Consider the following 55,343-nt stretch of genomic DNA (forward strand, 5'->3'; position numbering starts at 1 on the left):
TTCATGCCGATGGACCAGGCCACCAGCGTCACGTCCTTGCCCGGCCGGGCGATCTTCGCCTTGCCGATCGGCACGGTGTAGTCGTCCAGCTTGGGCACCGGCGAGGCGTGGCCGTACAGGATCTCGTTCTCAAGGAAGATGATCGGGTTCGGGTCGCGGATCGCCGACTTCAGCAGGCCCTTGGCATCGGCCGCCGTATAGGGCGCGACGACCTTGAGGCCGGGGACATGGCTGTACCAGGCGGTGTAGTCCTGGCTGTGCTGGGCGGCGACGCGGGCGGCGGCGCCGTTGGGGCCGCGGAACACGATGGAGCAGTGCACCTGCCCGCCCGACATGTAGAGCGTCTTGGCGGCCGAGTTGATGATCTGGTCGATCGCCTGCATGGCGAAGTTGAACGTCATGAACTCGACGATCGGCTTCAGCCCGGCAAAGGCCGCGCCGACGCCGACGCCGGCGAAGCCGTGCTCGGTGATCGGCGTGTCGATGACGCGCCGCGCGCCGAATTCCTGCAGCAGCCCCTGGGTGATCTTGTAGGCGCCCTGATATTCCGCGACCTCCTCGCCCATGACGAAGACGTCGCCGTCGCGGCGCATCTCCTCGGCCATAGCGTCGCGCAGCGCTTCGCGCATGGTCTGGTTGACGAATTCGGTGCCGGCCGGCACATCCGGCTCGGGCAGCGCTTCGGGCTGCGGCGGGTTTGCCACCGCCGAGGTGACGATGGCGGGAGCGGCCGGCGCCGCGCTGGCCACCGGCGAGGGCTGGAGCGGCGCCGCCTCGGCCGGAGCAGCCTCGGCAGCCTTGGGCGCGGGTGCGCTCGCCGCGCTGGCATCCTCGCCATCGGCAAGGATCACCGCGATCGGCGTGTTGACGGCGACATCCTGCGTGCCCTCGGGCACCAGGATCTTGCCGAGCGTGCCCTCGTCGATCGCCTCGACCTCCATCGTGGCCTTGTCGGTCTCGATCTCGGCGATCACGTCGCCGGACTTGACCGTGTCGCCCTCTTTCTTGAGCCACTTGGCGAGATTGCCTTTCTCCATGGTCGGGGAAAGGGCAGGCATAAGAACTTCGGTCGGCATGGCGGCGTTCCCCAGAAAGAACGTGCGGCGAGATCGCGCGTCACTGCGTGTGTGCCGGCGGCACGAACGTCAGGTTGCTGTAGACAGCCATCGAGGAGATGGCGACGAGGAGGGCGAGAAAGAAGGCAACCAGCATCTTGTTGAGGCTGGCGGAGATGTCGGCGGGAACGCCGGCCGCCTGCCGCGCCCCGAAGGGCCAGAAGGCAACCCGCAGCCTTGCGGTGGCGCCAGCCTTGCGGCGGACGGCAAGGCTATAGGCGAGGCGCACCGCCAACACCCAGATGACCACCGCCGCCGAACCGCCGGCGACGACGCCAACCCAGAACATGCCGGCGAGCATCGACACGCCCGCCACTCAGCGGTGGATGTCGGTGTAGAGCTCGGACGCATCCGGCTCCGGATCGTGGCTGGCGAAATCGGCCGCCGCGTTCATCACGTCGCGGATCTCGGCGTCGATCGCCTTCAACTCTTCCTCGCTCGCCCAGCTCTTCTCCAGCAGACGCGCCCGCACCTGCTCGATGGGATCGTGCTCGGTGCGCATCTTCTGCACCTCCTCCTTCGACCGGTACTTGGCCGGATCGGACATGGAGTGGCCGCGATAGCGATAGGTGAGCATCTCGAGGATGTAGGGGCCCTTGCCGGAGCGGGCGAATTCCACCGCGCGCTGCCCGGCGGCCTTCACCGCCCGCACATCCATGCCGTCGACCTGTTCGCCGGGAATGTTGAACGAGGTGCCGCGCTTGGAAAAGTCCGTCTGGGCGGAGGCGCGGCTCACCGCGGTTCCCATCGCGTATTTGTTGTTCTCGATGATGTAGACGACCGGCAGCTTCCAGAGCTCCGCCATGTTGAAGCTCTCGTAGACCTGCCCCTGATTGGCCGCGCCGTCGCCGAAATAGGTCAGGCAGACATTGCCGTTCTGGCGGTAGGCGTCGGCGAAGGCGAGGCCGGTGCCGAGCGAGACCTGCGCGCCGACAATGCCGTGGCCGCCGTAGAAGCCCTTGTCGGTGCTGAACATGTGCATCGAGCCGCCCTTCCCCTTGGAATAGCCGCCGCGCCGGCCGGTCAGCTCGGCCATCACGCCCTTGGGGTCCATGCCGGTGGCCAGCATGTGGCCATGGTCGCGATAGCCGGTGATGACCTGGTCACCCTGCTTGAGCGCGGCCTGCATGCCGACGACGACGGCCTCCTGGCCGATATAGAGGTGGCAGAAACCACCGATCAGGCCCATGCCGTAGAGTTGGCCGGCCTTTTCCTCGAAGCGGCGAATCTCCAGCATCTGGCGATAGGCTTCGAGTTCTTCCGCCTTGGAGAATTCGAGCGTCGAGGGGGAGCCCCCCGAAGACTTGTCGGCGCGCCGCGCCGCGCTACGGGCGGTTTTGGGGGCAGCGGTTCCGACGGTATTGCTGACGGCCGACTTCTTCGCGGCAGTTACCATGGCGCATCCTCAGCTCGCGAGTGACCTGCGAGCTTCATAACGCACCTTTCCACGCGGCGCTACGCCTGGAATGCAATGCTGCAACGCACAACATATTGTACGCGCATAGGTTTCTTGCAATTAACTGAATTCTAGTCAATTCGGCTATTTAACTTATTTCAAGTTAAGCATTTGCAATCGCGACATTTCCTGTTCGAACGCTACTGGCATCCAATATGCCGGATGCACCGCAGCGACGCCCATCACGGCGCCCTTTCCGCGTCGGGGCTGCGCAGCAGCACCAGATCCTTGGGGTGAACGAGGTTCAGCAGCAGACGCGCCTCCTCGTCCAGCATGTCGGCATCGATGCGCTCGGAGGAGAGCAGGCGCACCTTCGCCTCGATCGCCTCGCGCTGGGCGCGAATCGTGTCGCGCTCCTCGATAAGCTCGGCGCGCTGCTGCTCGAAGCCGCGCCGGGCGAGCAGGCCGTACTGCCCGTTATAGCCCTGGAAGGCAAAATAGCCGATGAGCGCCGCCGCCCCGAGATGCAGGGTGACGGTCTGCAGGATGGATCGCCAGCGTGTGCGTATGATCATGAAAACGGAGCCTAACCGCAGGCGGTTGAGGCTCCGTTAACCGTGATCGCTCGGTGGAGATTTGTCGACGGCGCCGGCGCGCGGAAGAGGATCTGGCGCCGGCCGCGACCGTCACGCTCGGGCGTTCGAGGCCCGCCCCCCTCTCCCCGCCGGGGAGAGGGCCCGGGGTGAGGGGCTTTCACGCTTGGTGAGCGCGCCTTCCCTCACCGACCCGCGTCGCGGGTACCTCTCCCTCAACGAGGAGAGGAATTCCAATGCGGCCTCAGCCCAGCGCCTTCAGCGCCGAACGCCCGGCATAGATCGCCTGCGGGCCCAGTTCCTGCTCGATACGCAGCAGTTGGTTATACTTGGCGGTGCGGTCGGAACGCGCCAGCGAGCCGGTCTTGATCTGCCCGCAATTGGTCGCCACCGCGAGGTCGGCGATGGTCGAATCCTCGGTCTCGCCCGAGCGGTGCGACATGACGGCGGTGTAGCCGGCCTTGTGCGCCATCTCGACCGCGTTGAGCGTCTCGGTCAGCGAGCCGATCTGGTTGACCTTCACCAGGATGGAGTTGGCCACACCCTGCTTGATGCCGGCCGAGAGCCGCGTGACATTGGTGACGAACAGGTCGTCGCCAACCAGCTGGCACTTGGAGCCGATGGTCTCGGTGAGCAGCTTCCAGCCCGCCCAGTCGTCTTCCGCCATGCCGTCCTCGACGGTGACGATGGGATAGCGCGCGACGAGATCGGCGAGATACTTCACCTGCGTCTCGATATCGCGCACCGTGCCCTCGCCCTCGTAATCATAGGCGCCGTTCTTGAAGAACTCGGTGGCGGCGCAGTCGAGGCCGATGAACACGTCCTCGCCCGGCCGGTAGCCGGCCGTCTCGATGGCCTTCACCACGAAGGCGAGCGCGGCGTCCGCCGAGGGCAGATTGGGGGCGAAGCCGCCCTCGTCGCCGACATTGGTGTTGTGACCGGCGTCCTTGAGCGCCTTCTTCAGCGTGTGGAAGATCTCCGCGCCGGTGCGCAGCCCTTCCGCGAAGGTGGGTGCGCCGGCCGGCAGGATCATGAATTCCTGGAAGTCGATCGGGTTGTCGGCATGGGCGCCGCCATTGATGATGTTCATCATCGGCACTGGCAGCACGCGGGCGTTCACGCCGCCGACATAGCGGTAGAGCGGCACGTCGCGGGCGGCGGCCGCCGCCTTGGCCAGCGCCAGCGAGACGCCGAGAATGGCGTTGGCGCCGAGGCGCGCCTTGTTCGGGGTGCCGTCCAGCTCGATGAGGATCTGGTCGATCGCCGCCTGGTCCTCGGCATCCATGCCGCCGATGGCGTCGAAGATCTCGCCGTTGACCGCATCGACCGCCTTCAGCACACCCTTGCCGAGATAGCGGGACTTGTCGCCGTCGCGCAGTTCGACCGCCTCATGCGCGCCGGTCGAGGCGCCCGAGGGAACGGCGGCGCGGCCCTTGGAGCCGTCTTCCAGCACGACATCGACCTCGACGGTCGGATTGCCGCGGCTGTCCAGAATTTCACGCCCGATGATATCGACAATGGCGGTCATGCGTTTCCCCACTTCCTCAGCTGCCTCGACCGGAGGCCAACCGCGCTTCTACTCGACAGCCATGACATGCGAAAGAGGTGCCACAGAGGTACCAAACATGCCGCGCCGGCCGCCCGCCGGCCCGACAGCCGGGAAACCGGCACCCCAGAACCCACGCTCAGGAGAGGATGCATGACCGATACCCCGCTGCAGCTCGGCCGCGCCACGCAATGGCCGGCCTCCCCCGAGGAGGCGGTGCTCGACCGCGTGCCGAACCCCCAGGCCGACACGCTCTATGTCGCCCGCTTCACCTGCCCGGAATTCACCTCGCTCTGCCCGGTGACCGGGCAGCCGGACTTCGCGCATTTGGTGATCGACTACGTGCCGAAGGACTGGCTGGTCGAATCGAAGTCGCTCAAGCTCTATCTCGCCAGCTTCCGCAACCACGGCGCCTTCCACGAAGGCTGCACCGTGATGGTGGGCCGGCGCATCCACGACCTGCTGGCGCCGCACTGGCTGCGCATCGGCGGCTACTGGTATCCGCGCGGCGGCATGCCGATCGACGTGTTCTGGCAGAGCGGCGCGCCACCCGCCGACATCTGGCTGCCCGACCAGGGCGTGCCGACGTATCGCGGGCGGGGGTGATCCCCGCCCCTATCCTGCCGTCGCCGCTTACTCCACCGTCACCGACTTGGCGAGGTTGCGGGGCTGGTCGACATCCGTCCCCATGTGCACCGCCGTGTGATAGGCGAGCAGTTGCACGGGGATGGCATAGACCAGCGGCGCGATCAGCGGGTCGGCATCGGGCAGGATCAGCGTCGCCTCGGTCTCCAGCGCCGCCCGCCGGGCGCCCGCCTCGTCGGTCAGCAGGATGATGCGCCCGCCGCGCGCGGCCACCTCCTGCATGTTCGACACGGTCTTGTCGAACACGGAATCATGCGGCGCGATGACCACCACCGGCATCTTCTCGTCGATCAGCGCGATGGGCCCGTGCTTCAACTCGCCGGCGGCATAGCCCTCGGCGTGAATATAGGAGATTTCCTTCAGCTTCAGCGCGCCCTCGAGCGCCAGCGGATAGGCGGTGCCGCGGCCGAGATAGAGCACGTCGCGCGTCTGGGTGAAGCTGCGCGCCAGATGCTCGATCGTCGGGCCGAGCTTGAGCGCCTCGTTCATGAGGCGCGGCAGCTCGATCAGCGCCCGCACCAGCCGTTTTTCCTCCGCGGCGGACAGCACCCCGCGCGCGCGGCCGGCCGCCACCGCCAGCGCGGCGAGGGTGGCCAGCTGGCAGGTGAAGGCCTTGGTCGAGGCGACGCCGATCTCCGGCCCCGCCAGCGTCGGCAGCGCGACATGCGCCTCGCGCGCGATGGTCGAGGTCGGCACGTTCACCACGGCGAGCACGCTCTGCCCCTGATCGCGCGCATAGCGCAGCGAGGCCAGCGTGTCCGCGGTCTCGCCGGACTGGGAGATGACGAGCATCAGGCCGTTGGGGTCGAGCGGAGCCTCGCGGTAGCGGAACTCGGAGGCGACATCGATCTCCACCGGCAGCCGCGCCAGCGCCTCGAACCAGTAGCGCGCCACCAGCCCGGCATAATAGGCCGTGCCGCAGGCGGCGATGCACATGCGGTTCAGCTTGGCGAAGTCGAACGGCAGATCCTCGGGCAGCCGCACCGTCTCGTTGGCCATGTCGATGTAATGGCCGAGCGTGTGGGCGACCACTTCGGGCTGCTCGTGCATTTCCTTGGCCATGAAATGGCGGAAATTGCCCTTCTCGACCATGAAGGCGGCGGCCGTGGTCTTCTGCGGCGCCCGCACGACCACCTCGTTCGCCGCGTTGCGGATCACTGCGCCGTCGCGCGTGAGCACGGCCCATTCGCCGTCGTCGAGATAGGCGATGGTGTCGGTGAACGGCGCCAGCGCGATGGCGTCCGAGCCGAGGAACATCTCGCCCCTTCCATAGCCTACCGCCAGCGGGCTGCCCTTGCGCGCGCCGATCAGCAGGTTGTCGTCGCCGTCGAACAGGAAGACGAGGGCGAAGGCGCCCTGCAGCCGGGGCAGCGAATTGGCGACCGCTTCCATCGGGCTGCGGCCGTGGTTCATCTCGCGGCTGACGAGATGGGCCACAACCTCGGTGTCGGTCTCGCTCTCGAAATTGGCGCCGTCGGCCAGCAGTTCCTCGCGCAGGTCGCGGAAATTCTCGATGATGCCGTTATGCACCACCGCGACCCGCGTCGTGGCGTGCGGGTGGGCATTGGCGACGCTGGGCCGGCCATGGGTCGCCCAGCGCGTGTGGCCGATGCCGATATGGCCGGCGAGCGGGGCATCCGCCAGCACCGTCTCCAGGTTGCGCAGCTTGCCCTCGGCGCGGCGGCGCGTGAGCTGCCCGTGCTCCAGCGTGGCAACGCCGGCCGAGTCATAGCCGCGATACTCGAGGCGCCGCAGCGCATCCACGAGACGGTCGGCGACCGGTGCTGTTCCGACGATGCCGATAATTCCACACATGAGGCGGCCAACTCCGTGATGTCGCGCGGCGAAGCGGCGGCGAGCGGCGCCGATTTAGCGGGCGCTCACCGCAATACCGAAATCAAATCAGGTATCGCTTCGTTTCGTCGCATATCCATTTTTTGGCATGTCTATTTCTTGGGCGCGTTCTCGGGCGCGAGCCCGGCCGCCAGACGTTCGCGCAGCCGCACCGCCCAGCCCGGCTTGTTGACCTGCCGGGCGCGGGCAATGGCGAGCGCATCCGCCGGCACGTCTTCGGTGATGATCGACCCGGTGCCGATATAGGCACCGTCGCCGACGCTGACAGGGGCGACCAGCAGGCTGTTCGTGCCGATGAAGGCATTGGCGCCGATCACCGTGCGATGTTTGCGGAAGCCGTCATAATTGCAGGTGATGGTGCCCGCGCCGATATTGGTATTGGCGCCGACGCTCGAGTCCCCGACATAGGACAGGTGGTTGACCTTCACGCCCGGTGAAAGCTCGGCCGCCTTGATCTCCACGAAGTTGCCGACATGCACCCCCTCCCCCAGCATCGCGCCGGGCCGCAGCCGGGCGAAGGGGCCGACAATGGCACCCCGCCCCACATGGGCGCCCTCGATATGGCTGAAGGCGCGAATGGTGGCGCCCTCCTCCACGGTGACGCCCGCGCCGAACACCACGTTCGGCTCCACCACCACGTCGCGGCCGAGCCGCGTGTCGGCGCTGAAGAATACCGTGTCCGGCGCCACCAGCGTCGCCCCGCCCTCCAGCGCGCGCCGGCGCAGCCGGGCCTGGAGGATGGCCTCCGCCTGCGCCAGTTGCACGCGGCTGTTGACGCCTGCCACCTCGTCCGCCGGCGCCTCGACCACACCGCTAAGGCGCCCCTGCGCGCGGGCGATCTCGACCGCGTCGGTGAGGTAGAATTCCCGCTTGGCATTGGCATCGCCGATCGCGTCGATGAGGCCGAGCACCGCGCGCCCGTCGAAGGCCATCAGCCCTGCGTTGCACAGCCGAACCGCCCGCTCCTCGGGGCTCGCCTCCTTCTCCTCGCGGATGGCGACGAGTTCCCCGCCCCGCGTCAGCAGCCGGCCATAGCCGGTCGGGTCCTCCGGCCGGAAGCCGAGCACCGCCACGCCGGCACCCAGGGCCAGCGGCGCGCGCAAGGCCAGCACGGTCTCGCCCCGCACCAGCGGCGTGTCGCCATACATGACGACGACGTCATCATGCCCTTCCGCCAGCGCCTCCCGCGCAGCGAGCACGGCATGGGCGGTGCCCCGGCGCTCAGACTGCACGAAGATGGCGGCGTCCGGCACGGTGCGGTGCACCTCCTCCGCCACCGCGTCGTGATCGGGGCCGACCACCACGGCGATGCGTGACGCGCCGGCCGCGAGCGCGGCATCCAGCACGTGGCTCACCATCGCCCGGCCGGCAACCTTGTGGAGCACCTTGGGCTGGGCGGACAGCATCCGCGTGCCCTCTCCGGCCGCGAGAACGATGACGAGCAGGCTGCGCATGCGCGAAACTCCTAGAAGGGGCGCGGCTGTTTAGCGCACCGCGGCGCCGGCCGGAAGCGCCGCCCGAGACAGCCGGTCGCGGGTGGGCGCATGGGGTGAATTGATCGCCGGCCCGCGTCGTGCCATCCAGAGGCGGGTCGAGGAGACCGGAGGAGATCACACCTTGGCGTATCGCAACTTCCTGCCCGGCCCGCGCGCCACGCATCTCGTCATCGCGCTGGGCGGTGTCGCGCTCGGCTGGGCGATCTACATGCGCTATGCGCTGGTCGAACAATCGGCCATCGGCCTCGCCTGCCGGGGCATGGAGACGTCCACCTGCGAGACGCGGGCGCTGGTCATCTCGCTTTATGGTTACTCGGTCTTCGGCATCGCGGCGATCGTCACCTCGCTCATCCAGCTGGTGCGCCCCTCGGTGCCGATGTTCATCGTCGCGCTGATGGCCACGGCGATCGGGGTGGTGATGTACAACAACAACCTCTCCTCGCTCGCCGCCGGCCTGCTGCTCATCTCGTTCGCCCGGCCGTGGCGAGCCGCCAGAGCGTGAGCGACAGCACCACCAGGAGCGCGCCCGTCCACAGGCCCTGCCAGTTGGCGAAGGTCTCGTTTATGGCGATGTAGAGCCCGCTGCCGAGGAAGATCGCGGCGGCGAGCGCTTCGGCCTGCCGGCCGGTCACGCCCGGTCGCGCGGGCGCCACCGCCGCGTAGAAGGCGAAGGCGGCGATGATCGGCGTCAGGCCGGCGAACTGGAAATCCTTGTAGCGCGGGTCGAAAACCAGCCCGAAGGCGATCTGCACCGCCAGCACCACCGAGGCGGCGAGCAGGAAGGCCACCACGCGCTCCAGCACGGTCCAGCCGGTGAGCAGCGCGGGATTGAGCGCCGCCGCCAGCGTCACCAGCCGCGCCCGCGCCCCGATGGCCGCCGCGCAGGCCAGCGGCACGGCGAGCGCCAGAACCAGCAGGACGATGCCGCGGATCCAGCCGCCGACGCCCAGGCTCTCCACGGGAACGGTGGCGATGAGCCGGCCATACATCAGCCCCGTGAACAGGGCGATGCCGGACACGGCCAGCCAGTGCCGCGTCTCCAGCACGTCCGCTCCCGCCCGGCGCCGGCCATAGGCGGCGGCGCCGAAGATGCCGCTGGCGAAGGCAAGGCCGACCAGCGCCTGCCAGATCCAGCCGGGATGATCGGAAACCGGCTGCCCCCAGGCAAACTTGAAGTCGCGCGAATAGGCGTCGAGAAAGCCCCAATGGCCGCCGACCGTGCCTTCCGAGGCCCGCTTCCACGGCTGGTCGAACGCCTCGATGACGTTGAGGCGGTAGTTCTTTTCCTTGGCGAGCGCGAGCAACTGCTGGATCACGTTGGCCTGGTTCGAGGGCGAGGGCAGCGCGCCCTCGCGCATGCGCCCCTCGCTCGGCCAGCCGGTTTCGCCGATCAGGATGTCCTTTCCAGCGAAGACCTTGCCGACATGCTGGCGGATTTCGTCGAGATGGGCGACCGACTTCTCGGCCGCGACCGGCAGGTCCTCCCAGAACGGCAGGATATGCACGGTGACGAAATCGACCGAGTTCGCCAGATCGCGGTTGCGTTCCCAGAACTCCCACACATCGGCATAGGTGACCTGCACCGATTCCGGCACTTTCGCGCGCACGTCCTTGATGAGCGCGGCAAGGTCGACGGCGGACTGCTCGCCGCGCAGCAGCACCTCGTTGCCGACGATCACCGTCTTGATGACGTCGGGGTTCTCCTGCGCCGCCTTCACGGCGGCGTCGATCTCGACACGGTTATTGGCGGGGTCGCGGCCGATCCAGATGCCCTGCAGCACGGTGAGACCATGCTTGCGCGCCAGTTCCGGCACCACATGCAGGCCCATCTCGGTGGAATAGGTGCGCACGCACTGGGTGATCTTCGCCAGGCGCTCGAAATCGTCGTCGATCTGCCACGCGGGAATGACGAGCCCCGCATTGAAGGGCGACTGGCCCGGCCGGAACGGAGCGTAGGAGACGCAGGGCAGCTTCTCGCCCGCCGTCAGCGGCGAAACGGGCGCGGGCACGGGATGACCGAGCCACGCCCAGACGGCGACGATCGCCACACCGACGATGGCGGCGAGCGCGAGGGGAAGTCGCATGCGCAGGTACTCCGGAAGGAACGGGCCGAACGAAGGAAGCCGGCCGCCGGCGGTCCGCGGCGGCGCACAGGTCTGCTTCTAGCCTTGGCCGGGCGGTCGGGGAAGCGCCTGCGTGCGAAAGGGACACACCGAAGGGCTCGCATGCAGGGGGATAGCGTGCGCGGCTGTCGTCATGCTGACAAATTCCAACGCTTCACCTAGTGTCCTTCCGCACTCTTCCTCTTTCGCGTGTGACGTTTCCCATCATGTTATCCTTCATACGTCCTTTTGCCGCCCTGATGATCGGCGGCGTTGTCCTTGCGGCGGCCACCGCCGGTGGCGCCGTGGCCCAGAACAGCGCCCCGGAACAGAAGCCGGCTGAACAGAAATCGCCCGATGAACAGGCCAAGGAAGAAGCGCAGCGCCGCTCCGTCGAGGAGTACGCCGAGGCGGCCAAGCTCGCCGGCAATGCCGGCCTGCCGGAATGCGTGTGGAGCGGGCGGCGCATCGTGATGCTGCTGTGGCGCGACGATATCGACACCGCCCGTCGCCACATGGACCTCTACGAGCGGTTCGGCTGCCCGACCGAGCACCTCAAGATCGCGTTCCGCTGCCTGGTCCGGCAGGGCAACATCGACACGAAGTCGCAGGAGCGCCTGTCCGAGCGTGTCCAGAGTTGCTGGGTGAACCCGGATGCGCCTCCCCCGGCGCCCGCGACTGCCGCTCCCGCAGCGCAATGAAATCATGTCACAGCCGCGGCTGTGACATGGCTCCGCCACAGAGCGGAACCAAATTCGGATCGGGCGCGTTTGCTGGGCGCTTGGGGGTTTCGGGCGGGACGTATCGATTCTGCCGCACTGCCCTCATGAATGTGCTGCAAATGCGTTAAACTTGAATTATATATCTCCCGTTCCTCATTCATCTGGTGGGTTAGTCTCATGCGTCCCGCTGTTCGTGTCGCTGCCGCCGCCCTGGCGGTCGTCACGTCCGTGCATGCTTTTGCGTGGTTTGCGATGCGGGAGCAGGTGAGCGCTCCCGCTGTGCCGGACCGCTTTGCCAGCATGTCCTTCGCGCCCTACGGCCGCGATGCCAATCCCGACAAGGGCCAGGGCACGACGGAGGCGCAGATCCGCGCCGACATCGATGCGGTGGCGCCCTACACCAAGGCGGTGCGCACCTATGCCTCCACCGGCGGGCTGGACATGGTGCCGCGCCTCGCCGCCGAGGACGGGCTGAAGGCCACCGTCGGCGCGTGGATCGACAAGGACGAAAAGCGCAACGAGGCGGAGATCGCCAACGCGCTCGACGCCGCGCGCAAGAATTCGAATGTCACGGGCATCGTGGTCGGCAACGAGTCGATCCTGCGCGCCGAAAAGACGCCCGAGGAACTGATCGCCATCATCCGCAAGGTGAAAAGCCAGACCAACGTCCCGGTAACGACCGGCGAGACGTGGGACGTCTGGATGGATCACCCTGAACTGGTATCCGCGGTCGACTATATAGCCGCCCACATCCTGCCTTACTGGGAAGGCGTGCCCGCCAACCAGGTGGTCGATCGCTCGATCAACATCTATGAGCGCCTGCGCGCCGCCTATCCCGGCAAGCGCATCGTCATCGCCGAGTTCGGCTGGCCGAGCGGCGGCTATAACCGCGACGGCGCGGTGCCCGGCGAGCTGGAACAGGCCCAGATCATCCGCGACTTCGCCGCCCGCGCCGATGCGCTCGGCATCGAATACAACCTGATCGAGGCGTTCGACGCCCCGTGGAAGAGCTTCGAGGGCAGCGTCGGCCAGTATTGGGGCATTCTCGACGCCAACCGCGCGCCCAAGTTCCCGCTTTCCGGCCCGCTGGTCGCCTCCAACTATACCGAGACGGCCGCCATCGCGCTGCTGCTGGGCATCGCCTTCTCCATCCCCGTCTTCCGCATCGGCCGGCTCACCTTCACGCAGGCGGCCGTCATGTCGGGCGCCGCGGCGCTGGTCGGCGCATGGATCGCCACGGTCACGGACTACTGGCTTACCCACTATGTCGTGGGCGGCAACAAGGTCACCTTTGTCGCCAGCATCGTGCTGCTGGTGCCGCTGGTCGTGATCATGCTGTACCGGGTCGAGGAACTCGCCACCATCGCCTTCGGCAAGACGCCGCAGCGCCTGCTGCGCAACGCTTCCGCCGCGATGCCGACCCGCACGCCCAAGGTCTCGATCCATATCCCGGCCTATAAGGAGCCGCCGGAGATGCTGAAGCAGACGCTGGACAGCGTCGCGCGGCTCAACTGGCCGAACTTCGAGTGCCTGGTCATCATCAACAACACGCCGGATCCCGCCTTCTGGGAGCCGATCGAGGCCCATTGCCGCGAGCTTGGCGATCGCTTCAAGTTCCTCAACCTGCCCAAGGTGGAAGGCTTCAAGGCCGGCGCGCTGCGCATCGCCATGCAGAAGACCGCGCCGGATGCCGAGATCATCGGCGTGATCGATGCCGACTATGTCGTCGATCCGAACTGGCTGCGCGACCTGGTGCCGACCTTCGAGGACCCCACCGTCGGCATCGTGCAGGCGCCGCAGGAGCACCGCGACGGCGATCGCAGCCTGATGCACGAGGCAATGAACGCCGAATATGCCGGCTTCTTCGACATCGGCATGGTCCAGCGCAACGAGCATGACGCCATCGTCGTGCACGGCACCATGTGCCTCATCCGCCGCGCCGCCATGGTCGAGGCCGGTGACTGGTCGAGCGACACGATCTGCGAGGACACCGATCTCGGCCTCTCCATCGTCGAGCGCGGCTGGAAGAGCCAGTACACCAACACCCGCTACGGCTGGGGCCTGCTGCCGGACGACTTCGCCTCGTTCAAGAAGCAGCGGCACCGCTGGGCCTATGGCGGCATGCAGATCGTCAAGAAGCACTGGCGCAACATGCTGCCCAACGGAGGCACCCGCCTCTCCTCGGCGCAGCGTCGCGAGTTCAGCATCGGCTGGGTCTCTTGGCTCGGCTCGGAGAGCATCGGCGCGCTGGCGGCCGTCCTGTCGCTCGCCTGGGTGCCCTTCGTGCTCGGCCTCGGCATCGCGGTGCCGGCGCGCATCCTCACCGTGCCGATCGTGTTCTGCTTCGGCATCTACGTGCTGCATTTCTGCGCGCTCTACCGGCTGCGTGTCGCCACCACCCCACTGCGCATGCTGGGTGCGGCCATCGCCGCCATGGCGGTGCAGTTTACCGTGGCCAAGGCGGTCTATGATGGCTTCCGCTACAAGGACCTCGCCTTCGCCCGCACCGCCAAGGGCAGTTGGCTGGCCAATGCCGCCCGCGCCTTCCCGGCGCTGCCGGAAGCGGTGATCGGCGGCGGGCTGCTGCTCTCGGCCATCGCGCTGCGCATGACCAACTGGCATGCCGTGGTGGAGATCAACCTGTTTGCCCTCGCGCTGGCGGTGCAGTCCCTGCCCTTCCTCGCCGCCGCCTTCATCGGCTGGCTGGAAGGCTCGCCGCTGAACCTGTTCGCCACCTGGCGTGCGATGGGCGCCCGCGCCCAGGCCCTGCTGCCCGGCCGCGCGATCCGCGATAGCCAGCCGGTGACGGAGAAGGCCCGCTCCTGACCGCAACGGATCGGCACACCTGACGAAAAAGGCCCGGGAGCGATCCCGGGCCTTTTTCCGTTTGCCGTCCGCGCGTGGCCGGCGTCAGGCCGCCGGCTCGAAGACCAGCGTGGCGCCGAGGCCGGCCTGGGCGCTGATGACGATGATGCCCTCGATCTCCTCGGCCGCCATGCGCGAAGAGGCGACGCGCTTGCGGGCCTTGTCGATATCGGACACGGCGAAGCGGGTCGCGACCAGGCGCAGCCCTTCCTCGGGCGGCGCCGCGACGCCGAAACGCTCGGTGAACAGCGCGTGGCTCATCAGGTCGACATCGCCGCGCGGTGTCTTGGCGATGTGCCAGCCATCCACCGCGCGGCGGAAGGGCGCATCGGTGAAGGCGGCGAGGAAGGGCAGGTGACGCTCCGGCTCGGCGGCCGCCAGCACCACGCCCGCGACGCCGGTCGTGGTGTTCATGTGCCGCTGCAGGTCGGGCGCCCAGAAATTCTCCGGCCGCAGCTGCTTGCAGGTGAAGAAGCCGGTATGCGGCGAGGCCGGATCGCGCGCATAGGCGAGGGTGAACGCCACCTCCACATCCGATCCATCGGGCCGCTTGCCGGTGCGGGCAAAGTCGAACAGCTCGAATCCCCCGAAGCCCTCGGTGTCGAACGCCTCCTTGTCGGCCGCGGGATCGCGCCCTTCCAGCACGAGCATGGAGAGCCCCTGCCCCACATCGTCGAGAAAATCGCGGTTGAAGGCGCCGAAGGAGAACTTGCCGTCCTCGTGAGGGGGAATCGCCTCGGGGTCGGCGACCTCCAGCAGCTCGACGAAGAAGCCCGGCGTCTGGATCAGCCGGTTATGCGTGCCCCAGGGATGGCGATTGCGCGCCCCCACGGTGAAGCCCAACATGTCGTAGAGTTCCCCTGCGGCCTCCAGATCACGGACGACATGGACGACATGATCGAGACCTCGAGCCACCGGCACGTTCCTTCATTCAGAACCCGTTCCGCTCAGGATGCGAGCACCTGATCAAAAACGGCTCTTGTTTCAAGAGCTTGAGCCTGATCCCTCGGGATCACGCCAGGGGATCGGCGGCGCCCAGGTCGCACCGGCCGAGACTTCACGAATCCCGTGGATGAGAGCACGGGGCGGAGGGGCGAGGCAACGACGTCCGGGCCACACACGTGGGCAAACGTGCCTCGGACGCGCGTTCCTTGACGCTCGGCTTATGCGGCCGGCGCACACTCCCGATCGAAAAACTACGCGGCACGGGCCAAATCTGGCGTCGCGGGCCCTTTGGTCCGAGGGAGTTGACAATGTTCCGCCTGTTGCACCGCTGGCTTCTCGACGCGTTCAAACGCCTCGACAGCCGTTTCACCGATGCCGCCACACTGCATGGCCGCTACTGCGTGAGCGACGCCAAGCTGCGCCACCGCGGCCTCAGCCAAGCCGCGGCACGGGTGGCTGGCCATTGACCAGGAGCAGGTCGCTCTCGTCCTTCAGGCTCACGCCGGTCAGCTGCCGCGCCAGCGCCTGCTCCAGCAGCCAGGCCAGCTTGAAGGCGGCCTGATCGTGTGAGAGCCCCTCGCCGCGCACATTGGAGATGCAATTGCGCTCGGCATCGGTGCGCCCGGCGCGCGGCGCGAAGGTGAGGTAGAGGCCGAGGCTGTCGGGCGAGGAAAGCCCGGGCCGCTCGCCGATCAGCACCACCACGGCCGCCGCCCGCAGCGCCTCGCCCACCTCGTCGCCCAGCGCGACCCGCGCCTGGCTGGCGATCACCACCGGGGCGACTCGCCATCCCGCCGCCGCGATGCGCGCCTGAAAGGCGGTGAGAAACGGCACGGCCTGCGCGTGAATCGCGGTGGAGGACAGCCCGTCCGCAACCACGATGGCGAGGTCCACGGGGTCGAACTCGCCGGCGCGCAGCACGGCGCGGCTCGCGTCCGACAGGCGGCGGCCAAGATCGGGACGGCGCAGATAGGCGTCGCGCGCCGGCGCGGCGGAGGCGAGTTCGAGCGTCTCGAAGCCCAGCCCGGCGATCTCACCCGCCATGCGCGCGGAATCGAAGGGGGCGTGCACGGCGTCGCGCGCCTGCGCGTGGGCGAGCGCGAAGCGCAGCACCTCGCGGGTCGGCAGCCCGGCCCCCACCCGGCCGAGCGCGATTCGCGCGGGAGTGATGCCGGCCAGCCGGCTCCACGAATCCTCGATGCGATATTCCCCGCCCTCGATTACGTGATCGGCCGGCGGCACCGGGTCGTTCGCCGGCTCAACTTCCATCTCCGGCCGGCTCATGCCGCCAGCTCCCGCGCGGCCGCGAGCAGCGGGTGATTGCCGCGCTGCGTCTTCAGCCGTCCGTCCGGCCCGGTAATACCCATGGCCTGCAGCCACGCCTCGAATTCCGGCGCCCGCTTCAAGCCCAGCACCTCGCGCAGGTAAAGCTGATCGTGGAACGAGGTGGACTGGTAGTTCAGCATCACGTCGTCCGAACCGGGAATGCCCATGATGTAGGTGACGCCGGCGGCGCCGAGCAGCGTCATCAGCGTGTCCATGTCGTCCTGGTCCGCCTCGGCATGGTTGGTGTAACAGACGTCGCAGCCCAGCGGCACGCCCATCAGCTTGCCGCAGAAATGGTCTTCCAGCCCGGCCCGGATGATCTGCTTGCCGTCATAGAGATATTCCGGCCCGATGAAGCCGACCACGGTGTTCACCAGGAGCGGCTTGAACGGGCGGGCCACCGCATAGGCGCGGGCCTCCAGCGTCTGCTGGTCGACGCCGTGATGGGCATTGGCCGAGAGCGCGGAGCCCTGCCCGGTCTCGAAATACATCACGTTGTCGCCCAGCGTGCCGCGCTTGAGCGACAGCGCCGCCTCGTGGCCTTCCCGCAGCACGGCGAGATCGATGCCGAAGGAGGCGTTGGCGGCCTGCGTCCCGGCGATGGACTGGAACACGAGATCCACCGGCACGCCGCGATTGATCACCTCGGTCGAGGTGGTGACATGGGTGAGCACGCAGGCCTGCGTGGGAATGTCGAAGCGCTGGATGATGCCGTCGATCAGCCTCAAGAGTTCGCTCAGCACCGGCAGGCTGTCGGAAGCGGGGTTGATGCCGATCACCGCATCGCCGCAGCCATAGAGCAGGCCGTCGAGGATAGAGGCCGTCACGCCCGCGGGATCGTCGGTCGGGTGGTTCGGCTGCAGGCGCACCGCCATCGTGCCGGGCAGGCCGATCGTGTTGCGGAATTTGGTGACCACGCGGCACTTCTTCGCCACCGCGATGAGGTCCTGGTTGCGCATCAGCTTGGACACCGCCGCCGCCATTTCCGGCGTCACCCCCGGCGCGAGCGCGGCGAGCACCTCGCTGGTCGCCACGCCAGAGAGCAGGAAGTCGCGGAAATCGCCGACATTCATGTGCGAGATCGGCCGGAAGGCCGCCGCGTCATGCGTGTCGATGATCAGCCGCGTGACCTCGTCGGTCTCGTAAGGTACCAGCGCCTCGCTGAGGAAGGTCGCGAGCGGCACCTCGGCGAGGCACATGCGGGCGGCGACGTTCTCCTCCGCGGAAGCCGCCGCGACGCCGGCCAGCATGTCGCCCGAGCGCAGCGGCGTCGCCTTCGCCATCAGGTCCCGGAGATCGGCGAAGAGATAGGTCTGCGGCCCGACGACGTGGCGATACGGCATGGCGGTGCGCTCCTCCCGGCGCCCGCCCAAATCGGCGCCGTGATGAAAATGTACTCCGGCTGTTCCCCGCCGGCAAAGGTCCGTTGCGGTGGTGGATGGTATGCCACTGGCTGGACGGCAGGCCGGCGACGGGCTACACGCCCGCCAAACATCCGCGCCAAGCTATTGGGGAGACGCGAGCCATGGCGACCTTCATTCTCATCCACGGCTCCTGGCATTGGGGCGGCTGCTTCCAGAAGGTGGCGAACCTTCTCGGCGCCGCCGGCCATGCGGTGATCGCGCCCGACCTCGCCAGCCACGGCTTCGACCCCACGCCCACCGCCGCCGTCGCCGACATCACCGAATACGCGGCCCCGGTGCGCGCCGCGCTGGAGGATATCGAGGGCCGGGCCATCCTGGTCGGCCATTCGGTCGGCGGGGCGACCTGCACCTGGCTCGGCGAGGAAATGCCCGAGCGGATCGCCGCGCTGGTCTACCTCACCGGCTTCATGGCGCCGAACGGCAGGACCGCGCGCGATTTCGTCATGACGCCGGCCTATCTCAAGGACCCCGCCATCGTGGAGACGCAGGGCATGCTGCGGCTCGGCAAGGAAGGCCTCGGCCTCGACCTGACCAAGCGCGACCTCATTGCCCGCTCGCTCTATTCCGATTGCACCGCGCACGACATCGAGCGGGCGCTGCCCAACCTCGTGCGCGTCACCCCGCACGCCCCCTTCACCGCCGTCTCCGCCATCACGCCGGCGCGCTACGGGCGGCTGCGGCGGCATTACATCGAGTGCCTGAGGGATCGCGGCCTGCCGCTGGCGGTACAGCGCGACATGCAGGCGGCGGTGCCGGGCGCGCATGTCCACGCGCTCGACACCGGCCACTCGCCCTTCCTCAGCGCCCCCGAGGCGGTGGCCGACATCCTGCTCGACATCGCGGGGTGAGGTGGGCGCCGCCGGCCGTTGGACCAGCGTTGTCGGGCGGAGGTTTCGTCACGCGATTCCCTCTCCACGTTAGGGAGAGGCGGCCCGCGCGGCGGGTCGATGAGGGCTACGTGCTCGCGGCGGGGCGCCCGTCACCCAAATGGGGAGAGGGCGCGCCGCGCCCTCGGTTATAGGGCGGCACGCAAGCCGGGCGGCGGCGGTGCTCAGGCGATATCCCTTACTGGCTCTTCGCCTTGGCGAGGAACGAGCCGTCGAAGGTCTTCGACAGGTCGATGCTGGCGGGATCGATGGTCGGATCGGTGGTGGCGATGAGGTTGAGCGCCGCCTTGCGGCTGGCATCGTCAATGTTGCCATCGGTGGAGAATGACGGCCGCGAGGCGTTGAACGCCTTGATATAGAGCGCCTTGTCGCCCAGCCAGTATTCCTCCGGCACCGCCGCCGCGACTTCTTCCGGCGTGGCCTTTTCCAGCCATTTCAGCGTGCGGTAGAAGGCGTTGGTCAGCGCCTGCACGGTCTTCGGATTGGCCTGGATGAAGCTCTCCTTGAAATAGAGCACGGCCGCCGGGTTCATGGCGCCGAACAGCTGCTCCGTGCCCTCCGTGGTGCGGGTGTCGATCAGCACGTTGATCAGCCCGAGTTCGTCCAGCTTGGAGATGACCGGATCGAGATGCGAAATCGCGTCGATCTCGCCTTTCTGCATCGCCGCGACCCCGGAGGCGCCGCCGCCCACGCCGATGAACGAGGCATCGTCCTGCTTCAGTCCGGCCTTGGCGAAGGCATATTGCACCAGGATGTGGGTGGAGGAACCGGGCGCGGTCACGCCGATATTCTTGCCCTTGAGATCCGCGACGGTCTTGATCTTGTCGGCCTCGGACTTGCGCACCGCCAGCACGATGCCGGGATAGCGGCCGAGATCGATGACGGCGCGGATGTCCTGCTTCTTCTGCTGCATGCGGATCGTGTGCTCGAAGGCACCGGTCACGCCGTCCACCGAGCCGCCGATCAGCGCCTGCAGCGACTTGGCGCCGCCGCCGAAATCGTTGATCTCGACGGTCAGCCCCTCATCCTTGAAATAGCCGAGCCGCTCGGCCAGGGTGAGCGGGAGATAATAGAGCAGCGGCTTTCCGCCGACGCCGATGGTCAGGTTGGGCTTCTCCACATCGGCCGCCTGCGCCGCGCCGAGCCCCGGGAACGCAATCGCCGGGAACAAAAGGCTCGCGGCCAGCAGCAGAATTCGCATCTTCATGTCTTTCCTCCCTTTTCTTGTCGGATGAGGGGTCAATTCTCTTCGCTGGCGGCCTGCGGGCGCCACACGAGAAGGCGTCGCTCGACGCGCGTCACGAACCAGTCGATCACCAGCACGAAGGCGGCGAGAATGAACATGCCGGCGAACACGCCGGTCACGTCGAACACGCCCTCGGCCTGGTGAATGAGATAACCCAGCCCCGCCGACGAGCCGAGATATTCGCCGACCACGGCGCCGACCAGCGCGAAGCCGACCGCCGTGTGCAGCGAGGAGAACATCCACGACATGGCCGAGGGCCAATAGACATTGCGGAACAGCTGGCGCTCGCTCATCCCCATCATGCGCGCATTGGCGAGCACCACGGGGCTCACCTCCTTCACGCCCTGATAGACGTTGAAGAACACGATGAAGAACACCAGCGTCACGCCCAGCGCCACCTTGGACCAGATGCCGAGCCCCAGCCACAGCATGAAGATCGGCGCCAGCACCACGCGCGGCAGGGCGTTGAACATCTTCACATAGGGGTCGAACACCGCCGCCACGACAGGCTTGCGGGCGAACCAGAAGCCGATGACCACGCCGCCGGCCGAGCCGATGACGAAGGCCAGCACGGTTTCCGTCAGCGTGATCCACAGGTGCTTCCAGATGGTGCCGGAGACGAACAGCTGCACCACGCGCGACAGCACGTCCCACGGCTTGGAGAAAAAGAACTCGGGCAGCAGATAGTCGCCACCGATCGGCACGGTCGCGCCAACCTGCCAGATGGCGAGCGCGACCACCGCGACGAGAATCTGCAGGAGCAGCAGCTTGGCGGGATGCAGCTTCATCAGGCCATCTCCTCCCCATAGGTTTTAGCGACTTCCGCCTTCAGCTGGTTCCAGATCTCGCGGTGCAGCTGGTGAAAGCGCGGATCCAGCCGGATGTCGGCGGTGTCGCGCGGGCGGGCGAGGTCGATCGGGAAATTGCCGATGATGCGCGCCTCGGGACCTGCCGACATGATGACGACGCGGTCGGACAGCGCGATCGCCTCCTCAAGATCATGGGTGACGAACATCACCGCCTTGCGGTCCTGCGCCCACAGCCTGAGCAGCAAGGTTCCCATGATCTGGCGGGTCTGCGCGTCGAGCGGGCCGAAGGGCTCGTCCATGAGCAGGATCTTGGGGTCGCGCACCAGCACCTGTGCCAGCGCCACGCGCTTTCTCTGCCCACCCGAAAGCTCGTGGGGATAACGATCCGTGAAGCGTGCGAGGCCCACGCGCGCCAGCCAGTCGCGCCCCTGCGCCAACGTGTCGGCCCGGCGCGCGCCGCCGATCTCCAGCGCGATCGCCACATTGTCCAGCGCCGTCTTCCACGGCATCAGGGCGTCCTGCTGGAAGAGATAGCCCGCCTTCGCGTTGAGCCCGGCGAGGGGCTCGCCGAAGATGGCGACGCGCCCGCCCGCCGGCTTCAGCAGGCCGGCCGTGGCATTCAGCAGGGTGGACTTGCCGCAGCCGGTGGGGCCGACAATAGCCACGAACTCGCCATCCCCGACATGCAGCGAGGTCGGCGCCACCGCCTTGAACACCGGGCGCCCCTTGACGGCGAAGCTGATGCTCACATCGTCCAGCGCGACCGCAAGCGGGGCGGCGCCGGGAGCGGGGCCCTCTCGGCCCGGCTGTCGCAGAGCGATTTCCATGTCGCTTCCTCTCATCTCAGCTCGAAGTCCGCCACGCATGGGTCGGCACGCCGGCGAAGGACGTCCTTTCCCTCGCCCCGGCAGGGAGAGGGTGAAAAGACGACCCTCGTGGCTATAGGCTCCTCACCCGCTCTCACGACGCGGCCCTGAGACTCGCCGGGGCGGGATGCAGGTCCCCGCTCCGCCCGGCCTTGGCCACCTGCCCCGGTATGTCGTGGCCGAGCAGATCCGGCAACCCGCGCGCCAGTTCCAGCAGGCGCCCGAGATCGACGCCGGTGGCCACGCCCATCTCCTCCAGCATGTGGACGAGATCCTCGGTCGAGATATTGCCGGTGGCGCCCGGGGCGAAGGGGCAGCCGCCAAGGCCGCCGAGCGAGGCGTCGAAGCGGTCCGCCCCCTGCCCCAGCGCCGCCAGCACATTGGCAAGGCCCATGCCGCGCGTATTGTGGAAATGCAGCGTCAGCGGCACCGCGCCGAAACGCGCGCGAAAGGCCGCGACGAGGTCCGCCACCTGCCGTGGATTGGCCATGCCGGTGGTGTCCGCCAGGGTGATCGAATCGAGGTCGGCATCGAGATAGGCCGCGGCCAGACCGAGCACCTTCTCGGCCGGCTGCGCGCCCTCGAAGGGACAGCCGAAGGCGGTGGCGATGGAGCCGTTGAGCCGCGCGCGCGTGCCTCGCGCGGCCGCGACAATCGCGCGGAAACCCTCCAGCGACTGATCCGGCGTCAGGCGCATATTGGCGAGGTTGTGCGTCGCGCTCACCGACATGACGAGGTTGAGCTCATCCAGATCGGCTGCGAGCGCCGCCTCGGCGCCGCGCAGGTTCGGCACCAGCGCGACATAGGTCACGCCCGGCCGGCGCCGGATCGCCCGGGCCACCTCGGCCGCGTCGGCGAGGTTCGGCACGGCTTTCGGCGAGACGAAGGACGTTACCTCGATCTTGGCCACGCCGGTGTCGGACAGCGCGTCGATCAGCGCGATCTTGTCCGCCGTCGGCACGAAGCGCGGCTCGATCTGCAGGCCGTCGCGGGTGACGACCTCCTGGATGAACACGCGGGCGGGATAAGGCTCGCCGCTCATGCGTCGTCTCCCTCGCCGTCCGGCCGTGCCACCACGCCGCTGGCGGTGAGCGCGGCAATCTCCTCCTCGCCATAGCCCAGCCCGGCCAGCACGCTTGCCGTGTGTTCGCCGAGCTTCGGGCCCAGCCAGTTCACGGCGCCGGGCGTGTCGGAGAGCTTGGGCACGATGCCCGGCAGCTTCACCTTTGTGCCGTCCGGCAGGGTGGAGGGCAGGATCATGTCGCGGGCGCGATATTGCGGATCGGCGACGATGTCGGCGACCGAATAGATGCGCCCGTTCGGCACCTGCGCGGCATCGAGCGCCGCTGTGACCTCGTCCAGCGAATGCCGGCTTGTCCATGCGGTGATGGCACCGTCGATCGCCTCGACATGCGCCACCCGTCCATCATTGGAGGCGAGGCGCGGGTCACTGGCGAGGTCGTCGCGCCCGATCGCCCCCATCAGCCGCTTGAAAATGCCATCGCCATTGCCGGCGACGATGACATAGGTGCCCTCGCGCGTCGGGTAGGAATTGGAGGGCGCGATGCCCGGCAGCGAGCCGCCCGAACGGGCGCGCACGAAGTCGAACACGTCATATTCGGGAACGAGGCTCTCCATCATGTTGAACACGCTCTCATAGAGCGAGACGTCGACCACCTGTCCCGCGCCGCGTCCGGACTTGATGGCGAGGAGTGCCATCAGCGCGCCCATCACCGCGTGCAGCGCCGCCAGCGAATCGCCGATGGAGATGCCGGTGCGCGCTGGCGGCCGATCCGGATCGCCCGTGGTGAAGCGCATGCCACCCATCGCCTCGCCCACCGCGCCAAAGCCGGGGCGCTCGCGATAGGGCCCGTCCTGCCCGAAGCCAGAAATGCGCACCATGACGAGGTTGGGGTTGATCGCCTTCAGCGCCTCCCAGCCCAGCCCCCAGCGCTCCAGCGTGCCGGGGCGGAAATTCTCGATCAGCACATCGGCGTCGCGCACGAGGCGGCGGACAATCTCCTGGCCCTCGGGCAGGCGCAAATTGACGGCGACGGACTTCTTGTTGCGCGACTGGAGATACCACCAGAGCGAAGTGCCCTTGTGCAGCTTGCGCCATTTGCGCAGCGGATCGCCCTCGCCCGGGGATTCGATCTTGATCACCTCGGCGCCGAACTCGGCCATCAGCCGCGCGGCGAACGGCGCGGCGATCAGGTTGCCGAGCTCGACGACGCGGATTCCGGTCAGCGGGCCGTCCGCCCGGCCCGTCGCGGGGGCTTCCATCTGTGACGCTCCTCACCCGGTTTTTGCGTTCTATCGGTCGAAAGCCGCAAAAGGTCCAATAGTCTTTGGACCCGGCGCGCGCCAGCGGCGGAGGAGCGATCGGCGCGCGCCTGTCGGAGGCGGGCAAAGACTATCATCCCCCGGCGACGACGGACAATCGCGGCCGCGACGGCGCGAAAACCATATCCGGCTTCAGCGGCGACAGGGCTCGCTTATGAGTTGCTTCGCCCGCCAACACCGCTCATCCTTTCGCGCGCCGGGAGACGGGAGACGCTGGATTCATGACCACTGAAGTCACCAGCCGCGCCGTCAGTGCCATCGCCACGCGCGTCCTTGTCCGTCCCGGCATGGCGGATCGCTTTGCCGAGTGGCAGGCCCGCTTCACGCGCGCCGCCTCGCTCGCCCCGGGTTTTCTCAACGTTGAGATCCTCCCCGCCTTTGCCGGCTCCGGCGAATGGCAGATCGTGCAGCGCTTCGTCTCGCACGAGACGCTGGAGCGCTGGCTGGACGAGGCCGGGCGCCGCGCGCTGCTGGCCGATCTGGCGCCGCTGCGGGCGCCGGAAGACCCCGCGCTGCCGGAAGAGGTGGCGCCGGACTACCACGCCTTCGCCACCGTGACGGAGGTCATCACCACGCAGGTGCAGCCCGGCCGCGAGGGCGAGTTCTTCGCCTGGAGCGAGAGCATGCAGGCCGCGCAGGCGAAATTCCCCGGCTATATGGGCACGCTGGTGCAGGCGCCGGTCTCCGGCGACCTGCCCTACTGGACCGCGCTGGTGCGCTTCGGCTCGCCCGCCGAGCTGGACGCCTGGCTGGTCTCCCCGGAGCGTGCGGCCCGCCTTTCGGCGGCTGACCCCAGCGTGTCGCACTGGTCGAACCGCCGGCTCGCGGCGGGCTTCTCCGCCTGGTTCGCGCCCGATGCCAGCGGCGCCGTGCCGCCCGCCTGGAAGCAGACCGCGCTGGTGCTGCTCGTGCTGTTTCCGGTGGTGATGCTGGAGATCCGCTTTCTGAGCCCGCGGCTGGCCGGGTTGCCGCTCGCGCTCGCCACCTTCCTCGGCAATGCGCTCAGCGTATGCCTCGTCTCCTGGCCGCTGGTCGGCCTCGCGCGACTGGGCATGATGTGGTGGCTGCGCCCCGCGCCGACACACCGCACGGCGGTGGAGATCGGCGGCGCCCTCACCCTCGCCGCGCTCTATGGCGCGGAGATGGGACTGCTGTCGCTGCTGTTCTGAGTGCCTGAAGACCCGCCGCGCCTTCACCCGCAAACCCCAACGAACCAGGGAAAGCCATGACCAGCGAGACAGCCGTCACCCGCGAAGACGAAAAGTTCATGCGCCACGCCATCGCGCTGTCGGAGAAGACCGCGCTGGTCGACAGCGCCGGCGGCGTGTTCGGCTGCGTCATCGTTCGCGATGGCGAGATCCTCGGTGATGGCGCGAACCGGGTGGTGGCGGAGAACGACCCCACCTGGCATGGCGAGATGGAGGCCATTCGCAAGGCCTGCAAGAAGGAGGGCAGCTTCAAGCTGACCGGCGCCGTTCTCTACACCAGCGCCGAGCCCTGCCCGATGTGCATGGCGGCCTGCTACTGGGCCGGAATCGAGCACGTGTACTACGCCTCGACCAATGCCGACGCGCTGGAATATGGCGATTTCGACGACAGCCTGATCTATGCCGAACTGAAGAAGCCGGTCGGCGAGCGCTCCATCAAGTGCGAGCAGATCCTGCAGGTGGAAGCCGTCGAGGTGTGGAAGAAGTACAAGAACAAGACCGATCGCGTGCCCTATTGAGACGCGCGCGGCACGGGCGCGGCACGGGCGCGGTTCCGCGGCAACGGCGGGGCGTAAAACGCCGTCGCGCCGCGCCGGCGCATCCTGTGCCGCCTTGCCCCGCGCACGGCGAAATACCATAGTCGCCGCGGGGATTCCGGGGGCAAGCTTGCCGTGGCGGCGCCAATGACGCGTGGCGCATGGCAAGGGCCGGCCGGAGCCCGCCTGCCCGCTCTCCCGCCCGCTTCTCTGCCCGCCTTCTCCCTCCCCAGCCGCTCCGAGCCCCGATGCCGCGCAAGCCATCCAACATCGTCTATTCGGCCCATGAGAAGCCGCCGCTCGGCACGCTGTTTGCCCTGGGCATCCAGCACGCGACGCTGGCTCTGCTGTTTCTCGTCTATCCGCTGGTGGCGGCGGAGGAGGCCGGGCTGAGCTTTGCCGATACCCAGGTGCTGATCACCAGCTGCATCATCTTCATGGGCATCGCGACCATCATCGAGTGCTGGCCCAAGGCCGGCGCGGGCATGCTGTTGGTGCAGATTCCCAACACGCCGCATCTGCCGCTGGCGGTGCAGTCGCTCTCGGCCGGCGGCCTGCCGCTCTATGCCGCGATGAGCCTTGTCGCCTCGGTCTCGCAGCTCTCGCTCACCCGCTTCACCAATGCGCTGCGCGCGGTGTTCCCGCCGGAAATCTGCGGCGTCGCCGTCACCATGCTCGGCATCGCGCTGGCCCCGCCGGCGCTGCGCCGCGTTTTCGGGCTGGCGCAGGAATCGGGCGGGCTGGTCGATACCCGCTACCTCATGGTCAGCTTCATCACGCTGTTCATCATCATCGCGCTGGCGATCTTCTCGCGCGGGCTGCTGCGTCTGTTCGCGGTGGCCATCGGCGCCGGGGCGGGCTGGCTGATCGCCTCCTTCGCCGGCATCGCGCCGACGCCGGCGGACACGTTCGCGCAGCTTCCCTATGTCGACATTCCGCGCATCGGCTTCCCTGGCTTCGCCTGGTCCTGGGCGCTGCTGCCGGCGGCGATCCTCACCGGCTTCATCTCCGCCGTCGACATGATCTCCACCGTCGTGTCGATGCAGCGCATGGACGATGCCGACTGGCGCCGCGCCGACATGGAGCAGGCCGGCCGCGCCATTCGCGCCAACACGTTCGCCGATATGGGCGCCGCACTCACCGGCGGTTTCGCCAGCGCCTCGTCCTCGGCGGCGATCGGCGTCGCCTTCGCCACCGGCGCCACCGCCTGGCGCATCGGCATCATAGCCGGCGGTGTGATCCTGCTCGCCGCCTTCTCGCCAAAGCTGGTGGGGGCGCTCACCATCATCCCGACGCCCGTCGTCGGCGCCATCCTGATCTATGCCTCGGCCTTCCTCATCGTCGCCGGCATGGACCTGATCCTCTCCCGCCGCCTGAGCGACCGGCGCATCTTCACCGTGGGCCTCTCGGTTCTGGCCGGCCTCACGGTCGCGCTGCTGCCGGAAGTGGTGCACTCGACGCCGGACTGGGCGCAGCCCATCCTCGAATCGCCGCTCTCGGTGTCGACCGCCGTCGCGGTGCTGCTCAACCTGTTCTTCCGCATCGGTATTCGCCAGGAAGCCTCGCTTCCCGTGACGCTGGGCGACAATGCCTTCCAGGTGACGACCGAGTTCCTCGAACAGCAGGGCGACCTGTGGGGCGCGCGTCGCGATGTCATCGCCGCGGCGATTCCGGTCGTCGCCGAAGCTGTCGAGACGCTGCTCGACACCGAGACCGCCGCCGGCGCGCTGGAATTGCGAGCGCGGTTCGACGAGAACAATTTCGACGTCACCCTGCTCTATCAAGGCGAAGCGATCGAGGTCCCGACGCTGCGTCCCTCGCCCGAGGACCTGCTGGGCGATGCCAAGGCGGTCGCCCGTTTCGTCGGCTACATGCTGAGCAAGCGCGCGGACAAGCTGGTCATCGGCATGGAAGGCGAGCGGCAGGCGCTGTCCCTTCGCTTCGAGCACTGACCGAGGCTCGCGGGAGGCGAGCCGGCTGCCGGCGCGCCGCTTGCGTGGCCCGGGCTTTTCGGGCTAGCTCTGGCGCCAGCCGGGATGCTGCGCCGCACAGGCGGCCCGGCAGCCTCGGGTACAGGCTTGGACAGGATTGGCATCGCCATGCATATCGACCGCATTGTCGAGAAGGACGTTCTGATCACCGCGGTGCGCGGGCGCCTCGACAGCAGTTCCTCGCCCAAGCTCGACGAGACGCTGGCCGTCATTCCGGAGGGAAGTGCCGCCATCGTGCTGGATTTCGCCGAGCTCACCTATATCAGCTCGGCCGGGCTGCGCGTGGTGCTGAAGGCCACCAAGCTGGCGCGCAGCAACGGCCTGCAGCTCGTTATCTGCGGCCTTGTTCCGCAGGTGCACGAGGTGTTTGATGTGAGCGGCTTCACGGCGCTCATCCCGATTCACGAGAGCCGGGCGAGCGCGCTCGCCGCGCTCACGTGACCGCGCCTCCCTGACCGATAATCGGCGGGCGGGACCATGATCATTCGCGAGATCGACATCCGCCTGCCGAGCCGGCTCGATCAACTTGAGCCGCTATTCGAGGCGCTCGACTTCTTCGTCAGCACCAACGCCATCCCGCCGACCCCGGCCTATCGGCTGCAACTCGCGGTCGACGAGTTCGTCGCCAATGCGGTCGAGCACGGCTACGAGGACGGGCGGCAGGGCGAGATCGGCGTCCGGGTGCGCCTTGATGGCGATGTGCTGGAGCTTACCTTCAGCGATGACGGGGCGCCGTTCGATCCGTTCCACGCGCCGCCACCGGACCTGACCGGCTCGATCGAGGAGCGCCGCGTCGGCGGGCTCGGCGTCCACCTGGTGCGCACCCTCGCGGCCTCGGTCGCCTATCGCTACGAGCACGGCCGCAACGTCGTGGTCATCCGGCTGCATCTGGCCGAGCCGACCGGGTGAGCGCAGCGCCCTCAGGCTGTGACGGCTCAGCTGGCTTCCACCGCCCTGTGAACCTGTGTGAAATCGTTCACCAGCCCACGCGCCTGCCAGACGATGCGCTCGAACAGCACCGTCATGCGGAACAGAGCGTTCTGCGCGGCCGGCGCAATGTCCTCCTGCGAGGAGAGCCGCAGCCGCAGCCCCTCCATCAACTGGTCGCGATGGCCGAGCAGGGCGAGCACCAGCGCGGGATCCTCCGCGCCGAGCGCCTCCGCATGGTCGGCCACGGCGCAGAGAATGGCGTGCAGCGCCTCGATGAGCCGCGGCGCGGTCGGCACCTCGCGCGCCTGTCCCGCCTCCTGCGCGAATTCCGCCAGCGCCTCGTGCAGCGCGCCGGCCGTGGTCGCGGCCTCATCGAGCAAGAGCGCCACCGCCACCTGCGGACGGGTGGGGTTGGCGTCGAGCAATGAGGCGAGATAGGTCTTCACCGTCGCCGCCAGAGTCGCGCCGGCCAGCCGCAGCGCGGCGGGCGCCGGGCCGCGGGTCGGACCATCCTCGCGCACGCGGTCCAGCATCTGCGGCAGGCGGGTGGTCAGCCGCGCCACCTCGCGCAGGCTGAGTTCCAGCGCGGTGGCGGGATCGCCCAGCGCCTCACGCAGCAGGAAGGCCGGCTCGGCGAGGGTCTCGGCCGGGCTCGCCGGCATGAGCCGGTGCAGAAGCCGCCGGCAGGGACGCTCCAACCAACTGGTCACGAGCGCACCGCCGACCTGCGCCAGCAGGAAGACGAGGGCGATCTGCGCGCCCGGCGAGCCGAGCCCGTCGGTCGTGAGGAGATGAGTCATCGGATCGGGATAGAGCGCGGCGATCACCGACAACGCTGCCAGCAGCAGCCCGCCCGCCCCCTTCTGCACCACTTGCAGCGCGAACACGGTTCGCCCCGCGGCGGTCTCGCCGGGAATCATCAGGGCGTTGTTGATGGCGCTGGCGAGATTGGCGCCGGCTATCAACGGAAACGCCGCGCCGAGCGTCAGCAGCCCACCGGAGATCGAGGCCACCGCCAGGGCCGCCGCCACCGAGGAGGATTGCGCGGCGAAGGCGAAGCCGGCCCCGACCAGCGCGAGCAGCCCGGGATTGTTCACCGCGCTCTGCCACCAGATCTCATGCATCGCCTGCTCGCGCAGCGGTCCGACGGCGCTTGAGACAAGATACATGCCGAACAGCAGCAGCGCCCCGCCCAGCGCCGCGTCCAGCGCGTTGCGCATCCGGTCGCCGCGCACCAGCCGGAAATAGGTGGCGAAGCCGACAAGGCCGATCACGATGCCGGCCGGGGTCGCCGTGTTGACGGCGACGATGAGCGGAAGCAGTGCCGTGCCGACATTCGACCAGGTGGGCGCCAGCAGCGCGGGCCCCGGCGGCAGCACCCCGCCCCGGACGAAGGAGACGATGATCCAGGATACCGCCGTGGAACTCTGCGTGACGATGCCGGCCACGACGCCGCTGGCCGCGCAGCCCAGGGTGCCGTGCAACGCCCGCGCGAAGACGGCGCGGGCGCGCCGCCCCACCAGCGGCACGAGGTTGGCGGAGAGCATGCGCACGCCGATGAAGAAAAGGCCGAGGCCGCACAAAAGGGAGGCGATTGTCGACATCGCCTCAGAGATCCCAGTTCCGCAACGCCGTCATATCCTTCAACGCAGTCTCAAGTCTCGGGGGCGCCGTGATCCCGACCGGGCGCCGGCAAGGCTCGCGCCTCGCACCGGCCCGGCGGATCGGCCAATGGAAGGCCGGGAGACATCAGCCGCCCAGCAGCGCCTGGATCTTGCCGAGCAGCCGCGGCAGTTCAACCGGCTTGGTGTCGAAGTCGTCGCAGCCGGCCGCCATGGCGTCCTCGCGGTCCTTCGCCATCGCGTGGGCGGTCAGCGCGATGACCGGGATGGCTGCTGTGGCCGGATTGGCCTTCACCTGCCGCGTCGCCTCCCAGCCGTCCAGCACCGGCAGGCTCATGTCCATGAGGATGATGTCGGGACGCTCGGACAGGGCGAGATCGACCCCTTCCTGCCCGTTCACCGCCACCAGCACCTCGTGACCGTTGCGCGAGAGCCGGCGCGAGAGCATGTCGCGGTTCATCTCGTTATCCTCGACCAGCAGGATCTTCGCCATCGCCCGGTTCCCGTTCTCCAAAGCCGTCCCGCTCACGCCGTCCCGCCGCTGTGCCGGACCCGCCGACCCGCGATCGCCGCCAGCGCAGAGCCGAGCGTGCCAATGGGCTGCGCGCTCTTGTTGAGGATGAGCAGCGTGTTGCGCGCGAGGAAATCGCGCTCGGGCGAACTCAGCTCCTTGGCGGTCAGCACCACGATCGGCAGATCGACGAATTTCGGCTGCGCGCGCACCTTCTCCAGAAAGGTGAAGCCATCCATTTCCGGCATCATCAGGTCGAGGAGCACCAGCGAGGGCGGGCGGTGCCCGTCCAGCCATTCGAGCGCCTCCCGGCCATTGGCGACCTCGGCCACGTCGAGCCCGACGCCCTCGACCGTGGCGCGCACCATGGCCCGCACCTCCGGATCGTCATCCACCACCAGCGCCAGCGAATCCTCGCCGATCGGCGCCAGGCGGTGGATCAGCGCGATCAGGCGCTGCCGGTCGATCGGCTTGGTCATGTATTCGGAGGCGCCCAGCGAATAGCCGAGGTTCCGGTCGTCGACGATGGTGAGCATGATGACCGGGATATGCTCCAGCGCCGGCTCGGACTTCATGATGCCGAGCACCGACCAGCCGTCGATCTTGGGCAGCATCACGTCCAGCGTCACCACGTCCGGCGGATCGGTGTGCATGATGTTCAGCGCCTCGACGCCGTCGCGCGCGTGGCGCAGCACGTAGCCTTCCTTGCCGAGCGTGGCGTCGAGCACCTCGTGCACCGCCGGGTCGTCGTCCACCACCAGAACAGTGATCGCACCAGGCTGCACCGGCGCGAGCAACTGGGACATCTCGGTAGCCGTGATTTCCTGCGCCTGCGGCTTGCCCTCGATCGGCAATTCGATGGTGAAGGTGGATCCCTTGCCCGCCTCGCTGCGCACGGAGATGGAACCACCCAGCATCGCGGCGAAATGCTTGGTGATGGTGAGGCCGAGGCCCGTGCCGCCGAAATTGCGCGTGGTGGACGAATCCGCCTGCGTGAAGGCCTGGAACAGCCGACCCATCTGCTCCTCGCTCATGCCGATGCCGCTGTCCGACACCTCGAAGCGCACCAATCCGGCCGCCTCGCCACCCTCCTCGCGCGCAATGCGCAGGGTCACGTCACCGTCCTTGGTGAACTTCGCGGCGTTGCTCAGGAGGTTGATCAGGCTCTGCTTCAGTTTCGTGACGTCCGTGCGCAGCGAGCCGATATCGACCGGGCAATCGATGACGAAGCGGTTGTTGTTCTTCGCCATCATCGGCCCGACAATGGTCTTCACCTCGTCCACCATGCGGGTGAGGAACACCTGCTCCAGATAGACGTCCATCCGCCCGGCCTCGATCTTGGAGAGGTCGAGAATGTCGTTGATCAGTCCCAGCAGATGCTTGCCCGCCGCCTGGATCTTGTCGAGGTCGGCCACCATGGCGCTGTTGCCCTCGTCGGCGGCGTCCTCGGCGAGGATCTCGCTGTAGCCGATGATGGCGTTGAGCGGCGTGCGCAGCTCGTGGCTCATATTGGCGAGGAAGGCCGACTTGACGCGGTTGGCGGATTCCGCCGCTTCCTTCGCCTCCCGCAGCTGCTGCTCCATGCGCACGCGGTCAGAAATGTCGACGAAGGTGGCGATCACCGCCCGCGATCCGCGGAAATCCAGTTCCTCATGCGAGACCATGGTGCAGACCGAGGTGCCGTCGGCGCGCGGCAGGTAGAATTCCTGCCGGCCGGTGGACGGCGCCAGGAGCAGCTCGTGAAGCTGCTTCACCTTCTCCGGGTCGGCGAACAGCTGGCCGAAGGGCAGGTCCGTCAGCGTCGCCGCATCGCGGTCGATCAGCCGGCCGAAGCAGCCATTGGCGTGGCGCACCGCCGCATGAACGAGATCGAGGATCAGAAGGCCCACCGGCGCAGCCGCGTCGATGGCGCGCAACTGCTCCTCATCCTCGCGCAGCTTCATCTCGGCCAGCTTGCGCTCGGTGATGTCGGTATAGATGGCGATGAAGCCGCCGCCGGGCACCGGGTCGCGGCGGACCTCCAGAATGGTCCCGTCCGGGCGGGTGCGCTCGAAGGAATGCGGCTCCGCCAGCTGGGCGATGCGCTGCGCCAGCGCGACCTCGATATCGATCTCGCCGAATTCGCCGCGGCTGCCGAGATAGCGGATATAATCGGAGAATGTGTGCTCGGAGGTGAGGAACTCGTCCGGCATGTCGAGATATTCGCGGAACAGCTGGTTCCACGTCACCAGCCGGTGCTCGCCATCATACATGGCGATGCCCTGCGACATGTTTTCCAGCGTCGCCCGCAGCAACGTGGCTTCCCGCCCGGCGAGGCCGTCCTCGGGCAGGGTTCCCGAATCCGCCGTCTTCGTCATCGCGTTTCCCCCTCGCCTGCGGACGTTGCCGCGTCATCTCTCACGGGCGCCAGCGTGAGCAGGATCGCCGCCATGTCATCGAAGGCCGGCAGCCCCGCCTCGAAGGCGCGCACGTCGCTCACCAGCCGGCCCAGCGTGTCCGCCTCCGACCCGTCGAGCGCGGCGAACAGGTAGCCGAGCCGCTCCTCGCCATAAAGCGCCTCGCCGGCATCCTGCGCTTCGGTGAAGCCATCGGTCACCACCAGCAGCCGATCGCCCGGAACCAGCGGATGCGCGGCGGTGCGATAGGGGAACTCCTCCATGATGCCGAGCGCCGGCCCGCCATGGCCGGAAAGCCGGGTGAGGCCACCGTCGGCCGCGCGCAGGAAGGGCGGAATATGCCCGGCCCGGACATAGGACAGCACGCCGGAAGGCGCGTGCAGCACCGCCAGCAGGAAAGTGACAAACATGCAGCCGACATTGCCGCGCGCCAGCGCATCATTGGCGAGCGAAACCGCGCGCGCGGGATCGGCGAACAGTTCCGGCGCGTCCGGCCGCCCGGCCATGGCACGGAACATCGCATGGGTACGCGCCATCATCAGCGCCGCCGCAGCGCCCTTGTCCGACACGTCGCCCACCACCAGCACGATAAGGTCGCTGCCCACGATGAAATGGTCGACGAGATCCCCGCCCACTTCCTTGGCCGGCTCCAGCAGGGTGCGGATGCCGACGGGTTGGCCGCCTATCGTGCCGTCAAAGGGAGCGGGCACCAGCGCGAGCTGCAGCGTGCGCGCCTCGTTGAGCTCGACCTGTTTGCGCCGGAGTTCGTCGCGCGTGCGGTCGCGCAGCGCCTTCTTCTCCAGCGTCGCCAGCACCCGGGCCCGCAGCAGCGTCGGGTTGAACGGCTTGAACAGGAAATCGTCGGCGCCCAGCTCAATGCAGCGCACCACCGGTTCGATCTCGTTCAGGGCCGAGACCACGATGACCGGCAGGTCATGGATCCGCCCGTCGGCGTTCATTGCCGCCAGCACGCCGAATCCGTCCAGCTCCGGCATCATGATGTCGAGAAGGACGAGATCGTAGCGGGTCTGGGCGATGGCGGCGAGTGCCTCGCGCCCGTCGGCGGCCTCATCCAGCCGCGTGAAGCCGAGACGGCGCAGGCGTCGAATCAGCAGGTCGCGATTCTCGGCAACATCATCCACCACCAGAATCGTCGCGTTCTGGTCAGCCATCTGTCCGCTTCCGCCATCCGCCCGAGGTGCGTTCGGGCCGGCGGAATATTCACGCAAAACACGGACTTAGCAACGCCCGCATGCGCCCTCCGCAACGTCATTCGCAGCGGCACGGCGCTTTCCGCCTTCGACAAGGCAATGGCAAAGCGGTCGACCTCACCCTAGATAAGGAACAGACCCGAGGTGATCGATGAAGAACATGTCCGGCGTCGTTCTGCTCGTGCTTGTAGCCACGGCGGGCTCCGCCCTAGCCCAGAGTTCAACCGTGAAGAATCCCTACATGCCGCAGCGACCCAATTCGGTGAAGCCGAACAGCCAGAACCTGATGCAGGGTCCCTCCTCCTGGACACCGCAGCAGCGCCGGCTGAACGTGCCGGGCGCCGATGCCAATCCCAGCCTTCGCCGGCAGACCCTGCCTTACACCGCCCAGCCGCCGGTGACCCAACAGGCACCGCCCAGCACGCCGGCCACGCCCGTGCCGGCCGAGACACCGCCCAAGCCGCCGATCCTGTAGCGGCCGGGCGCGGACGAAGGTCCGCGCCGGCACGACACGCGCGGCGTGTCGTGCCGGCGTGCCTTCCCGCTCAGTCGCGCAGCCGGTCCGGCGCGGTGGCCTCCGCCGTCAGGCTCGCCAGCGCCTCGTCCAGCGTCAGCGTAGTCTGATTGGGGCTGCCCAGCCGGCGGATCGACACGGTGCGCTCTGCCGCTTCCTTGCGCCCGACCACGATGAGCGCCGGCACCTTGGCCAGCGAGTGCTCGCGCACCTTGTAGTTGATCTTCTCGTTGCGCAGGTCGATCTCGACGCGCAGCCCCAGCTTCTTGGCCGCGGCGACGATCTCCCGCGCGTACTCGTCGCCCTCGGAGGTGATGGTGGCCACCACCGCCTGCACCGGCGCCAGCCAGAGCGGGAAATGCCCGGCATGGTGCTCGATCAGAATGCCGGTGAAGCGCTCCATCGAGCCGCAAATGGCGCGGTGGATCATGACCGGCGTCTTCTTGCTGCCGTCGGCATCGACATAGAAGGCGCCGAAGCGCTCCGGCAGGTTGAAGTCGACCTGCGTGGTGCCGCACTGCCATTCGCGGCCGATCGCGTCGCGCAGCGTGTACTCGAATTTCGGCCCGTAGAAGGCACCCTCGCCCGGCAGGATGCCGGTCTTGATCTTGCCGCCGGATTCCGCCTCGATCTGGGTGAGCACCCGGCCCATCACGTCCTCGGCGTGATCCCACACCGCGTCCGAGCCCACCCGCTTCTCCGGCCGGGTGGAGAGCTTGACCACGATTTCCTCGAAGCCGAAATCGGCATAGGTGGAGAGGATCAGCTCGTTGATCTTCAGGCACTCCGCCGCCATCTGCTCCTCGGTGCAGAAGATGTGCGCGTCGTCCTGCGTGAAGCCGCGCACGCGCATCAGCCCGTGCAGCGCGCCCGAAGGCTCATAGCGATGTACCGCGCCGAATTCGGCCAGCCGCATGGGCAGGTCGCGGTAGGATTTCAGCCCATGCTTGAAGATCTGCACATGGCCGGGGCAGTTCATGGGCTTGAGCGCATAGACCCGGTCATTGTCCTCGGTGTCGCCGGCCGGCTGCACCTTGAACATGTTGTCCTTGTACCAGCCCCAGTGACCGGAGGTCTCCCACAGCGACTTGTCGAGCACCTGCGGCGCGTTGACTTCCGCGTAGTCCGCCGCGAGGCGGCGGCGCATGTAGGCGACGAGGTTCTGGAACAGGCTCCACCCCTTGGGGTGCCAGAACACGACGCCCGGCCCCTCCTCCTGGAAGTGGAACAGGTCCATCTCCCGGCCGAGGCGACGATGGTCGCGCTTCTCGGCTTCCTCCAGTTGGTGGATATAGGCGTCCAGTTCCTCGCGGGTGCGCCAGGCGGTGGCGTAGATGCGGGTCAGCATCGGGTTGTTGCTGTCGCCGCGCCAATAGGCGCCGGCCACCTTCATCAGCTTGAAGGCGTCGCCGATCTTGCCGACGGACGGCATGTGCGGGCCGCGGCAGAGGTCGAACCAGGTGCCCTGCCGATAGATCTTGATCGACTGGTCGGCGGGAATGGCGTCCACGAGCTCGACCTTGAACGCTTCGCCCTTCTCGGCGAAGACGCGCTTGGTCGTCTCGCGGTCCCACTCTTCCTTGGTGAAGGGGGCGTCGCGGGCGATGATCTCGCGCATCTTCTTCTCGATGGCGGCGAAATCCTCCGGGGTGAAGGGCTCGTTGCGGAAGAAGTCGTAATAGAAGCCGTTCTCGATCACCGGGCCGATGGTCACCTGCGTGCCCGGCCACAGTTCCTGCACCGCCTCCGCCAGCACATGGGCGGCGTCGTGGCGGATCAGTTCCAGCGCTTCCAGGCTCTCGCGGGTGACGAGCTCGAACTTCGCGTCGTGGGTGATGGGGTCGGACAGGTCACTCAGCGTGCCATCCAGCTTCATCGCCAGCGACTTCTTGGCCAGCGACTTGGCGATGGAGGCGGCGACCTCGGTGCCCGTGGTGCCGGAGGCATAGGCTCGAACGGCGCCATCTGGGAAGGTGAGGTTGATATTCGACATTACGCTTTTCTCCGGCCCACTCCTGCGAACCACGCAGGTAGGCTTGTTGGTCGGTCAGTTCTCGCCGGTCCCCTGTTTCGGAGTCCGCGCGTAGCGCCACGGCATATACCACACTGCTTTTGGCGGCAATTCGACCGGCACCGCCTCATAGCCCGAGCCGCCCCAGGGATGGCAGCGGCAGATCCGCCCCGCCGCCATCCAGCCCCCCGCCCAGGCGCCGTGGCGCGAGATGGCCCCATCCGCGAATTCCGAACAGGTGGGGAGATAGCGGCACTGCCGCCCGATGAAGGCGGACAGGCTGTAGCGATAGACCAGAATCGGCGCCCGCAGCGCCAGACGCGGCGCCAGCGCCAGCGCGCCCAGCAGGCGGCGCGTCGTCATCGCCCGGTGCCCCTAACCGGGAACCACCGCAGGTCCTGCGCGTTGGCGCTGGCGCAGCATGCGCAGGCAAGGACCATGTGATGACCAAGAACGACGCGCTGCCGGCCCTTCACTTGTCGCCTCTGGCAACCCTCTCGGCGGTGGCGCTCGGTCTGGCGCTGCTCACGGCTCCCGCTGGCGCCCAGCAGATGCCGGCCACCGCCGCGCCCACCACCGGCACGCAGCCGGAGCCCGCGGCGGCAGCCTCCCCCGAAGCGGATCCCGACATGCAGCGCATCGCGGCCTGCAAGCAGCAGGCTCTCGCCCGGCTGAAGCAGCTCTCGCCCTCGGTGGACGATATCTACATCGATGTCGACGGACTGACCGTCGCCACCGCCGATGCCAAGCTCGGCGACACCGCGGTGAAAGGCGTCATCATGGGCGAAGCATATATCCAACGTGACAAATCCGATTCGGCGAACCGCTTCCTCTGCCTCACCGGCGAGAAGGGCGAGGTGTTGTTCACCTTCTTCACCGTGCGGTGAGTGGACGGCGGTGAGCGTTGGAACAGTCCGGCCCTTTACTCGGCCGCCTGTGTCGCATCGCTCGGCGACCCGCTCTCCTGTGCCGTGCTGTCGCGCGCGGCGATCTGGTCGAGCGCGTCGACCACCGCATCGAAGGTGAGCAGCGTCGAGGCGTGGCGCGCCTTGTAGTCGCGCACCGGCTCCAGCACCGCCAGTTCCGCCCAGCGCCCGCCCGGCGCGGCGCCGTTCTCCTTGAGCATGGCGCGCATCGCCTCGCGCACCGCGCGCAGCTCGGCGGCGGTGGAGCCGACGACCAGCCCGGCCATGACCGAGGACGAGGCCTGGCCAAGCGCGCAGGCGCGGACCTCATGGGCGAAGTCGGTGACGACACCGTCCTTCACGGCGAGATCGATCGTCACGGTGGAGCCGCAAAGGCGCGAATGCGCCGTTGCCGTGGCATCTGGAGAGGCAAGCCGCCCGAGCCGTGGTATATCGGCAGCCAACTCAAGTATGCGGCGATTATAGACGTCGTTCAGCATGCCTTGTCCGTCCGTCGAGCCGCGGGACGCGATTTGCCCGCGTTGCAGCCTGCCCCGTGCCGCCTATATAGGAACGGTGGTTGGCGTGCGAAAGCAACCGGATGTCCCTTCCGGGCATTTCGCGTGGCGACTATGGTCAAGACGTGGCGCTGATCTGCGGTGGAAGATGGCACGTATGACGAGTTGGACCGGTGAAGCCTCGATGCCGGATGTGAAATGCGCCGTCGAACGGAGTTCGTCATGGATGCCGTACTTAAGTCGCTGATGCGTAGCGCCCAGAGCGAGAGCGAGGCCGCCGCCAGCCGGCGCCCCTCGCGCGAAGAGGCGGAAGCCGCCGTCCGCACGCTCATCGCCTGGGCGGGCGACGATCCCGCGCGCGAGGGCCTGCTGGATACGCCCAAGCGCGTGGTGCGCGCCTATGAGGAACTCTACAGCGGCTACAGCGCCGATTCCGAGAAGATCCTCGACCGAACCTTCGGCGAGATCGGCAATTTCGACGACATGGTGCTGGTGCGCGACATCGAGTTCTACTCGCATTGCGAGCACCACATGGTGCCGTTCGTGGGCCGGGCGCATGTCGCCTATTTCCCGGTCGAGCGTGTGGTCGGCCTGTCCAAGATCGCCCGCATCGTCGACCTGTTCGCCCGCCGCCTGCAGACGCAGGAGCACCTGACATCGCAGATCATCACGGCGATGGACGAGACCTTGAAGCCGCGCGGCGTCGCGGTTCTCATCGAGGCTGAACACATGTGCATGGCCATGCGCGGGGTGCGCAAGCACGGTGCGTCCACCGTCACCACCCAGTTCACCGGCATCTTCCGCGACGATCCGCAGGAGCAGGTTCGCTTCATGACCCTGCTGCGCGGCATGCGGCCCTGACGCCGGTGTCCACGGAACCTGCGGCGCCGCGTTTCGCCCCGCGCGGCTCCACCGCCGCGATCGAGGAAGGCAACCGTCTGGCGCCGAAATTCGACGCCGACGGACTTCTCACGGCCGTTGCGGTGGATGCCGACGACGGCACCGTGCTGATGGTCGCGCATATGAACGCACAGGCGCTGGCGCTGACCATCGAAACCGGGCAGGCGCATTATTTCAGCCGCTCGCGCCAGAAGCTGTGGAAGAAGGGCGAGGAGAGCGGCCACGTCCAGACGCTGGTCGAACTGCGCGTCGATTGCGACCAGGACGCGGTGGTGATGCGTGTGCGCATGGCTGATCTTCCCGGCGGATTGCCGGGCGCGGCCTGCCACACCGGGCACCGCTCCTGCTTCTTCCGCTCGGTGCCGCTCGGCGCCGCGCCGACGCCCGATCTGACATTGACTGTCAACGAGCCGGGCAAGCTTTTCGATCCGGCGGCGGTATATGCCGCGCCGAAGAAGACCGACATACCGCATTTCTGAGCGGGAAGAGCGGCCCGCCCCTCACCCTTCCCTCTCCCCGGGGGGAGAGGGAAAACGGGCTCCGGAATCACGTCGAGAGGATGTACTCGCGCAGCGCGGTGCTCTCGCGCTCCATCTCCGCGAGGCGGTGCTTCACCACGTCGCCGATCGAGATGAGGCCGATCAGCTTACCCGCCTGCACCACCGGCAGATGGCGGAAGCGGCCGGCTGTCATGTGCTCCATCACCTGATGCACGGTCTCGTTGCCATCGGTGGTCACGACCTTGGTCGTCATGATCGCGCGTATGGGATCGTCGAGCCTCGCCGGACCGTCACGGCCGATCACCCGCACCGCGTCGCGTTCGGAAATGATGCCCACCACATGGCGATCGGCATCGGTGACGACGACCGCGCCGATGCGCTTCTCGGCAAGAACCGCCATCACCTCGCGCAACGTGGCATCGGGGCCGATGGTCTGAACGTCGTATCCCTTCTCGTCCAAGATCGAACGAACCGTCATGGCATTGCTCCTTCCCAGTGCCGGTGGCCGGTCGGCATGCGCGCCGGCCACTCGTTCTCGGTCGTCACCGCGGGCGCGGTGCATACCGTTAAGCCGGGAATGATCGATCCTAACGCCGCGGGAGGCAAGAGGCCTGCGCGCGAACGGCCCTCAGCCGCGGCGCGAGCGGGCGAGAGGGCGGTCATCGGGGTGCCGCGATACCGGATCGAACAGCGGGAACAGCAGCAGGCCGACGAGGAAGCCGCCAATATGCGCCTCCCATGCGATGCTGCCATCGGGTGTCGCCGTCATCACGCCGAAGGCGATATTGATGACGAACCACACCACCACGAAGCTGATCACCCGGCGGTCGCGCATCACCACGGAGAGCGGCGGGGCGGGAAACTCCACCGAAGCGCCGAGAAAATCCGGCCGCCACGCCTCGCGGCCCTCTGCCGCGAACATGAAGCGGATGGCCGCCGCCATGCAGCCCGACACCGCGGCCGAGGCGCCGATCATCGGCACCATCTCACCCTCGTGGCTGATGAGGTGCAGCCCCGCCCCCGCCGCCGCGGCAACCGCGAAAAAGGCAAGGAACCGCACCGGCCCGAAGCGCTTCGCCACCGGGCTGCCGAAGGCGAGCATCCACAGGAGGTTCAGCCCGACATGGGTCCAGCTGCCGTGCAGGAACGCATAGGTGACGAAGGTCCACGCATCCGCCGCCGTGCCTCCCGGCAGCACGCCATCCGCCAGCAAGGACGGGTCGTAGCGCGCGGGAATGAAGGCGAACAGCGCCAGGATCTCGATTCCCATGTCAGGATCGAGGAAGTCGCGCGCCAGCTGGATGACAAGCATCGCCACGGCCAGCGCGGTGATCACCGGCGGCACATTAAGGATCGGCTGACGCTGCCGCGCGGCGATTTGGGATGGATCAAGCACAGGGATGACATAGGCGCCGGCAGCCCCGGCGGCAAGTCGCGCCGGCCTCCCCGCAGCCACAGGGACGTTGCCGTCCGCTTAATCCTCGTGATGAACGGAATGCCTATTCATATGGTTAATATCAGTAGTAAGACCCGTTAACATTCCATATCCAGCGTAGTGCAGAATTTCCGACATCGCTTAGACCAGCATAAAATTCTATCTGTCATGATCTCTTCCATAGACAGGAACGAGGCACGCGATGAACAAGAGGCTCGAACGAGCCCGTCACGCGACGGTGACAGTGATTATCGGAGCGTTGCTCGGCGTATTCGCCGGCGCGCTGCCAGTCGAGGCGAATGATCGACTGGCAATGCATTCCAGCTTTCCGGCCAACATGGTGTCGGAAGGCAAGTCGACCACGCCGATCGGCTACGCACAGTTCTGCGAGGAGTATCCGCGCGACTGCGGCGGCGGCAACGAGCGCGGCGGCAAGGTGGCGCTGACGGAAGCGAACTTCGCCCAGCTCAAGGCGATCAACGCCGAGGTCAACCAGCGAATCAAGCCGATGACCGATCTCGATCATTACGGCGTCGCCGAGCGCTGGACCTATGCCGAGGACGGCTATGGCGACTGCGAGGAATATGTGCTGGTGAAGCGCCGCGAACTCATCGCGCTCGGCTGGCCGGCGGAAACGCTGCTCATCACCGTGGTGCGCGACCGCGAGAACGAAGGCCACGCGGTGCTCACCGTCGTGACGGATCGCGGAGACCTGGTGCTGGACAATCAGGGGAGCGACATCGTGCTCTGGCACGAGACCGGCTATCGCTTCGTGAAGCGGCAGGCGCAGGGCAATCCCGACCGCTGGGTTTCGCTGGGCGACGTGATGGCACCGCTGACGGTGGGCCAGTACTGATAGCGGGCGAAGGGCGACGCCGCCCTTCGCGCTTGTAGAGAGAGCCGTCCGCGCAGCGGTTCAGCCGATCTTCGACAGGCCCTCGGCGAAGCGCCGCCAGTTGCGCACATAATGCGCGGCGGTGCCGTGGATGCGCTTGGCCGTCGCCTCGTCCAGCGTGCGGATCACCTTGGCCGGCGCCCCGACAATCAGCGAATTGTCGGGAAATTCCTTGCCCTCTGTCACCAGCGCGCCGGCACCGACCAGACAGTTGCGGCCGATCTTCGCGCCGTTGAGCAGGGTCGCCCCCATGCCGATCAGGCTGTTGGCGCCGACGGTGCATCCATGCAGGATGGCCCGGTGGCCGATCGTGCCGTCCTCGCCAATGGTCAGCGGGAAGCCCGGATCGGCGTGCAGCACGCACAATTCCTGAATATTGACCCGCGCGCCGAGCGCGATGCGCTCATTGTCACCTCGGATCGTGGCGCCGAACCACACGCTCGCCTCGTCGCCGAGCTGGACATGGCCGATCACCTCGGCACTCGGCGCGATCCAGTAGCGGCCGGGGGCCGGAAGTTCCGGCGCGATGCCGTCGAGCGCGTAGATCGCCACGGCTCAGTCCTCGAGATCGGTGTCGAGAATGGCCATCTGGAAATTATAGGAGAGGTCGCCGTCTTCCTTGTCCTCGAACATGATGCCGATGAACTCGTCGCCGATGTAAACCTCGGCGGAATCCTTCTTCTTCGGACGGCCGACGACGCGGATCTGCGTATTGTTGAACAGCCGGCGCATATAGGTCTGGATGCGCTCGAAATCCTTCTTTTCCAAAGCTCTGTCTCCCGAAATGCGTTGGATTGGGCGGCAGGCTTGCCACGCCGGGCGAGCCGGCGCAACCCGCAAGCGCGCTGCGTGCCACCCGGCAGCCCTGCCGGGCGGGCGGGGCTGGGAACGGCGATCGTCAGATGGCTTCGCCGAGGAAGGACGGCACGTCGTCGATCTGATCGAACATCTGGTCCATGCTGCGCGAGGGCTCCGAGCAGCCCGCCACGCCGACCACCCGGGACGGCACGCCGGCCACCGTGGTGCCGGGCGGAACCGGCTTCAGCACCACCGAGCCGGCCGCGACACGCGCGCATTTGCCGACCTCGATATTGCCGAGCACCTTGGCGCCGGCGCCGATGAGCACGCCGCTGCGGATCTTCGGGTGCCGGTCGCCATGCTCCTTGCCGGTGCCGCCAAGCGTGACGCCCTGCAGGATCGACACATTGTCCTCGATGACCGCCGTCTCGCCGACCACGATGCCGGTCGCATGGTCGAAGAAGATGCCGCGCCCGAACACCGCCGCCGGGTTGATGTCCACCTGGTAGACCATCGAGGCGCGGCTCTGCAGGTAGAGCGCGAAATCCTTGCGCCCGTTCTGCCACAGCCAATGCGCGAGGCGATGCGTCTGGATGGCGTGGAAGCCCTTGTAGTAAAGCAGCGGATCCACCGCGCGCTGGGTGGCGGGGTCACGGTCGCATACCGCCAGAATGTCGGCGCGGACGGCGAGGCCCAGCTCCGGATCCTCGTTCACCGCCTCACGGAAAGCCTGGCGGATGAGGTGGCTCGGCATGTCCACATGGTCGAGCCGCTGGGAGATGCGATGGCCGACCGCTTCCTCCAGCGAGGGGTGATACAGCACGGTGGAATAGATGAAGCTGGCAAGTGCCGGCTCGCGGGCGACGATGGATTCGGCCTCGCCGCGGATGCGCGTCCATACCGGGTCGATCTTGTCGATGACCCGACTGCCGATCTCGGCACGGTGGAGAGAATTCTGAGCCATTGGTCTTGTCCCTGGCCGGCTGTCCCGGTGGCGCCGACCTTTTAAACCCGAGTTGGATGGATCCTAGCACAGCGCGCGGAAGGCGCCCATGTCTGTGCCCATGTCTGTGCGAGCGCCGGCGCTCACGCGCGGCGGGCGGAGCGCGTCCTCGCGCTACATCGCAGCAGCTTCAGCGATAAAGCCTCGATCATCGGCATGGTCGCCATCATCCAACCGGTCGCTCGCCCACCCGAGGGGCCTCAGGGGCGCGCGTCGAGAAAGGCGAGCGCGGCTTCCTTGAACACCTTGTCGCCCACCGCCAGCATATGATCGCGGTCCGGAATGTCCACCACCTGTGCGCCGGGAATGAGTGCCGCCAGCGGGCGTGCCGCGCCGGATACCGCGTCCTTGGTGCCGATGGCGATCAGCGTCGGCACGCCGATGCGCCCCACTTCCTCGCGCGTCAGCGTGCGGCGCGAGCCATAGATGCAGGCGGCAAGCGCCTGCCGGTCACTTTTCGTCACCTCCGCGAAGGTCCGGAAGGTGCGCCCGGTCGGGTCGGTCACATGCTCGAGCGAGGGGGCGAGCAGCGCCTCGGCCACCGTCACCGGCAGGCCCGCGCCTTCCACCAGATGAATGCCGATGCCGCCGAGGATGAGCGAACGCACCCGCTCGGGCGCCTCCAGCGCGAGGCAGGCGGCGATCCGCCCGCCCATGGAATAGCCCATCACATCGGCGCGCGGCAGGCCGAGGTGATCCATCAGCGCCAGCGCGTCCTGCGCCATGAGGGCGGGATCATAGGCCTCGCGCTCATAGAGCTTGGTGGAGGCGCCGTGCCCGCGATTGTCGAAGGCGATCGCCCGCCGCCCGGCGCGCACCAGCGTCGACATCCAGCCCGGCCCGACCCAGTTGATTTCCTTGGTCGAGGCGAAGCCGTGAATGAGCAGGACCGGCTCGCCCTCCCCCTCGTCGAGATAGGCGAAGTCGAGACCGTTATGGGAGAAGGTCGGCATGGGCGCGGGTTCCGGCAACAGGGAGCCGGCAACCTAGAGAGCGGCTACCGGCCTGCCAAGTAGCGCGCCTGCCAAGTAGCGCGCCTGCCAAGTAGCGCGCCTGCCAAGTAGCGCGCCTGCCAAATAGCGCGATGGAAACCGCCGAAGCGGTACGCGCGACCGGCGTCGGGCGGCGGCGCTTCCATAGCGGGCGCACGCTCGCCACCACCATGGCGTTGAAGGCGCAGACCAGCCCGAACAGGTTGACGGCGGCCGCGATCACCCAAAAGGCGAGCTTGGCGATAGCCTCGGTCACGAACAGCGCGCCACGCCCCAATGTCTTGAAAATGGCCAGCGTCTGCCCGCCCTTGACGTCGGCAAGCCGCGCTAGGCGCCCGGCGCCGGCCGCATCATCGACATGGGCGAGCCCGGCAAAGGTGGCGCGCGTGCCAGCCTTGGTGCCGGCGCGGCCGATATCGGCCAGGGTCGCCGCCGCCTCGACCCGGCGCCCGCCGCGAAGCGCGCCCATCATGTCGCCCGCCAGCCGCGCACCGACCACGCCGGCGCGGCGCGCACCCTTGATCAGGCTCAGGCCGGCCCGCAATGTCAGCGGCGCGCCGAAGGCGGCATAGGTGGCGCCGGTCGCGACAATCCCCGCGCCGGCCAGTCCCACCATGAGCGGATCGACCGGCTCGCCACTCGCCCAGTGCAAGGCCTCGCGCCCGAGGTCGCGCACGTCGCCCCACACGGTGAGGTCGCCGGTCGCCGCCCCCGCAAGGCCCGCCAGATCCTCGCCCTCGCCGGTCACGAAGCCCTTGCCGAAGGCACCGGCCCCGCGCGCGGCCACCGTCGCCGTGCTGTTGGCCAGCGCGACCCGTGCGCGCAGCGCCGGCGCGATCTCGATCCCGCGCGCATCGGCCAGCGTGATGAAGCTGGCGGCCAGTTCGCCGTCGTCCGTGGAAAGCGCGCTCTCGATCTCGCTCGCCACGCTGGCCGGCGTCAGCACGCGGGACAGTTCGATATCGGCGATCCGCGCCGCGTCATCCTGCGCCAGCGCGAGGTCCAGCGCATAGCGCCCCGCCGGCAGCACCCAGTGGGCGGCGCCGGCAAAGGCAAGCAGGAAGGCGGCGGCGGCGAGGAAACGATGCATGGCGGGGGAGGGCTGCACCCGATGAAATTGCCCCACCGTCATGCCCGGCCTTTGTGGCGAACCGATGAGCGGAAGAGACCGCGGGAGGCGATGGGAGGGGCGCCATCCCCTGCCCCGGCGCGCAAGCACCTTGGCCGGCGCGTTTCCAGCGGCTATGGTCCACGCCGTCGAAACACAAGCGCGGACAGGCGGATATCATGGCGGGCCACGTCGTTCCCCACTTCCACAATTCGGCGGGCGTGCCGAAAATCTTCATCGGCGCCAAGGAGTTCATGTGCGTCGGGGCGGAGCCGCCCTATGACCACCCGCATGTGTTCCTCGACATGGGCGCCGATCACGAAATCGTCTGCCCCTATTGCTCGACCCTCTATGTCTACGATTCGAAGCTGCACGGCGCGCAGACCAATCCGCCGGGCGCGCTCTACGAGACGCCGGCCGCCGCCTGAGCGGGTCGTCTCCTGGCCGGGTAGCCTCCTGAATCGGGTGTATCGGACGTGTCGCAACGCCACATCCTTGTCGCCGGGGCCGGTATTGGCGGGCTGGCGGCAGCGCTTGCTCTCGCCCACGCCGGCTTTCGCGTCAGCGTGACTGAGCGCGCGGGGGCGATCGAGGAGGTCGGCGCCGGCGTCCAGCTCGCCGCCAATGCCACGCGCTGCCTCGTCGCGCTCGGCGTCTATGAGCGCGTGCGCGACATGGCCGTCGAGCCCGCTGGCTTTGCGGTGATGGACGGGCGCAACGGTCGCGTCATCACCCGCGCACCGATGGGTGCGGCGGCGCAGGCGCGCTTCGGCGGGCCCTTCATCGTCATTCACCGCGCCGACCTGCAGGCCGCGCTGGCCGCAGCGGCGCGCGAAATGCCGGCCATCGACATCCGCCTCGGCCGCACGGTGCGCGGTTTCACGCAAGCCGCCGGCCAGGTGAGCGTGCAACTGGCGCGCGGCGAGGGCCGCGAGACGCTGGAGGGCGATGCGCTGGTGGGGGCGGACGGCCTGCGCTCGGCGGTGCGCGGCGTGCTTCATCCCAATGCACGGCCCTCCTTCCGCCACCGCGCCGCGTGGCGCGCCACCGTGCCGGCAAGCGCCCTGCCCGCGCGCCTCGCCGACCCGGTGACGCGGCTCTGGCTGGGGCCGGGCGCGCATCTGGTCTCCTATCCCGTGAAGGCCGGCGCGGCGATCAACCTGGTCGCCGTCACGCCGGACGAGCGCGAGGTTCATGGCTGGAATCTCGAGGGACTGCCGGGCGAACTCCTCGCCCATTACCGCGACTGGAGCGCGGATGCCCTCGCCCTGCTCAAGACCCCCGAGCACTGGCTGCGCTGGGCGCTGTTCGATCTCGATCCCCTGCCCGCCTGGGGAACCGGGCGGGTGACGCTGCTGGGCGATGCCGCCCACGCCATGCCGCCCTTTCTGGCGCAGGGCGCGGCGCAGGCGATCGAGGATGCCGTGGTGCTAGCGAACACGCTCAAGGAGGCGTCCGACATTCCCGCCGGCCTGCGCCGCTACGAGGCGCTGCGCCAGCCCCGCACCGCGCGGGTGCAACGGGCGGCGCGGGCGATGGACCGCCTCTATCATCTCGCCGGCCCGGCGCGGATCGCCCGAGACCTCGTGATGCGCGCGCGCTCGGGCGACGCGGTGCTGGAGCGATATCGCTGGATCTATGACTGGCGCGCGTGACGGTTCACGCCGCCGCGTTCACGCCGCCACTTTCAGCCCGGCAATGCCGATGACGATGATGACGACGCAGACCAGCTTCATCGGGCTGAGCGCCTCGCCCAGCACCAGCGCGCCGAGCAGCACCGTGCCCAGCGTGCCGATGGCGGTCCACACGGGATAGGCGACGCTGACCGGCAGGTCCTTGATCGCCAGTGTGAGAAACGTGAAGCTGGCGCTGACGCTGACCATGGTGAGGATGCTCGGCCACAGGCGCGAGAAGCCGTCGGAATATTTCATGCTCAGCGCGAACACCACCTCGAACAGCGCGGCGATGATCAGATAGGCCCAGGCCATGACAGGACGCTCCCGCGACGACGGCACGGGGGAATGATGTCTCCCGTCTCGGTTCCGGCACCGCAGCATCCTTGTACGGGAAGCGTCGTTTATTGGACAAACGCTTAATACTCATCCCATAGATGAATCCTGTTCATTCGTGAGGGGCCGATGCGCCGTCTACCGCCGCTGGGTTCGCTGCGCGCCTTCGAGGCCGCCGCGCGGCTGGAGAGCTTCAAGCTCGCCGCCGCCGAGCTGGGCGTGACGCCCACCGCCGTCAGCCATCAGATTCGTCGGCTGGAAGCCGATCTCGGCCTCGCCTTGTTCGTGCGGCAGACCCGCAAGGTCGCCCTCACCCCGCAGGGACAGGCGCTGCTGGTGCCGATGCGGACGGCCTTTGACAGCATGGCCGAGGCGATCGACGACCTGATCGAGGAGGCGCGCCCCCATCCCCGCCGGCACGTGGCGACGTTGTCGGCTACCGCCGCCTTTGCGGCGCGGCTGCTGGTGCCGCGCGTCGCCGGCTTTCGCGCGCGTCATCCCGACTGGGACCTGCGCCTGCACGCCTCGGACGAACCGGTCGATGTCGCGGCCGGCGAGGCCGATGTCGCGATTCGCTATGGGCGCGGGTCCTATCCCGGCCTCACCGCCCTGCCCCTCATCGCCGATGGCTTCGCTCCCGTCTGCGCCGCCAGCCTGCCGCTGCGCCGGCCGGAAGATCTCGCCCGCGCCACACTGATCCATATCGAGCAACTGCCCTGGACGCGGGAGGCCAGCGTGCCGAGCTGGGAAGACTGGCGCCAGCGCGCGGGGCTCGCCAGCCTCGACATTGGCGCCGGCATCTCCTTCAATGATGAGGCCAGCGCCATCCAGGCGGTCATCGCCGGTCATGGCGTCGCCCTGCTGAGCCTCGTGATGATCGCTCCCGAACTGGCGGGCGGCACGCTGGTGCAGCCGTTCGGCCCGGTCATCGCCGGGCTGTCCTACCACCTGGTCTTCGCGCGCGCGGCGGCAAACCAGCCGGCGGTCGCCATGCTGCGCCGCTGGGTGGTGGAGGAATTCGCCGCCGCCCCGTCCGCCGCGAGGATCACGCCGACAGGCTCCTGAGCCCACGCGACGCCGATGATGGGAGCGCAGGCTCGCTGCCTGAAAGCCGCGCCTCGCGCCACATATCGATATTTCTTATCGCCCCCATGGAAACAACTCGTTTTCCGATCCAAAGCCGTTTCGCTAGCGTGCGCCACCGATCGCAAGGGACAAAACCGATGCCCGCCGCAGCGCCCGCGCCCCTCGCCGCGCCCCGCACCTTCCTGCCGCTGCCGCTGCTGGTGGCGCTGTTCTGCGTGCTGTGGTCCTCCGCCTTCGCCGGCGCGAAGATGGCCCTGGCGCATTGCCCGCCGCTGACGCTGCTTTCCACGCGGCTGCTACTGGCGGGCATCATCATGCTCGCGCTCGCCTGGGCGGTGGATGGGCGCCCGCGCATGGGCCGTCGCGACGTCGCCGCGCTGGTCTTCATCGGCATCCTGAACAACGCGATCTATCTCGGCCTGAACTGGACCGCGCTCACCTTCACCTCCTCCGCCTATACCGCCGTGCTGACCAGTTGCCTGCCGCTGGTGGTCGCGCTGTTCGCCGGCCCGCTGCTGGGGGAAAGGATGACGCTGGTGAAATGGGCGGGTATCGGCCTCGGCCTGATCGGCGTGGTGGTGGTGCTGCGCTCGCGCCTTGCCGGGGCGCATGAGAGCGTTGAGGGCACGCTGCTCATCGGCGGCGGCATGCTGGCGCTTTCGGCCGGCACGCTCGCCTTCAAATATTTCGTTCCGCGCGGCGGGGTGTGGAGCGGCAACGCCATCCAGTGCCTGGCCGGCGGGCTCACCCTGGTGCCGGTGGTGCTGCTGCGGGAGGACTTCCATCAGGTGAACCTGACGCCGGAGCTGTTCGCCGGCCTCGCCTATCTCGTGGTGGCGGTGTCGATCGGCGGCTACGGGCTATGGTTCTACCTGCTCACCCGCTCCTCGGCGACAGCAGCCTCCAGCCTGCACTTCCTCATGCCGCCGCTCGGCCTTTTCTTCGGCTGGCTGCTGCTGGGCGAGGCGGTGCCGCCGCTCGACATTCTGGGCATCGCACCCATCGCCCTGGGCATCTGGCTGGTGACGCGCCCGGCGCGCCCGCTGCGGCTTTAAAGCGCGACCGGCACCCGCTGCAGCGCCTTCACCAGCTCATAGGAGCGCGCCTTCGCCGCGAAATCGTGGATCGGCGTGGTGATCATCAACTCGTCGGCCAGCGTGCTGTCGAGGAAGCGCTCCAGTCCCGCCGCCACCTTGGCGGGCCCGCCGACCAGCACTTTCTCGCGGTTGCGGCGCATGAAGGCGCGGTCGGCCTCGCTATAGGGGAAGGCCGCCGCCTCCTCCGGCGTGGGCACCGGCCCATAATCGCCGCGCGCCCGCTTGAGATGCGCGAGGTCGACGCTGCCGGCCAGCCATTCGGCCTCCTCGTCGCTTGGGGCGCACACCACGGAGAGGGCGAGGATGGCGTGCGGCTGGTCCAGCCGATCGGAGGGCTGGAAGGCCGCACGGTAGCTGAGCATGGCGTCCAGCACGTCGTGCTGGGCGAAATGATGGGCGAAGGCGAACCCCACGCCGATCTGCGCCGCTAGCCGCGCGCTGTAGCCGGAGGAACCGAGCAGCCAGAGCGGCGGCAGGTTCACGTCCACCGGCATCACCTTGATGTTGCGGTACGGGTGATCGGCCGGCCAGAGGCCGCTGTCCCAGAGCATCAGCTCTTTCAGCCGATCGAGAAAATCGTCGCCGGGGTCGATATCCTGCCGCCGGCGCAGCGCATGCGCGGTCAACTGGTCCGTGCCCGGGGCGCGGCCGAGGCCGAGATCGACCCGGCCGGGATAGAGCGCCTCCAGCACCTTGAAGCGCTCGGCCACCATGAGCGGCGCATGGTTCGGCAGCATCACGCCGCCCGAACCGACGCGAATGCGCTGCGTGGCGGCGAGGATCTGCCCCGCCATCACGTCCGGCGCGCCCGAGGCCACCGAGGGCAGGTTATGATGCTCCGCCACCCAGAAGCGCTCGAAGCCGAGCGTATCGACGAGGCGCGCCAGCTCGATCGTGCTGCGCAGCGCCTGCGGCCCGGTGCCGCCCGACGTGACGAAGGACAGGTCGAGCACGGAGAGCGGAACGGTGGCGAGGCGGTTCTGGGTATCTCGGGTCATGGCCCTTAGTTGGGATGCCCCGCCGCCGCCGCAAGGCGTTTCCTGCGTGTAACCGGGTATGAGCGGTCGTCGTCCCACGCAGGACCGGATGTGGAGGGCGGGCCGGCTCACCCCGTGCGGACGTCGGGTGTCACCTCGCTCCTTCCGCATATCGCCCCATGCGTCATGGAAATCGCGGCCTTCCGGATTAGTTGCACCTCATTCCGATCACGGTTACACTTCAACGTCAGTTCGCATGTCGAGGCGCAACCCCCAGAGGATAACCGCATGTCCACCAGCACCATGGGCGTGAAGATCGACGAGGAGCTGCGCGCCCGCCTCAAGCTCGCCGCCGAGGCCGAGGGGCGCAGCCCGCACGCGCTGGTCAAGCAGGCCATCATCAACGCCATCGAGCGGGTCGAGCGCGGGCTGCCGCCGGCTCTGCCGGAAGGTGCAACCGATGTGCCGGGGCTTGAGGGCGCGGAGAGCCCCTTCCTGCCCTTCGCCCGCAGCGTGCGTCCGCAGGGCGTGCTGCGCGCCCGCATCACCGGCGCCTATCGCATGCCGGAGACCGAGGCGGTACCGATGCTGCTCGGCCCGGCGACGCTGGCGCCCGGAAAAGCCGAGGCCGCCCGCGCGCGCGCCCTCGCGCTGGTCGAGGCCTTGCGCGAGAAGGGCCAGAAGGGCCCGGTCGAAGGGCTGATCCACGAATATTCGCTCTCCAGCCAGGAGGGCGTGGCGCTGATGTGTCTTGCCGAGGCGCTGCTGCGCATTCCAGATCGCGCCACCCGCGACGCGCTCATTCGCGACAAGATCGGCCATGGCGACTGGCAGGCGCATGTCGGCCACTCGCCCTCGCTCTTCGTCAATGCCGCGACCTGGGGGCTGGTGCTCACCGGAAAGCTGACCACCACCTCCAGCGAAAACGGCCTCACCGGCGCGCTCACCCGCCTCATCGGGCGTGGTGGAGAACCCTTGATTCGCAAGGGCGTGGACGTCGCCATGCGCATGATGGGTGAGCAGTTCGTCACCGGCCAGACCATTTCGGAAGCCTTGGCCAATTCGCGCCGGATGGAGGCGAAGGGCTTCCGCTATTCGTTCGACATGCTGGGCGAAGCCGCGACCACCGAGGCCGACGCGCAGCGCTATTATGCCGATTACGAGCAGGCCATCCACGCCATCGGCAAGGCTTCGGCCGGTCGCGGCATCTATGAAGGGCCGGGCATTTCCATCAAGCTCTCGGCGCTGCACCCGCGCTACAGCCGCGCGCAATATTCCCGCGTCATCGCTGAACTTCTGCCGCGCGTGGCAGCGCTGGCGCGCCTTGCCCGGCACTATGATATCGGCCTCAATATCGACGCGGAGGAAGCCGACCGGCTTGAAATTTCGCTCGACCTGCTTGAAGCACTTTGTTTCGATGAGACTCTAAGCGGCTGGAATGGCATAGGTTTCGTTATCCAAGCCTATCAGAAGCGCTGCCCCTATGTGATCGACCATCTCATCGATCTCGCCCGCCGCTCCAACCACCGGCTCATGGTGCGGCTGGTGAAGGGCGCCTATTGGGACAGCGAGATCAAGCGCGCGCAGGTCGACGGGCTGGAGGGTTTCCCGGTCTATACCCGCAAGGTGCATACCGACGTGTCCTACCTCGCCTGCGCCCGCAAGTTGCTGGCCGCGCCGGACGCGATCTTCCCGCAATTCGCCACGCACAACGCGCAGACGCTTTCAACGGTCATGGAAATGGCCGGCGCCAACTACTATGCCGGACAATATGAATTCCAGTGCCTGCATGGCATGGGCGAACCGCTCTATGAGGAGGTCGTCGGGCGCGAGAAACTGGGCCGGCCCTGCCGTGTCTACGCGCCGGTCGGCACGCATGAGACGCTGCTGGCCTATCTCGTGCGGCGCCTGCTCGAGAACGGCGCCAATTCCTCCTTCGTCAACCGCATCGCCGATGCGAGCGTGCCGGTGGAGGAACTGATCGAGAGCCCCGCCGAGGCCGCCGCCCGCATCGAGCCGGTGGGAGCGCCGCATCCGCGCATCGCCGCCCCGGCCGATCTGTTCGGAGCCTCGCGGAAGAACTCCGCCGGTCTCGACCTGTCCAATGAGCAGCGGCTTGCCTCGCTTGCCGCCGCGCTGCTGGCCGGCAGCGCCGCCCCGCTGAAGGCGACGCCGCTGCTCGGCGATGGGCCGGCCGCCGGCATCGCTCGGCCGGTGCTGAACCCGGCCGACCCCCGCGACGAACTCGGCATCGTCGAGGAGGCGACGCCGGCCATCGTGGCGCGCGCCATGGAGATCGCCCACGGCGCCGCGCCGATCTGGCAGTCCACCCCGCCGGAGGCCCGCGCCGCCTGCCTGATGCGCGCCGCCGACCTGATGGAGGAGCGCCTGCCCTCGCTTATCGGCCTCATCATCCGCGAGGCCGGCAAGTCCTTCCCGAACGCCATCGGTGAGGTACGCGAGGCGGTGGACTTCCTGCGCTACTACGCGGCGCAGGCGCGGGACAGCTTCTCCGCCGACACCCACCGCCCGCTGGGTCCGGGCGTGTGCATCAGCCCGTGGAATTTTCCGCTCGCCATCTTCACCGGACAGGTCGCCGCGGCGCTGGCCGCCGGCAATCCGGTGCTGGCCAAGCCGGCGGAGGAGACCCCGCTGATCGCCTTCGCGGCGGTGGAGATCCTGCGCGAGGCGGGCGTGCCCGCGGGCGCGGTGCAACTCCTGCCCGGCGCGGGTGATGTCGGCGCCGCCATGGTGGGTGACACCCGCACGCGCGGGGTTATGTTCACCGGCTCCACCGAGGTTGCCCGGCTGATCCAGAAGCAGCTGGCCGGCCGGCTCAATCCCGATGGCGGGGTGATACCGCTGATCGCCGAAACCGGCGGACAGAATGCGATGATCGTCGATTCGTCCGCGCTCGCCGAGCAGGTGGTGGCGGACGTGCTCGCCTCCGCCTTCGATTCCGCCGGCCAGCGCTGCTCGGCCCTGCGGATCCTCTGCTTGCAGGAAGATGTCGCCGACCGCGTGCTGGAGATGCTGCGCGGTGCGCTGAAGGAACTGGTCGTCGGCAACCCGGTGCGGCTTTCCACCGATGTCGGGCCGGTGATCAGCCGGGAAGCGAAGGCCAATATCGACGCCCATGTGGAGCGGCTGAGAAAGGCCGGCCGGCGTGTCGAGCAGGTGGAACTGGGCGAGGAGGCCCGGCACGGCACCTTCGTGCCGCCCACTCTCATCGAGATCGACGACCTCTCCGAACTGACGCGCGAGGTGTTCGGCCCGGTGCTGCATGTGCTGCGCTACCGGCGCGAGGGGCTCGACGCGCTGGTCGACGCCATCAACGCAACCGGCTACGGCCTCACCTTCGGCCTCCATACCCGCATCGACGAGACGATCGCCCGCGTCGCCGCGCGTATCGAGGTCGGCAATGTCTATGTGAACCGTAACATCATCGGCGCGGTGGTCGGGGTGCAACCCTTCGGCGGACATGGGCTTTCCGGCACCGGCCCCAAGGCCGGCGGCCCGCTCTATCTCGCGCGCCTGCTCGCCGTGCATCCGGCCGCCAGCCTCACCGGCAGCGGCGCGCCGGAAGCGGCGCGGCGATGGGTCGACTTCCAGTCGGACCCGCAGACGCGCGACCTGTGCGGCCGCGCGGCGGGATACGCGCCCTATGGCTATCAGGGCGAGCTCGCCGGCCCGGTCGGCGAGCGCAATGTCTATGCGCTGGCGCCGCGTGGCACAGTGCTGTGTCTTGCCGCCACCACCCAGGGGCTGGCGGTGCAGATCGCCTCCGTGCTGGCCACCGGCAACCGCGTGCTGCTCGAAGGCTCCACGCTGCCGCCGCTGCCCGAAGGCGTGGCGCGCGAGGTGACGCTTGTCGACAGCCACGCCGGGGGGCGGTTCGACGCGGTGCTGTTCGAGGGCGATGGCGACGCGCTGCTGCGGCTCAATGCGGAGATCGCCGACCGCGAAGGGCCGATCGTGCTGGTGCACGGGCTCTCGCCCGACGCCATTGC

At 68.0% G+C, this 55,343-nt stretch carries 53 protein-coding genes (2 of these 53 only partly in view); 21 read left to right on the forward strand and 32 right to left on the reverse strand.

The window, feature by feature from the left end; translation table 11 throughout:
• The 5 genes from FHS55_RS09645 to eno form a co-directional block, all read right to left on the reverse strand.
• A protein-coding gene (locus FHS55_RS09645) for a pyruvate dehydrogenase complex E1 component subunit beta (protein ID WP_183189509.1) crosses the window boundary here: on the reverse strand, positions 1-1,076 show its 5' portion. 337 nt of this gene lie to the left of the window's left edge; 1,076 of the gene's 1,413 nt are visible here — the first part of the coding sequence; the start codon lies at positions 1,074-1,076; its stop codon lies off the left edge, out of view.
• A 40-nt stretch (positions 1,077-1,116) separates the two neighbouring features.
• Positions 1,117-1,416 (reverse strand): hypothetical protein, encoded by a 300-nt coding sequence (locus tag FHS55_RS09650; protein ID WP_183189806.1) that lies wholly within the window; start codon positions 1,414-1,416, stop codon positions 1,117-1,119.
• A 15-nt stretch (positions 1,417-1,431) separates the two neighbouring features.
• Positions 1,432-2,511 carry a pyruvate dehydrogenase (acetyl-transferring) E1 component subunit alpha gene (pdhA, locus tag FHS55_RS09655; RefSeq protein WP_183189510.1) on the reverse strand — a complete coding sequence of 360 codons (1,080 nt, stop codon included), beginning with the start codon at positions 2,509-2,511 and terminating at the stop codon, positions 1,432-1,434.
• 242 nt (positions 2,512-2,753) lie between these two features.
• On the reverse strand, positions 2,754-3,086 hold the full coding sequence (locus FHS55_RS09660) for an FtsB family cell division protein (protein ID WP_183189511.1): 333 nt from the start codon (positions 3,084-3,086) through the stop codon (positions 2,754-2,756).
• Between the two features lie 262 nt (positions 3,087-3,348).
• Positions 3,349-4,632: a phosphopyruvate hydratase gene (gene eno, locus FHS55_RS09665; protein ID WP_183189512.1), complete on the reverse strand. Its 1,284-nt coding sequence runs from the start codon at positions 4,630-4,632 to the stop codon at positions 3,349-3,351.
• Positions 4,633-4,803: 171 nt separating this feature from the next.
• On the opposite strand from eno, the gene queF reads away from it, so the two are divergent.
• Positions 4,804-5,256 carry a preQ(1) synthase gene (gene queF / locus FHS55_RS09670; protein ID WP_183189513.1) on the forward strand — a complete coding sequence of 151 codons (453 nt, stop codon included), beginning with the start codon at positions 4,804-4,806 and terminating at the stop codon, positions 5,254-5,256.
• 27 nt (positions 5,257-5,283) lie between these two features.
• Here queF and glmS read toward each other — a convergent pair whose 3' ends face one another.
• Together glmS and glmU are read right to left on the reverse strand one after the other, a co-directional pair.
• On the reverse strand, positions 5,284-7,110 hold the full coding sequence (glmS, locus tag FHS55_RS09675) for a glutamine--fructose-6-phosphate transaminase (isomerizing) (protein WP_183189514.1): 1,827 nt from the start codon (positions 7,108-7,110) through the stop codon (positions 5,284-5,286).
• Between the two features lie 131 nt (positions 7,111-7,241).
• Complete coding sequence (glmU, locus tag FHS55_RS09680; protein ID WP_183189515.1) at positions 7,242-8,603, reverse strand: bifunctional UDP-N-acetylglucosamine diphosphorylase/glucosamine-1-phosphate N-acetyltransferase GlmU; 1,362 nt, start codon at positions 8,601-8,603, stop codon at positions 7,242-7,244.
• Between the two features lie 163 nt (positions 8,604-8,766).
• Here glmU and FHS55_RS09685 point away from each other — a divergent pair, with 163 nt between their 5' ends.
• On the forward strand, positions 8,767-9,147 hold the full coding sequence (locus FHS55_RS09685; RefSeq protein WP_183189516.1) for a hypothetical protein: 381 nt from the start codon (positions 8,767-8,769) through the stop codon (positions 9,145-9,147).
• Here FHS55_RS09685 and FHS55_RS09690 read toward each other — a convergent pair.
• The gene (locus FHS55_RS09690; RefSeq protein ID WP_183189517.1) at positions 9,107-10,729 is read right to left on the reverse strand and encodes a glycoside hydrolase family 17 protein; all 1,623 of its coding nucleotides are present in this window, start codon (positions 10,727-10,729) and stop codon (positions 9,107-9,109) included. The genes FHS55_RS09685 and FHS55_RS09690 overlap by 41 nt on opposite strands.
• A gap of 278 nt (positions 10,730-11,007) precedes the next feature.
• Between FHS55_RS09690 and FHS55_RS09695 the strand changes: the two genes are divergently transcribed.
• Positions 11,008-11,448 (forward strand): hypothetical protein, encoded by a 441-nt coding sequence (locus FHS55_RS09695; protein ID WP_246340011.1) that lies wholly within the window; start codon positions 11,008-11,010, stop codon positions 11,446-11,448.
• Positions 11,449-11,646: 198 nt separating this feature from the next.
• Positions 11,647-14,295, forward strand: a complete 2,649-nt coding sequence (locus FHS55_RS09700) for a glycosyltransferase (RefSeq protein WP_183189519.1) — start codon at positions 11,647-11,649, stop codon at positions 14,293-14,295.
• An 84-nt stretch (positions 14,296-14,379) separates the two neighbouring features.
• Here the strand turns inward: FHS55_RS09700 and FHS55_RS09705 are convergent, their stop codons facing one another.
• A complete protein-coding gene (locus FHS55_RS09705) occupies positions 14,380-15,249 on the reverse strand; it encodes a VOC family protein (RefSeq protein WP_343056100.1) in 870 nt (289 codons plus the stop codon).
• A 338-nt stretch (positions 15,250-15,587) separates the two neighbouring features.
• Between FHS55_RS09705 and FHS55_RS09710 the strand changes: the two genes are divergently transcribed.
• Positions 15,588-15,746, forward strand: a complete 159-nt coding sequence (locus FHS55_RS09710; protein ID WP_183189521.1) for a hypothetical protein — start codon at positions 15,588-15,590, stop codon at positions 15,744-15,746.
• Here the strand turns inward: FHS55_RS09710 and eutC are convergent.
• On the reverse strand, positions 15,712-16,563 hold the full coding sequence (eutC, locus tag FHS55_RS09715) for an ethanolamine ammonia-lyase subunit EutC (protein ID WP_246340012.1): 852 nt from the start codon (positions 16,561-16,563) through the stop codon (positions 15,712-15,714). The genes FHS55_RS09710 and eutC overlap by 35 nt on opposite strands.
• A complete protein-coding gene (locus FHS55_RS09720) occupies positions 16,560-17,948 on the reverse strand; it encodes an ethanolamine ammonia-lyase subunit EutB (RefSeq protein WP_183189522.1) in 1,389 nt (462 codons plus the stop codon). Before FHS55_RS09720 ends, eutC begins: the two co-directional genes overlap by 4 nt.
• Positions 17,949-18,130: 182 nt before the next feature.
• On the opposite strand from FHS55_RS09720, the gene FHS55_RS09725 reads away from it, so the two are divergent.
• On the forward strand, positions 18,131-18,877 hold the full coding sequence (locus tag FHS55_RS09725; protein ID WP_183189523.1) for an alpha/beta fold hydrolase: 747 nt from the start codon (positions 18,131-18,133) through the stop codon (positions 18,875-18,877).
• Positions 18,878-19,094: 217 nt separating this feature from the next.
• Here FHS55_RS09725 and FHS55_RS09730 read toward each other — a convergent pair whose 3' ends face one another.
• The 5 genes from FHS55_RS09730 to FHS55_RS09750 all read right to left on the reverse strand — a co-directional run bounded on the left by FHS55_RS09730 (position 19,095) and on the right by FHS55_RS09750 (position 24,120).
• Complete coding sequence (locus tag FHS55_RS09730) at positions 19,095-20,123, reverse strand: ABC transporter substrate-binding protein (protein WP_183189524.1); 1,029 nt, start codon at positions 20,121-20,123, stop codon at positions 19,095-19,097.
• A 32-nt stretch (positions 20,124-20,155) separates the two neighbouring features.
• Positions 20,156-20,950: an ABC transporter permease gene (locus FHS55_RS09735; RefSeq protein WP_183189525.1), complete on the reverse strand. Its 795-nt coding sequence runs from the start codon at positions 20,948-20,950 to the stop codon at positions 20,156-20,158.
• Positions 20,950-21,798 carry an ABC transporter ATP-binding protein gene (locus FHS55_RS09740; protein WP_183189526.1) on the reverse strand — a complete coding sequence of 283 codons (849 nt, stop codon included), beginning with the start codon at positions 21,796-21,798 and terminating at the stop codon, positions 20,950-20,952. Before FHS55_RS09740 ends, FHS55_RS09735 begins: the two co-directional genes overlap by 1 nt.
• 133 nt (positions 21,799-21,931) lie before the next feature.
• Complete coding sequence (locus FHS55_RS09745; protein ID WP_183189527.1) at positions 21,932-22,879, reverse strand: hydroxymethylglutaryl-CoA lyase; 948 nt, start codon at positions 22,877-22,879, stop codon at positions 21,932-21,934.
• The gene (locus FHS55_RS09750; protein ID WP_183189528.1) at positions 22,876-24,120 is read right to left on the reverse strand and encodes a CaiB/BaiF CoA transferase family protein; all 1,245 of its coding nucleotides are present in this window, start codon (positions 24,118-24,120) and stop codon (positions 22,876-22,878) included. The genes FHS55_RS09745 and FHS55_RS09750 overlap by 4 nt, the downstream gene beginning before the upstream one ends.
• Positions 24,121-24,401: 281 nt before the next feature.
• On the opposite strand from FHS55_RS09750, the gene FHS55_RS09755 reads away from it, so the two are divergent.
• The 5 genes from FHS55_RS09755 to FHS55_RS09775 all read left to right on the forward strand — a co-directional run bounded on the left by FHS55_RS09755 (position 24,402) and on the right by FHS55_RS09775 (position 28,824).
• Positions 24,402-25,349: a putative antibiotic biosynthesis monooxygenase gene (locus tag FHS55_RS09755; RefSeq protein ID WP_183189529.1), complete on the forward strand. Its 948-nt coding sequence runs from the start codon at positions 24,402-24,404 to the stop codon at positions 25,347-25,349.
• A 56-nt stretch (positions 25,350-25,405) separates the two neighbouring features.
• Positions 25,406-25,906, forward strand: a complete 501-nt coding sequence (locus tag FHS55_RS09760; RefSeq protein WP_183189530.1) for a nucleoside deaminase — start codon at positions 25,406-25,408, stop codon at positions 25,904-25,906.
• Positions 25,907-26,172: 266 nt separating this feature from the next.
• Positions 26,173-27,876, forward strand: a complete 1,704-nt coding sequence (locus FHS55_RS09765) for a uracil-xanthine permease family protein (RefSeq protein ID WP_183189531.1) — start codon at positions 26,173-26,175, stop codon at positions 27,874-27,876.
• 147 nt (positions 27,877-28,023) lie between these two features.
• Positions 28,024-28,356 carry an STAS domain-containing protein gene (locus FHS55_RS09770; RefSeq protein WP_183189532.1) on the forward strand — a complete coding sequence of 111 codons (333 nt, stop codon included), beginning with the start codon at positions 28,024-28,026 and terminating at the stop codon, positions 28,354-28,356.
• Between the two features lie 36 nt (positions 28,357-28,392).
• Positions 28,393-28,824 (forward strand): ATP-binding protein, encoded by a 432-nt coding sequence (locus tag FHS55_RS09775; protein ID WP_183189533.1) that lies wholly within the window; start codon positions 28,393-28,395, stop codon positions 28,822-28,824.
• A gap of 26 nt (positions 28,825-28,850) precedes the next feature.
• Here the strand turns inward: FHS55_RS09775 and FHS55_RS09780 are convergent, their stop codons facing one another.
• The 4 genes from FHS55_RS09780 to FHS55_RS09795 all read right to left on the reverse strand — a co-directional run bounded on the left by FHS55_RS09780 (position 28,851) and on the right by FHS55_RS09795 (position 34,546).
• Positions 28,851-30,449, reverse strand: coding sequence for a Na/Pi cotransporter family protein (locus tag FHS55_RS09780; RefSeq protein WP_183189534.1), 1,599 nt, complete (start codon positions 30,447-30,449; stop codon positions 28,851-28,853).
• 145 nt (positions 30,450-30,594) lie between these two features.
• Positions 30,595-30,960 carry a response regulator gene (locus tag FHS55_RS09785; protein ID WP_183189535.1) on the reverse strand — a complete coding sequence of 122 codons (366 nt, stop codon included), beginning with the start codon at positions 30,958-30,960 and terminating at the stop codon, positions 30,595-30,597.
• A 32-nt stretch (positions 30,961-30,992) separates the two neighbouring features.
• Positions 30,993-33,335, reverse strand: a complete 2,343-nt coding sequence (locus tag FHS55_RS09790) for a response regulator (protein WP_183189536.1) — start codon at positions 33,333-33,335, stop codon at positions 30,993-30,995.
• Positions 33,332-34,546 carry a PP2C family protein-serine/threonine phosphatase gene (locus FHS55_RS09795; RefSeq protein ID WP_183189537.1) on the reverse strand — a complete coding sequence of 405 codons (1,215 nt, stop codon included), beginning with the start codon at positions 34,544-34,546 and terminating at the stop codon, positions 33,332-33,334. Before FHS55_RS09795 ends, FHS55_RS09790 begins: the two co-directional genes overlap by 4 nt.
• A gap of 190 nt (positions 34,547-34,736) precedes the next feature.
• Here FHS55_RS09795 and FHS55_RS09800 point away from each other — a divergent pair, with 190 nt between their 5' ends.
• Positions 34,737-35,060: a hypothetical protein gene (locus FHS55_RS09800; protein WP_183189538.1), complete on the forward strand. Its 324-nt coding sequence runs from the start codon at positions 34,737-34,739 to the stop codon at positions 35,058-35,060.
• 70 nt (positions 35,061-35,130) lie between these two features.
• Here the strand turns inward: FHS55_RS09800 and thrS are convergent, their stop codons facing one another.
• The gene (gene thrS / locus FHS55_RS09805) at positions 35,131-37,092 is read right to left on the reverse strand and encodes a threonine--tRNA ligase (protein ID WP_183189539.1); all 1,962 of its coding nucleotides are present in this window, start codon (positions 37,090-37,092) and stop codon (positions 35,131-35,133) included.
• A 54-nt stretch (positions 37,093-37,146) separates the two neighbouring features.
• A complete protein-coding gene (yidD, locus tag FHS55_RS09810) occupies positions 37,147-37,473 on the reverse strand; it encodes a membrane protein insertion efficiency factor YidD (RefSeq protein ID WP_183189540.1) in 327 nt (108 codons plus the stop codon).
• Positions 37,474-37,553: 80 nt separating this feature from the next.
• On the opposite strand from yidD, the gene FHS55_RS09815 reads away from it, so the two are divergent.
• Positions 37,554-37,997 carry a hypothetical protein gene (locus FHS55_RS09815; RefSeq protein WP_246340013.1) on the forward strand — a complete coding sequence of 148 codons (444 nt, stop codon included), beginning with the start codon at positions 37,554-37,556 and terminating at the stop codon, positions 37,995-37,997.
• A gap of 35 nt (positions 37,998-38,032) precedes the next feature.
• On the opposite strand, the gene FHS55_RS09820 is transcribed toward FHS55_RS09815, so the two are convergent.
• On the reverse strand, positions 38,033-38,515 hold the full coding sequence (locus FHS55_RS09820) for an iron-sulfur cluster assembly scaffold protein (protein WP_183189541.1): 483 nt from the start codon (positions 38,513-38,515) through the stop codon (positions 38,033-38,035).
• 240 nt (positions 38,516-38,755) lie between these two features.
• On the opposite strand from FHS55_RS09820, the gene folE reads away from it, so the two are divergent.
• Both folE and hisI read left to right on the forward strand, forming a co-directional pair.
• Complete coding sequence (gene folE / locus FHS55_RS09825) at positions 38,756-39,394, forward strand: GTP cyclohydrolase I FolE (RefSeq protein WP_183189542.1); 639 nt, start codon at positions 38,756-38,758, stop codon at positions 39,392-39,394.
• Between the two features lie 5 nt (positions 39,395-39,399).
• Positions 39,400-39,912: a phosphoribosyl-AMP cyclohydrolase gene (gene hisI / locus FHS55_RS09830; protein WP_183189543.1), complete on the forward strand. Its 513-nt coding sequence runs from the start codon at positions 39,400-39,402 to the stop codon at positions 39,910-39,912.
• A gap of 67 nt (positions 39,913-39,979) precedes the next feature.
• Here hisI and FHS55_RS09835 read toward each other — a convergent pair whose 3' ends face one another.
• Entirely contained in the window at positions 39,980-40,411 is a 432-nt protein-coding gene (locus tag FHS55_RS09835; RefSeq protein WP_183189544.1) for a CBS domain-containing protein, read from the reverse strand.
• 150 nt (positions 40,412-40,561) lie between these two features.
• Positions 40,562-41,278 carry a rhomboid family intramembrane serine protease gene (locus FHS55_RS09840; RefSeq protein ID WP_343056103.1) on the reverse strand — a complete coding sequence of 239 codons (717 nt, stop codon included), beginning with the start codon at positions 41,276-41,278 and terminating at the stop codon, positions 40,562-40,564.
• A 292-nt stretch (positions 41,279-41,570) separates the two neighbouring features.
• Here FHS55_RS09840 and FHS55_RS09845 point away from each other — a divergent pair, with 292 nt between their 5' ends.
• Positions 41,571-42,224 (forward strand): transglutaminase-like cysteine peptidase, encoded by a 654-nt coding sequence (locus FHS55_RS09845; RefSeq protein ID WP_183189546.1) that lies wholly within the window; start codon positions 41,571-41,573, stop codon positions 42,222-42,224.
• Between the two features lie 60 nt (positions 42,225-42,284).
• On the opposite strand, the gene FHS55_RS09850 is transcribed toward FHS55_RS09845, so the two are convergent.
• The 5 genes from FHS55_RS09850 to FHS55_RS09870 all read right to left on the reverse strand — a co-directional run bounded on the left by FHS55_RS09850 (position 42,285) and on the right by FHS55_RS09870 (position 46,188).
• The gene (locus FHS55_RS09850; RefSeq protein WP_183189547.1) at positions 42,285-42,815 is read right to left on the reverse strand and encodes a DapH/DapD/GlmU-related protein; all 531 of its coding nucleotides are present in this window, start codon (positions 42,813-42,815) and stop codon (positions 42,285-42,287) included.
• A 3-nt stretch (positions 42,816-42,818) separates the two neighbouring features.
• The gene (locus tag FHS55_RS09855; protein WP_183189548.1) at positions 42,819-43,031 is read right to left on the reverse strand and encodes a DUF3126 family protein; all 213 of its coding nucleotides are present in this window, start codon (positions 43,029-43,031) and stop codon (positions 42,819-42,821) included.
• A gap of 130 nt (positions 43,032-43,161) precedes the next feature.
• A complete protein-coding gene (gene cysE / locus FHS55_RS09860) occupies positions 43,162-44,025 on the reverse strand; it encodes a serine O-acetyltransferase (protein WP_183189549.1) in 864 nt (287 codons plus the stop codon).
• A gap of 239 nt (positions 44,026-44,264) precedes the next feature.
• Positions 44,265-45,017: an alpha/beta fold hydrolase gene (locus FHS55_RS09865; protein ID WP_183189550.1), complete on the reverse strand. Its 753-nt coding sequence runs from the start codon at positions 45,015-45,017 to the stop codon at positions 44,265-44,267.
• Complete coding sequence (locus tag FHS55_RS09870; protein WP_246340014.1) at positions 44,998-46,188, reverse strand: hypothetical protein; 1,191 nt, start codon at positions 46,186-46,188, stop codon at positions 44,998-45,000. The genes FHS55_RS09865 and FHS55_RS09870 overlap by 20 nt, the downstream gene beginning before the upstream one ends.
• A gap of 155 nt (positions 46,189-46,343) precedes the next feature.
• Here FHS55_RS09870 and FHS55_RS09875 point away from each other — a divergent pair, with 155 nt between their 5' ends.
• Together FHS55_RS09875 and FHS55_RS09880 are read left to right on the forward strand one after the other, a co-directional pair.
• The gene (locus tag FHS55_RS09875) at positions 46,344-46,592 is read left to right on the forward strand and encodes a zinc-finger domain-containing protein (protein WP_183189551.1); all 249 of its coding nucleotides are present in this window, start codon (positions 46,344-46,346) and stop codon (positions 46,590-46,592) included.
• Positions 46,593-46,640: 48 nt separating this feature from the next.
• Entirely contained in the window at positions 46,641-47,819 is a 1,179-nt protein-coding gene (locus FHS55_RS09880; RefSeq protein ID WP_183189552.1) for an FAD-dependent monooxygenase, read from the forward strand.
• Between the two features lie 18 nt (positions 47,820-47,837).
• On the opposite strand, the gene FHS55_RS09885 is transcribed toward FHS55_RS09880, so the two are convergent.
• Positions 47,838-48,152 carry a DMT family transporter gene (locus FHS55_RS09885; protein WP_183189553.1) on the reverse strand — a complete coding sequence of 105 codons (315 nt, stop codon included), beginning with the start codon at positions 48,150-48,152 and terminating at the stop codon, positions 47,838-47,840.
• 150 nt (positions 48,153-48,302) lie between these two features.
• Between FHS55_RS09885 and FHS55_RS09890 the strand changes: the two genes are divergently transcribed.
• Positions 48,303-49,238, forward strand: a complete 936-nt coding sequence (locus FHS55_RS09890; protein ID WP_183189554.1) for a LysR substrate-binding domain-containing protein — start codon at positions 48,303-48,305, stop codon at positions 49,236-49,238.
• A 158-nt stretch (positions 49,239-49,396) separates the two neighbouring features.
• On the forward strand, positions 49,397-50,314 hold the full coding sequence (locus FHS55_RS09895) for a DMT family transporter (protein ID WP_183189555.1): 918 nt from the start codon (positions 49,397-49,399) through the stop codon (positions 50,312-50,314).
• Here FHS55_RS09895 and FHS55_RS09900 read toward each other — a convergent pair.
• The gene (locus FHS55_RS09900; protein WP_183189556.1) at positions 50,311-51,354 is read right to left on the reverse strand and encodes an LLM class flavin-dependent oxidoreductase; all 1,044 of its coding nucleotides are present in this window, start codon (positions 51,352-51,354) and stop codon (positions 50,311-50,313) included. The two genes, FHS55_RS09895 and FHS55_RS09900, sit on opposite strands and share 4 nt — an antisense overlap.
• A gap of 267 nt (positions 51,355-51,621) precedes the next feature.
• Between FHS55_RS09900 and putA the strand changes: the two genes are divergently transcribed.
• Positions 51,622-55,343: the 5' portion of a trifunctional transcriptional regulator/proline dehydrogenase/L-glutamate gamma-semialdehyde dehydrogenase gene (putA, locus tag FHS55_RS09905; protein ID WP_183189557.1), read on the forward strand. It continues 103 nt past the right edge of the window; 3,722 of the gene's 3,825 nt are visible here — the first part of the coding sequence; the start codon lies at positions 51,622-51,624; the stop codon falls past the right edge of the window.

The sequence above is a fragment of the Ancylobacter tetraedralis genome, from assembly GCF_014195655.1.
GTDB lineage: Bacteria > Pseudomonadota > Alphaproteobacteria > Rhizobiales > Xanthobacteraceae > Ancylobacter > Ancylobacter tetraedralis.

Excerpts from the sequence above, each read along its gene's own strand:
- FHS55_RS09775 (WP_183189533.1), top strand. The coding sequence starts at position 28,393 with ATGATCATTCGCGAGATCGACATCCGCCTGCCGAGCCGGCTCGATCAA.
- FHS55_RS09730 (WP_183189524.1), bottom strand. The coding sequence starts at position 20,123 with ATGAAGATGCGAATTCTGCTGCTGGCCGCGAGCCTTTTGTTCCCGGCG.
- FHS55_RS09695 (WP_246340011.1), top strand. The coding sequence starts at position 11,008 with ATGATCGGCGGCGTTGTCCTTGCGGCGGCCACCGCCGGTGGCGCCGTG.
- FHS55_RS09740 (WP_183189526.1), bottom strand. The coding sequence starts at position 21,798 with ATGGAAATCGCTCTGCGACAGCCGGGCCGAGAGGGCCCCGCTCCCGGC.
- FHS55_RS09870 (WP_246340014.1), bottom strand. The coding sequence starts at position 46,188 with ATGACGGTGGGGCAATTTCATCGGGTGCAGCCCTCCCCCGCCATGCAT.
- FHS55_RS09895 (WP_183189555.1), top strand. The coding sequence starts at position 49,397 with ATGCCCGCCGCAGCGCCCGCGCCCCTCGCCGCGCCCCGCACCTTCCTG.
- thrS (WP_183189539.1), bottom strand. The coding sequence starts at position 37,092 with ATGTCGAATATCAACCTCACCTTCCCAGATGGCGCCGTTCGAGCCTAT.
- FHS55_RS09760 (WP_183189530.1), top strand. The coding sequence starts at position 25,406 with ATGACCAGCGAGACAGCCGTCACCCGCGAAGACGAAAAGTTCATGCGC.
- FHS55_RS09800 (WP_183189538.1), top strand. The coding sequence starts at position 34,737 with ATGAAGAACATGTCCGGCGTCGTTCTGCTCGTGCTTGTAGCCACGGCG.
- glmU (WP_183189515.1), bottom strand. The coding sequence starts at position 8,603 with ATGCGCAGCCTGCTCGTCATCGTTCTCGCGGCCGGAGAGGGCACGCGG.
- glmS (WP_183189514.1), bottom strand. The coding sequence starts at position 7,110 with ATGTGTGGAATTATCGGCATCGTCGGAACAGCACCGGTCGCCGACCGT.
- FHS55_RS09900 (WP_183189556.1), bottom strand. The coding sequence starts at position 51,354 with ATGACCCGAGATACCCAGAACCGCCTCGCCACCGTTCCGCTCTCCGTG.
- FHS55_RS09700 (WP_183189519.1), top strand. The coding sequence starts at position 11,647 with ATGCGTCCCGCTGTTCGTGTCGCTGCCGCCGCCCTGGCGGTCGTCACG.
- FHS55_RS09875 (WP_183189551.1), top strand. The coding sequence starts at position 46,344 with ATGGCGGGCCACGTCGTTCCCCACTTCCACAATTCGGCGGGCGTGCCG.
- FHS55_RS09885 (WP_183189553.1), bottom strand. The coding sequence starts at position 48,152 with ATGGCCTGGGCCTATCTGATCATCGCCGCGCTGTTCGAGGTGGTGTTC.
- FHS55_RS09795 (WP_183189537.1), bottom strand. The coding sequence starts at position 34,546 with ATGGCTGACCAGAACGCGACGATTCTGGTGGTGGATGATGTTGCCGAG.
- FHS55_RS09735 (WP_183189525.1), bottom strand. The coding sequence starts at position 20,950 with ATGAAGCTGCATCCCGCCAAGCTGCTGCTCCTGCAGATTCTCGTCGCG.
- FHS55_RS09770 (WP_183189532.1), top strand. The coding sequence starts at position 28,024 with ATGCATATCGACCGCATTGTCGAGAAGGACGTTCTGATCACCGCGGTG.
- FHS55_RS09835 (WP_183189544.1), bottom strand. The coding sequence starts at position 40,411 with ATGACGGTTCGTTCGATCTTGGACGAGAAGGGATACGACGTTCAGACC.
- pdhA (WP_183189510.1), bottom strand. The coding sequence starts at position 2,511 with ATGGTAACTGCCGCGAAGAAGTCGGCCGTCAGCAATACCGTCGGAACC.
- FHS55_RS09660 (WP_183189511.1), bottom strand. The coding sequence starts at position 3,086 with ATGATCATACGCACACGCTGGCGATCCATCCTGCAGACCGTCACCCTG.
- FHS55_RS09720 (WP_183189522.1), bottom strand. The coding sequence starts at position 17,948 with ATGCCGTATCGCCACGTCGTCGGGCCGCAGACCTATCTCTTCGCCGAT.
- FHS55_RS09750 (WP_183189528.1), bottom strand. The coding sequence starts at position 24,120 with ATGGAAGCCCCCGCGACGGGCCGGGCGGACGGCCCGCTGACCGGAATC.
- FHS55_RS09815 (WP_246340013.1), top strand. The coding sequence starts at position 37,554 with ATGACCAAGAACGACGCGCTGCCGGCCCTTCACTTGTCGCCTCTGGCA.
- FHS55_RS09765 (WP_183189531.1), top strand. The coding sequence starts at position 26,173 with ATGCCGCGCAAGCCATCCAACATCGTCTATTCGGCCCATGAGAAGCCG.
- eutC (WP_246340012.1), bottom strand. The coding sequence starts at position 16,563 with ATGAGCCGGCCGGAGATGGAAGTTGAGCCGGCGAACGACCCGGTGCCG.
- FHS55_RS09845 (WP_183189546.1), top strand. The coding sequence starts at position 41,571 with ATGAACAAGAGGCTCGAACGAGCCCGTCACGCGACGGTGACAGTGATT.
- FHS55_RS09865 (WP_183189550.1), bottom strand. The coding sequence starts at position 45,017 with ATGCCGACCTTCTCCCATAACGGTCTCGACTTCGCCTATCTCGACGAG.
- FHS55_RS09820 (WP_183189541.1), bottom strand. The coding sequence starts at position 38,515 with ATGCTGAACGACGTCTATAATCGCCGCATACTTGAGTTGGCTGCCGAT.
- FHS55_RS09745 (WP_183189527.1), bottom strand. The coding sequence starts at position 22,879 with ATGAGCGGCGAGCCTTATCCCGCCCGCGTGTTCATCCAGGAGGTCGTC.
- eno (WP_183189512.1), bottom strand. The coding sequence starts at position 4,632 with ATGACCGCCATTGTCGATATCATCGGGCGTGAAATTCTGGACAGCCGC.
- queF (WP_183189513.1), top strand. The coding sequence starts at position 4,804 with ATGACCGATACCCCGCTGCAGCTCGGCCGCGCCACGCAATGGCCGGCC.
- folE (WP_183189542.1), top strand. The coding sequence starts at position 38,756 with ATGGATGCCGTACTTAAGTCGCTGATGCGTAGCGCCCAGAGCGAGAGC.
- yidD (WP_183189540.1), bottom strand. The coding sequence starts at position 37,473 with ATGACGACGCGCCGCCTGCTGGGCGCGCTGGCGCTGGCGCCGCGTCTG.
- FHS55_RS09755 (WP_183189529.1), top strand. The coding sequence starts at position 24,402 with ATGACCACTGAAGTCACCAGCCGCGCCGTCAGTGCCATCGCCACGCGC.
- FHS55_RS09790 (WP_183189536.1), bottom strand. The coding sequence starts at position 33,335 with ATGACGAAGACGGCGGATTCGGGAACCCTGCCCGAGGACGGCCTCGCC.
- FHS55_RS09690 (WP_183189517.1), bottom strand. The coding sequence starts at position 10,729 with ATGCGACTTCCCCTCGCGCTCGCCGCCATCGTCGGTGTGGCGATCGTC.
- FHS55_RS09780 (WP_183189534.1), bottom strand. The coding sequence starts at position 30,449 with ATGTCGACAATCGCCTCCCTTTTGTGCGGCCTCGGCCTTTTCTTCATC.
- FHS55_RS09725 (WP_183189523.1), top strand. The coding sequence starts at position 18,131 with ATGGCGACCTTCATTCTCATCCACGGCTCCTGGCATTGGGGCGGCTGC.
- FHS55_RS09890 (WP_183189554.1), top strand. The coding sequence starts at position 48,303 with ATGCGCCGTCTACCGCCGCTGGGTTCGCTGCGCGCCTTCGAGGCCGCC.
- FHS55_RS09710 (WP_183189521.1), top strand. The coding sequence starts at position 15,588 with ATGTTCCGCCTGTTGCACCGCTGGCTTCTCGACGCGTTCAAACGCCTC.
- FHS55_RS09650 (WP_183189806.1), bottom strand. The coding sequence starts at position 1,416 with ATGCTCGCCGGCATGTTCTGGGTTGGCGTCGTCGCCGGCGGTTCGGCG.
- FHS55_RS09785 (WP_183189535.1), bottom strand. The coding sequence starts at position 30,960 with ATGGCGAAGATCCTGCTGGTCGAGGATAACGAGATGAACCGCGACATG.
- cysE (WP_183189549.1), bottom strand. The coding sequence starts at position 44,025 with ATGGCTCAGAATTCTCTCCACCGTGCCGAGATCGGCAGTCGGGTCATC.